Here is a 56398-nt window from a genome sequence, read left to right as displayed (position 1 = left end):
TCATGATTGAGCAAAAGCTGCAACACCCCCAGCCGTTGCTCGTCACTGAACCCGCTGATGTCGACACCGCCCAGTCTGTCAGCCAGCGGCGGCAGATAATCCATGTCGCTGTAACGACCACCCTCGGCATATTCGGCCTGCAAGCGAACAACATCGCTTGCCGCCGCAAAGTTACCGCGCATTGCCACTTCGCGCTGATAGACATCCTCTAGAAAGTGCCCGGCGAACTCCCGTCGAACATCACGCAACTGCAAGTCGCTGCCGGCCATTTGCTGATGGCTTTGCAAGCAGCGTTGACGGAAGGCTTCCAGCGTCGTGCGGTCTTTGCCGTAAGCGCGCACCATCAGGTCGATCCGGGCCTGATCAGCTTTCCCTTGCCATTGCGGTTGTTGCAGGTACTCGAACATCTCGCGCTTTAATACACGCGCACGATCTTCGATCATCTTTGCAAGTTCATCGGGGTTGCTCACGGTGTCCCCGCCAGACTCCATTGCAGCAACTCTGGCGCTGTCGGATATAACCCGATTCATTTCGAAAGCCAGTAACGCATCGCTGTCGTACCAGAGATTGAACTGGTAATTCTCGGCAGCCAGCACCTGACGCCAGATGTTCATGTAATCGCGCTGGATATTGCCAACCTCACTGCCACCCACCCAGACGAAGTGCATGACTGCGGGTATCGGACTGGGCACGTCACTGAGCATGTTTACAGTGCCTGCCAAGCGGGCGATGTAAGCGCGCAATTGTTCTTCGACGGTATCGATCAACGCTATTGCGGGCGCTGAGTTACGCTTTGCCAAGCGTTCAAAATTTTCCAGAAAGAGTGTTACAACCTGCAGCTTTTCAGCGAGGCTGGTGGCTAGTCCGGCCTGCTCGTAAAGCGCCACCAACATTGCATATTCGGCAGAAGCGGAAAACGCCTTGAATGCGCGCTTTAACGCGGAGTATTCATCGGCGGAAATAAAATCAAACTCGTCAACATATTGCTCCATGACACCCATCAAACTTCATCCTTTATTCGTTGAGAGAATCCTCGACGAAGTTAGTCTGCCCGCGGGGTAACTTCAAAAAGCACAAAACTCAAATAGTTTCCCAAGAAATATCAAACAACAGACAAGTTGCTTCCGCGCACGATTCGGTAACAAACAGACGCGCGCCCCGTCGTTCGATAAACAAGCGAAGCGGCGCTCCCAACGGATGCAACGCCGTAATTCAAAATTAATCGTCCGGGAATGAATTTCGACTTGATGTCACACCGAGGCAACTTATTTACAACTTGCCTCGGCTCGGCACTCAGGAAAGCGGCTTTTCGCCGTACCAGCGCGGCGTGTAAACCCAATCACCACCGCTGGCACGCGCAAACGTGCAGGTGGTCGAAGAACCAATCAGCACCATGGTGCGCATGTCCACCTGCTCGGGAGTTAATGCGCCAAGTGTCGTGGTGCGCAGGGTCTGTCCCGGACGGCCGATGTCGCGGCCCAACACCACGGGGGTTTCAGCTGAGCGATGCTGCGCGACAATCTCCAGCGCCCGGCCCAATTGCCACGGACGTGCACGGGAGATCGGGTTGTAGAACGCCAAGGCCAGATCCGCTTCAGCAGCCAGATCCAGACGCTTTTCGATGATCGACCACGGCTTGAGGTTGTCCGACAGCGACATCACGCAGAAGTCATGGCCCAGCGGCGCTCCGGCTTGCGCGGCGGTGGCCAGCGAAGCGGAAACGCCCGGAAGGATTTCCAGATCGACGCTGTGCCACGCCGGATCAGCCGATTCGTGCAACGCTTCGAGCACTGCCGCAGCCATGGCGAACACACCCGGGTCGCCCGAGGACACAACGATCACCGAACGCCCCTCGGCGGCCAGTCTGAACGCGTGACGGGCGCGTTGCATTTCTTCGCGGTTATCGGTGCAGTGCTGCACTTGATCGTCGCGAAACGGACCGGCCATGCGTACGTAGGTTTCGTAACCGAGCACATCGGTCGCGCGCGCCAGTTCGGCTTTCACCGCCGGCACCATCAGTTCGGCAGCGCCGGGGCCGAGGCCGATCACCGCGAGACGACCGCGTGGCCGGCCAATGTTCGAAACATCCAACGGCTGCTCGGCAACCGCGATTGCCATGCCGTGGCTGACCACGACTGCAGCCTCAGGCACTGCGGCACGTGCCAGATTTTCGATGTCGCTTTGCGCCGCAACAAAGCGCAGCGGCACTCCCAGCTCAAGCGCCGCTTCACGCAAACGTGGCGAAGCCATTTGCGTCTCGCTGGCCAACAGACAGGCCAGCGACTGCACGGCGATTTGCGCCTGCTGCAATGCGCTGCGAACGGCACACGGCAGGTCCGCAGTTTCCGCGCTCACCGCCACCGCCACACTGCGTGGATAGATCAGTAACTCATTGGCACTTGCTTCACGCTCGGCACTGCCGACATGAATCGAGCGCTGCGCCTGTGGGTCTTCCGGCAGTTGCGCCTGATCCAGCCACGGCGCCGCGCCTTCGATGCGCACGCTGTGGCCGGCCAACAGATCAGAGACAAAACGCTTGCCCAGTTCCAGATCGCCCAGCGCGTAACCACTCGGGGGATTGAGCAGGCACGTACCAAAACGCAACTCGCCGCTGGTGGTGATCGCCGCAGCGACTTGCAGCCCGGCAGCGATGTCCCGCGCCATGACATTCACCCCGCCGAGGCCGCCCAACAGCGGCACCACGGCGCTGCCGTCTTCGGCCACCACGAGCACTGCCGGCTCGGCGCCCTTTTCCAGCAACAGCGGCGCCAGCGTGCGGATGACGATGCCGGCCGCGCACAGGGCAATGATCGGCGTGTCCTGCTGATACAGCGCGCGCAGGGTCGCGCCGAATTCCTGATAGGTGCAATCGGCGCCTTCGACGCGCCCGGCGAGGCCGTGGATCTGCGCCGCCGGATACATCTGCTGAATGCGCCGTGCGGTGGCCAGGCTACCCTGACCGAGAATGACGATGGCTGGCGTGGATTGAGTCATCAGCCTTGCCACCGTTCGCCCGGCACGATGATCAGCGAGAAGTACGGCGACGACATCGGCTCGACCTGATCCATCGGCACGATCTTCTGATTGGCCATGGTTGCGCGCTCGACGTACAGCGCACGCTCGGCCAAGCCGAGTTCTTCCAGCACCTGACGCACCTTGGGGAAGTTGCGCCCCAGCTTCATGATCACCGCCGCGTCGGCATCGGCCAGACGTCGCTTCAGCTCTTCATGGGGCAACACGCCGGAAAGCACCGACAGGCTCTGATTGCGATACACCAGCGGCGCGCCCAGCACCGAAGCGCCGCCGAGCATCGAGCACACGCCCGGCACCACTTGCGCTTCGTAACGGCTGGCGAGGCGATCGTGCAGGTACATGTAGGAGCCGTAGAAGAACGGATCACCTTCACAGATCACCGCGACATCGCGACCGGCATCCAGATGTGCCGCGATGGTTTCGGCAGCCTCATCGTAGAAATCGCTGATGACCTGTTCATACGAGAGCGGAGCCGGCAGCACTTCGGTGGTCACCGGGTACACCAGCGGCAGCAGATTCTGTGCGTCTTGCAGGTGCGCTTCGATGATGCCGAACGCGTTGCCCTTTTTGCCCTTGGCAACGAAGTACGCCACCACCGGCGATTCGCGCAGCAGGCGCAGGGCTTTGACAGTAATCAGTTCCGGATCACCCGGGCCGACGCCCAGACCAATCAAACGTCCTTTGGCCTGCATCATTCGATCTCCGTGGCGAGGGCATTGACGGCGGCGGCGGCCATGGCGCTGCCACCGAGGCGGCCTTGCATGATCACGAACGGTACGCCACGGCTGTCGGCGGCCAGGGCGGCTTTCGATTCGGCAGCGCCGACGAAGCCGACCGGGAAACCAAGAATCAATGCCGGTTTCGGTGCCCCGGCGTCGAGCATCTCCAACAGATAGAAGAGTGCGGTCGGTGCGTTGCCGATCACCACTACGCTGCCTTCCAGGTGCGGACGCCAGAGTTCCAGCGCGGCGGCGGAGCGGGTATTGCCCAACTCGCGAGCCAGCTCCGGCACGCTCTCGTCGCGCAAGGTGCAGATCACTTCGTTATTGGCCGGCAGGCGTGCACGGGTCACGCCTTCGGAGACCATCCGCGCATCGCAGAGGATCGGCGCACCGGCGGCCAGCGCATCGCGCCCGGCCTTACCCGCACCTTCGGAGAATTGCAGGCCGTCGACGGCTTCGACCATGCCGCAGGCGTGGATCACCCGCACCGCGAGTTTTTCCAGATCGGCCGGGATGCGCGCCAGATTGGCCTCGCTGCGAATGATCGCGAAGGAGTTGCGATAAATCTCCTGACCGTCGCGGATGTAATCAAGCATCAAGGGGGCTCCGAGAGCGGGTGGCGAGCAGGGTCGCGACCGCTTCAATAGTAAGGTTGCGTGCGTGCAGCGCGCCGAAACCCGGCAGCGTCGCATCGCGAAAATAGAGGTCGTAATGACCGGGATTGACGGCCAGCAACGTCACCGGGGCACAGTGGGCGGCGGCGCACGAGCGCGGGCAACCACTGAGGTGGATGTTGAGGGCAGCAGGCAGCAACGTCGCCAGAAGGCGGGCGTCCTGCTTGGTGTCGGCCAGGCCTTTGCCGCAGCCATTGGAACCGGTGCAGGCGATCAGCCGTGCAAGCGGTTCGCCAGCGCGGGTCTGCAGGTTCAGTCGCTGAAAACCTTCCAGCACTTGGACCGCATCACCTGCATTGACGTCGGGCAGCAGCAGGCTTTGCCAAGGGGTGAAGCGCAGGCTGCCATTGCCGAACTGGCGGGCCAGTTGCGCCGCCCCGCGCAGCATCACCGGATCAAGACGGCCCAGCGCCGGCACTGCACCGATGTACACCCGCCCCGAGGTATTTTGCGGATGAGCGCCGATGTGCAAATCGTCCGCCACGGCCGCGCGCTGCCAATGGCTGATCGGCTTGATCGGCAAGCGCGTGCTCAGTTGCCCGATAAACGCCGAGAGCGGCAACTCGTCGAGCAAATGGCGCATGCGCGTCTGCTCGGGCCGCGCCAACTCAAGAAACAATTCCAGCACCGCAACCACCAGTGCATGGCCGTGTTCCAGCGCCACTGCGCCGACCGCGCGATCCGTCGGGCAACCGGCCAGACCGAACGCCAACAAGGTTTCACCGTCACACTCGAACGCTGACAACCACAGATCATGGGGATGTTCGAGCATCGCCAGTGCTTCACCGCCATCGAGTTGCACGGCGAACTTGGCGCTCAGCTCGTGGAACCGTGGATGGCTTTGCAAGGTGTCGAGGATCTGCCCGGCGAGGCCTCGAGTGTCGAAATGCATCTGCCGATCAATCCCGGCCGCAGGGCTGAGCATCAGGTTGCGCACATCGTCAGCGGCCGCCGTGCGCGGACCAAGACCGGCGGCAAGCAAGCCTTCGATCAGTGCCGCAGATTGCTGGCCGATCCCACGGATTTGCAGATTGGCGCGGTTGGTCGCCTCGATAGCCCCGCCGAACTGTTCGGCAACGTCGGCCACCGCGTCAGCCTGATCGGCGCTGATCGAACCACCGTTGAGTTTGATCCGACAGATACCGCCGTCCAGTGCCTGGACGATACGCAGCAACCCCGGGCAGGCCGAGGGGCGTAAGGCGGTGGACATCGGGTGTTCGTTCAAGGGGCTGACCGGCTGCGTGGGAAAGGCGCTTCGCGGGCGAAGGCGCGGTATTATGCCTGCTTTGTCCGCTGGCATGAAAAGACTGCCCGTCGGAACGGCGTGTTTAGAGGAATATAGATGTCACCCTGGCTGACGGTAGTGGGAATCGGTGAAGACGGCTTCAAGGGCCTGGGCAAAAACGCCCGGCGTGCCCTGCTGGGCGCCTCGCGGATCGTCGGTGGCCAGCGTCAACTGGATTTGCTGCCGGTGTGTATTCGCGGCGAACGGCAATTGTGGCCCAGCCCGTTTGCCCTCGCGCCGGTGCTGGCGCAGCGTGGCGAAGCGGTCTGCGTGCTGGCCAGTGGTGATCCGATGTTTTACGGCGTCGGTGCCAGCCTCGCCCGCCAGGTGCCGAGCGAAGAGATGCTGATCCTGCCAGCGCCGTCGTCCTGTTCACTGGCTGCTGCTCGTCTCGGCTGGCCGTTGCAGGAGGTGGTGACGCTGTCGCTGCTGGCCCGACCACTGGCGGCACTCAATGCACAACTGTTCAGTGGCGTGCGTCTGTTGTTGCTAAGCAACGACGGCCAGAGTCCGACTGCTGTTGCGCAATTGCTCCGTGAGCGCGGATTTGGTTCGAGTCGCCTGAGCGTGCTTGAGCATCTTGGCGGTGACGCCGAACGGCGCATCGACAGCACCGCCAATGCCTGGAATGCGACGTCGGTGGCCGACCTCAATGTCATCGCTATCGAATGTCTGGCCGACGCCGACGCCCCGCGCCTGTCACGTTTGGCCGGACTGCCGGATTCGGCATTCCAGCACGACGGCCAGTTGACCAAGCGCGACGTACGCGCCATCACCCTCGCCCGTCTCGCCCCGACCCCCGGCGAACTGCTCTGGGATGTCGGCGCCGGCAGCGGTTCGATCGGCATCGAGTGGATGCGCGCGCACCCGAGTTGCCGCGTCTTGGCCATTGAAGCCGACGAAGGTCGCCAGCAATTGATCGAACACAACCGCGATGCGCTGGGTGTGCCCGGTCTGCAATTGATTCGCGGCAAGGCACCGCAGGCGCTGGCCGGACTGGAGCGCCCGGACGCGATTTTCATCGGCGGCGGCGTGACCCGTGAAGGCGTGTTCGAAACCTGCTGGGAACAGCTCAAACCCGGTGGCCGTCTGGTCGCCAACGCGGTGACCCTGCAAAGCGAAGTGGCCCTGATGAACTGGCGCGAACGTTACGGCGGCGAGCTGACGCGTATCCATGTCGCCCAGGCGCAACCGCTCGGCGAATTCGACACTTGGCGGCAGGCATTGCCGATCACCCTGCTCGATCTGGTCAAACCCCTCGATGCGTGACGAAACTGCCGAACAACCCGCGCCCCTGCGCAGCGGCCTGACCACCGGCAGCTGCGCCACCGCCACCAGCCTTGCCGCCGCACGCTTGCTGCTCGGCGGGCTGTCCGCCGATGCAGTGCAGATCGTGTTGCCGAAAGGCAAACAGGTGCAGATGCGCCTGGAGTTCTGTCGTTTGACCGACGACGGCGCCGAGGCCGGGACGATCAAGGATGCCGGTGACGATCCCGACGTGACCCACGGTGCGCTGCTCTACTCGCGGGTGCGGCTGCTGAGTGAGCCGGGAATTCGCTTCAATGCCGGTGCCGGCGTGGGCACCGTGACTCGGCCGGGGCTGGTGCTCGGCGTTGGTGAGCCGGCAATCAACCCGGTGCCGCGCAAGATGATCAGCGATCACCTGAGCCTGCTCGCCGCCGAGACCGGCTACGGCGGCGGCTTCGACGTCACTGTCAATGTCGAGGGCGGCGAAGCGCTGGCGCTGAAAACCATGAACCCACGGCTGGGCATTCTTGGCGGTTTGTCGATCCTCGGCACCAGCGGCATCGTCCGGCCGTTTTCCTGCGCGGCTTACATCGCCTCGATCCATCAGGGCATCGATGTGGCGAAAACCAACGGTTACCTGCACATCGCCGCCTGCACCGGCAACGCCAGCGAAGACACCATGCGTCGGGTCTACAACCTGCCGGAAATCGCCCTGATCGAAATGGGCGACTTCGTCGGCGCGGTGCTCAAGCATGTGCGCAAAGTGCCTGTGGATAAACTCAGCCTGTGCGGCGGCTTCGGCAAGATCAGCAAACTGGCCGCCGGGCACATGGATCTGCACTCGCGGCATTCGAGTATTGATTTGCCGCAACTGGCGGAGTGGGCGGCGGCGATTGGCGCCGATGCGGCGTTGCAGCAAGGCATTCGCGAGGCCAATACCAGTCAGCAGGCATTGGCCATGGCCAGTGCGGCGGGGATCGCCCTCGGTGATGAAGTCTGCCGCCATGCGCTGAATTTCGCCCGCAGCGTGGTGCCCGCGCAGGTGCAGGTCGAGGTGTTTGCGATTGATCGTCAGGGCGGGATCGTCGGGCATGCCGGAGGTTCTGCATGAAGCGGATTTTGCTGCTCGGCGGCGTCACGGAAGCGCTGGCAATTGCTCGCACGCTGGGGGCAGAACATATCTATAGCCTCGCTGGCGTTGGCCGAGTACCGACCGACCTGACCTGTCAGGTGCGCGTCGGTGGCTACGGGGGCGCTGAAGGTCTGGCGCAATTCATTCGTGACGAAGGCATCGACCTGTTGCTCGACGCCACGCATCCCTATGCCGCACAGATCAGCCAGAACGCCGCGACCGCCGCGCGACTGAGCGGCATCCCCTGCTGGGCTTTGCGCCGTCCGGCATGGCAGCCGCAACCCGGTGATGACTGGCGCGAAGTCAGCGACTGGGCCGAGTTGATCGCGACCCTCAAGCCGTTTCGCCGACCGCTGTTCACCCTCGGCCGAGAACCGCTGCAGCACCTCAATGAAATCCCTCAGGACCAGTTCTGGACTCTGCGCGCCCTCGACGTTTACCCGGGCAATGAACGCTGCGAAGTGATCGGTGCGCGTGGGCCGTTTCTGCTTGGGGATGAGCGCGCACTGTTCGAGCGGCGGCAGATCGATGTGTTGATCAGCAAGAACAGCGGCAGCACCGCCACCGAGCCGAAGCTGGAAGTGGCGCGCGAGCGTGGGGTGCCGGTGATTGTGTTGAAGCGACCGGGGTTGCCAGAGGTTGATCGGGAATTTCGATCAGCGTCTGAAGTCCTTGAAGCCCTGACGACGTCAGACTTTTCCTGACTTCGAATTTATTTGCGAATTTACCTGCAATTTTTGAGGACGCAGCCGACTGTTTTTCACTACATCCTCACCCCAATACTTCGGTTCCTTTAATCCCGACAAGCAGACAGCCAAGAAAAGCGGCTTGCCAGCTTGTATCCCAAGGAATACGATCCCGACATGATCGCTTTTGAACGATCCCGCATATTTTCCGAATGGCTCGACTCCTTGAAAGACATCAAAGGGAAAGGCCGAATCATCTCCAGAATTAAAACAGCCGAAAATGGCAACTTCGGTGATTGCGGGTTCGTCGGTGACACTGTTTATGAAATGCGTGTTCATTACGGCCCCGGTTACAGGATGTACTTCACACGCAAAGGCGAAGTGATTTATCTACTGCTGATCGGGGCGACAAATCGACACAAAAGAGAGATATCAAACGCGCCGTGCAAATGGCTCATAACATCGGAAATGAGGAGTAAATCATGACCGAAGAATTCGCCCGTTTTGACGCCGCCGAGTACCTCAAGACTCCCGAGGACATGGCGGCATATCTGGACGCCTGTTTTGACGACGATGAAGGCGATGGCGTTCTGATTCGTGCAGCACTCAATGACATCGCCCGAGCTCAAGGCATGACACAAGTGGCGCGGGATGCAGGTTTGGGCCGCGAAAGTCTTTATAAAGCGTTGAGTAGCACTGGCAATCCCGAATTCGCAACTATCATGAAAGTCATGAAGGCTCTGGGTTTACGATTGCATGCCGTAACACTGTGAACGCGCTGCGACACCAGACCGCACGACGCTTTTTTACTTATCGGCCCTGATCAGGCTAAATAGCCGCGCCTGATCGCCCACCCAATGGATCTGCCCCATGAACCGACACCGGCTAGCAATTGCCTGGATCGCCTGCTTTGCAGTGCTGTTCAACATGCTCGCCATGCCGATGACGGGAGCGATGGCGCAGGCGGCCAATTCACCGGCCGAACAGTTGCTCTGGAGCAGTTTCTGCACCGGCAGCGGGACCAAGATGGTGGCGATCAACATCGGCGCCACCGATCAAAAGGCCCCGACCAACGACAGCCATTCGAACATGCAGCATTGCTGGTGCTGCTCGGGCTCGGCGCCGTTGGTGGCGTTGCCGGGGCATTCGCCGCAGCTTTACTTCGCCCGTTATGAAAGCAATCGCAGTGTGGCGCCCGCCTCGTTGCAAACACCCACGCCGCGCCAGCAATGGCCGAGTCTCAATCCCCGCGCCTCCCCTCTGGTTTGATTTGTTCGCGCAATTGACCTGCGTTTCAAATCGTTCTGGAGAACTGCCATGTTGAACAAACTCATCGTCGTCGCTGCGCTGCTGTTGCCGGCGTGCTTTGCTCATGCCCACGAATACAAGGTGGGCGAACTTGAGATCGCCCATCCGTGGTCGCAAGAGTTGCCGCCAAATGCGCCGACCGTTGCTGCCTATTTCATCATTCACAACGCCGGCAAGACGGACGATCGCCTGCTCAGCGTCGACTCGCCCATCGCCCCGGAAGCGCAACTGCACGAACACGTCATGCAGGGCGATCTGATGAAGATGCAGCAGGTGCCGAGCGTGGCCATTCCGGCCGGCGGCAACGTGACATTCGCGCCGATGGCCTATCACGTGATGCTGCTCAACCCGACCGATCGCAGCCTGCTCAGCGACGGCAAGCGCTTCCCGCTGACGATGCATTTCGAGAAGGCCGGTGACGTCACCGTCGACGTCTCGGTGCAGAAGAAACCGCCGGAAACCACGCAGGCCCACGCGCACGCCCAGTAAGCCTTCCGGCAGACTCCGCCCATGCGCCCGCTGAGCGCCAGGCCCTCCCGGCAACGCCGTCAGACTCAACACCTGACTCGCGGCAGCTGGATCGCCCTGTTCGCCATGTTGATGATCTTCATCGGCCCACTGATTTCTCAGTCGATGCCGATGGATCAACACGCCTCGACATCGATGCCGATGAGCATGGACATGTCGATGGACATGCCGGGCATGGATCACAGCGGCCATGATGCAAAGCCCAACGCCGAACACTGCCCACCGCAATCCTCGCACCACGTGTTGTGGGAAAAGTGCGGTTATTGCAGCCTGCTGTTCAATTGCCCGGCACTGACCGGCGGCGGTGATTTCGTCGCCTTCAACATCCCGCCGCTGAACACCTTCACCCCACCCTCCCCACGCCTGGGCCACGCCCGGCAGACCTTCTTCCCCGGCGCCCGCAGCCGCGCCCCGCCCGTCGCAGCGTAAACACCGCACCTCTGATTGCACACGGTGGAGAAGACAGCTTCAGGTTGCCGGCCGTGTCGTTTACGACTGTTTGATGGAAATTGTCATGTCCAGGTTTACTGCTGTTCCACGCTTGGGTTCTGCCCCGGCGTCCTTCGCTCTGAACGAATCGCGGGTTCGTTTCAGGCACGCTACCGCCGTCCTTTGCGGCGTTCTGCTGTCCCCGCTGGTGCTGGCCGATGATCACGCCGCGCACAACGAAGAACTCAGCCCGACGGTGATTACCGCAATCGCCCCGAGCTCGCCGCTGACCATCGTCACCAATCCAAAAGATCCACGCCAACCAGTGCCGGCCAGTGACGGCGGCGATTATCTGAAAACCATTCCGGGCTTCGCACTGGTACGCAATGGCGGCACCAACGGCGATCCGGTGCTGCGCGGCATGTTCGGCTCACGCCTGAACATTCTCACCAACGGCAGCATGATGCTCGGTGCCTGCCCGGGCCGGATGGACGCACCGACCTCGTATATCTCGCCAGAAACCTACGACAAACTCACCGTGATCAAAGGCCCGCAAACTGTGCTGTGGGGGCCGGGCGCCTCGGCCGGCACCGTGCTGTTCGACCGTGAGCCGGAGAGTTTTGGCGAACTCGGCACGCGGGTGAATGCGAGCATTCTGGCCGGCTCCCACGGACGTTTTGACAAGGTTGTCGATGCCGCTGCCGGTGGCCCGTTGGGCTACGTGCGAGTAATCGGCAACACCGCGCATTCCGACGACTACCGCGACGGCAACAACGACATCGTCGCCTCGCGCTACGACAAGTGGAACGGCGACGTCGCCATCGGCTGGACCCCGGACGCCGACACCCTGATCGAACTCACCGCCGGCAAGGGCGATGGCGAAGCGCGCTACGCCGGACGCGGCATGGACGGTTCGCAGTTCCTGCGCGAGAGCCTCGGTTTGCGTTTCGAAAAATCCAATATCACCGACGTGCTGGAGAAACTCGAAGCGCAGGTCTACTACAACTACGCTGACCACGTTATGGACAACTACACCCTGCGCACCCCGTCCGGCACCGGCATGATGGCGGGGCCGATGGCGTCCAATGTCGACCGCCGCACCCTCGGCGCGCGGATCAAAGCGACCTGGCGCTGGGCTGATATTCAGTTGATCACCGGCCTCGACGCGCAGACCAACGAGCACCGCCAGCGCAGCGGCATGGGCATCGACACCTACAAGGATCAGCCGTACAGCAAGGACGCCGATTTCCATAACTACGGCGTGTTCAGCGAAATGACCTGGTACGCCGCCGACCGTGATCGCCTGATCACTGGCGCCCGCGTCGACCGTGCTTCGGCCAAGGATTACCGGCAAACCACCGGTTCGGGAATGATGACTCGCCCGAACCCGACCGCCGACGACACCCGTGCCGATACCCTGCCGAGCGGTTTCGTCCGTTACGAGCATGACCTCGCCGACAGCCCGACCACGCTCTATGCAGGCCTCGGCCACGCGCAACGCTTCCCGGATTACTGGGAGCTGTTTTCGCCCAAGTCCGGCCCGGCGGGATCGGTCAACGCGTTCGATTCGATCAAACCGGAGAAGACCACCCAGTTCGACTTCGGCGTGAACTACAAGCGCGCCGACCTCGAAGCCTGGGCCTCGGGTTACATCGGTGTAGTCCGCGATTACATCCTCTTCGACTACTCCCCGGGAATGATGGGCATGAACACCTCGCGCGCCGAGAACATCGACGCGCGAATCATGGGCGGTGAACTCGGTGCCGCGTACAAACTCACCGATAACTGGAAAGCCGATGCGACCCTGGCCTACGCCTGGGGCAAGAACAGCAGCGACGGCACGGCCCTGCCGCAAATGCCGCCACTGGATGCACGCTTCGGTCTGACCTATAGCGAAGACAACTGGAGCGCCGGCGCACTGTGGAGGGTGGTTGCCGCGCAGAACCGTATCGACCAGAACAAGGGCAACGTGGTCGGCAAGGATTACGACAAGAGTTCGGGCTTCGGCGTGTTCTCACTCAACGGTGCCTATCGGATCAACAAGAACTGGAAGGTCAGCAGCGGCGTCGACAACCTGTTCGGCAAAGCTTACGCCGAACACCTGAACCTGGCGGGCAACGCCGGGTTCGGCTACCCGGCCAATGACCCGCAAGCGATCAATGAGCCGGGGCGCACGCTCTGGACCAAGGTCGACATGAGTTTCTAACAAGAAAAGTCAAAAGATCGCAGCCCGCATGTACCCCTGTAGGAGCTGCCGAAGGCTGCGATCTCTTGATCTAGAAAAATTCGCCCAGCGGAGCACACGTGATGAAACAGCCCAAACCGAATTTCTACAACCTGGCCTGGCGTTGGCATTTTTACGCCGGTCTCTTCGTCGCCCCCTTCATGGTGATGCTGGCCCTGACCGGCATCATTTACCTGTTCAAACCGCAACTCGATTCGCTGATGTACAGCAGCCTGCTCAACGTCCCCGCAGGGCATCACACTGTCCCGGCCGATGACCTGCTGCAACGAGTGAAAAGTGCCTATCCGCAAGGCCAGGTCACCCAGTACCTGCCGCCAGTGAACGCCGAACGCAGCGCACAGTTTGTGGTGAAAAACGCCGGCCAGGAACTCAACATCTTCGTCGATCCGTACCACGGCGACATCCTTGGCGAACAGGATGCCAAGCAAAACCTGCAGGCCATTGCCCGGGCGATCCACGGCGAATTGATGATCGGCACCGTCGGTGACCGCCTTATCGAAATGGCCGCCGGTTGGGGCGTGGTGCTGGTGGTGTCCGGCCTGTTCCTGTGGTGGCCGCGCGGTCAGGCCGCGGGGATTCTGTGGCCGCGGTTGAACAGTCGCGGTCGCGTGTTGTGGCGTGACCTGCACGCGGTCACCGGGTTCTGGGGCGCGACCTTGCTGCTGGTGATGTTGCTCAGTGGCATGACCTGGACCGGCTTCTGGGGCAAGCAATACGCGCAGGTGTGGAACGTGTTCCCGGCGGCGATGTGGGACAACGTGCCGACCTCCGACGTCGAGGCGCGAACCCTTAACAGCGCCACCCGCCAGACCGTGCCTTGGGCGATGGAAAACACGCCGATGCCGATGTCCGGCGATCACGCCGAACACATGAACCACGGCGCCACCAACGCTGGCCCCGCAGCACCCGCCATCAGCCTGCAAGACGTGCAAAACATCGCCACCCAGCGCAAAGTCGAGCCGGGCTACAGCATCACCCTGCCGACCACTGCCACCGGCGTGTTCACCATCGCTGTGTTCGCCGATGACCCGCGCAACGATGCGACCCTGCATGTCGATCAATACACCGGCAAAGTGCTCGCCGATGTGCGTTTCGAGCAGTACGGCAGCGTCGCCCGCGCCACGGAAATCGGCGTGATGCTTCACGAAGGCAAAATGTTCGGCACCTTCAACCAGATCGTCGTGCTGCTGATCTGCCTGATGATTCTGCTCAGCGCCGTCAGCGGTGTAGTGATCTGGTGGAAGCGTCGGCCGCAAGGCAAATTGGGTGTGCCGCCGCTGCGTCATGATTTGCCGAAGTGGAAAACCGGGGTGGTGATCATGTTGGCGCTGGCGGTGGTGTTTCCGCTGGTGGGGGCTTCGCTGGTGGTGGTGTGGTTGCTGGATCGATTGCTGCTGGCGCGGATGAACCGACCAACCGGGTCTGCCTCGACTTCTTCCTGAACCCGCACTCGATCTTCTTCAACGCCAATCCCGTGCAGGGTCGCCTGCACGGGATTTTTTTGCGCCCCAATCTGGCGCGGCGGCCTGCACCAACGCGCCATGGACGTTCCTTCGTGGTGCATGCGCCATGCAGTCAACCGCTCTAACACGACATTTTCTTGCCAAAACCCGACCGGGCACAGCCCTTGCAAAACACCCTTCAGTCGTCCGCATCTGCCAACCAAAAAAAACTTCAAACGTTCATGGAGATCGCACAATGAAGCGTCGCAGTTTGATCAAGGCTTTCACACTCACGGCATCCATTGCCGCGATGGGCATGACCTGGACTGTCCAGGCCGCCGAGACCATCAAGGTCGGGATTCTGCATTCGTTGTCCGGCACCATGGCGATCTCCGAAACGTCGCTCAAAGACATGGCGCTGATGACCATCGACGAGATCAACGCCAAGGGCGGTGTGAACGGCAAGATGCTCGAACCGGTGGTGGTTGACCCGGCATCGAACTGGCCGCTGTTCGCCGAAAAAGGCCGGCAGCTGCTGACTCAGGACAAGGTCGCCGTGGTGTTCGGCTGCTGGACCTCGGTGTCGCGCAAATCGGTATTGCCGGTGTTCGAAGAGCTCAATGGCCTGTTGTTCTATCCGGTGCAATACGAAGGCGAAGAGATGTCGCCGAACGTCTTCTACACCGGCGCCGCGCCTAACCAGCAGGCGATCCCGGCGGTTGAATACCTGATGAGTGAAGAAGGCGGCAGCGCCAAGCGCTACTTCCTGCTCGGTACCGACTACGTCTACCCGCGCACCACCAACAAGATCCTGCGCTCGTTCCTGCATTCCAAAGGCGTCGCCGACAAAGACATCGAAGAGGTCTACACGCCGTTTGGTCACAGCGACTATCAAACCATCGTCGCCAACATCAAAAAATTCTCCGCCGGTGGCAAGACTGCGGTCATCTCGACCGTCAACGGCGACTCCAACGTGCCGTTCTATAAAGAGCTGGCCAACCAGGGTCTGAAGGCCACCGACGTACCGGTTGTAGCGTTCTCGGTCGGCGAAGAAGAACTGCGCGGCATCGACACCAAACCGCTGGTGGGCAACCTCGCGGCGTGGAACTACTTCGAGTCGGTGGAGAACCCGCAGAACAAGAAATTCGTCGCTGACTGGAAGGCCTACGCGAAGAAACACAACCTGCCGGGCGCCGACAAAGCCGTGACCAACGACCCGATGGAGGCTACTTACGTCGGCATCCACATGTGGGCGCAAGCAGTTGAAAAAGCCAAATCCACTGACGTCGACAAAGTCCGCGAAGCCCTTGCCGGCCAGACTTTCGCGGCGCCGTCGGGCTACACCTTGACCATGGACAAGACCAATCACCACCTGCACAAACCGGTGATGATCGGCGAGATTCAGGCTGATGGTCAGTTCAACGTGGTGTGGCAGACCGAAGGGCCGATCCGTGCGCAACCGTGGAGCCCGTTCATTCAGGGCAACGACAAGAAGCCGGATTATGCGGTGAAGAGCAACTGAGGCGGATTCAGTTTTTGAGGCGGGCTTTAGATTCCCCCCCCCTCACCCCAGCCCTCTCCCTCAGGGAGAGGGGGAAAGGGAGCCGATCTTCATGCCTTTCAAAGCCTGAGTTCGGCTCGAATTCGCAGGTCGCAGCACATCGTTCAAACACCTCGGTCAGTCCCCTCAATTTCAAGAGGGAGAGGGGGAAAGGGAGCCGATCTTCATGCTTTTCAAAGCCTGAGTTCGACTCGAATTCGCAGGTCGCAGCACATCGTCCAGACACCTCGGTCAGTCCCCTCTCCCTCTGGGAGAGGGTTAGGGTGAGGGGGCGGTTGAACAGGACACCACTAATGCCCACTGCCATACACCGCTTTCTCATAGCCATCGCACTATTGCTGCCAATGCTGGCCCATGCCGGCGACGCCGAAGACTTCGTCGCGGCCAATCCTGTGCAGCAAGCCAAACTGCTGGAAACCTGGGCCGCGCAGCCCGACCCGGCGCGTATCGAATTGCTCAACGCCCTGCAACAAGGCGAGCTGACGATCGACGGCCAACCGAAAACCCTGCGCCTGAACAATCGCCTGCGGGGTCTGATCGACACCGCCATGGCCAGCCATCAATTGCTCGCCGCCGACGCCAAAATCCGTCTGACTGCCGCGCAGCAATTGCAGAAAAGCGCGAAACCCGCGCAGCTGAAATTCCTCGACCAGCAACTCGCTGGCGAAAAAGATGAAAGCGTCCATGCCGCCCTGAGCCTGGCGCTGGCCAATCTGCAACTGGTCGACACTGATCCGGCCGTACGACTCGCGGCGGTGCGATTGCTTGGCGAAACCGGCGATCCACTGGCGCGCACGCGCCTCGAAGGTTTGCTCGAACCCGGCGTCGAAGCCGATGCCGGCGTACGCACGGCGGCCGAAACCAGCCTCGCCCAAGTCAAACGCAAACTGCTGATCGGCGAGATCCTCGGCCAGGCGTTCAGCGGCATGTCGCTCGGTTCGATTCTGCTGTTGGCAGCGCTCGGTCTGGCAATCACCTTCGGCCTGCTCGGCGTGATCAACATGGCCCACGGCGAGATGCTGATGCTCGGCGCCTACTCGACGTATGTGGTGCAGTTGATGTTCCAGCGCTACGCACCGCAAGCGATTGAGTTTTATCCGTTGATCGCGCTGCCGGTGGCGTTCTTTGTCACGGCGGCGATCGGCATGGCGCTAGAGCGCACGGTGATTCGCCACCTCTACGGCCGCCCACTGGAAACCTTGCTCGCCACCTGGGGCATCAGCCTGATGCTGATTCAACTGGTGCGCCTGTTGTTCGGCGCGCAGAACGTTGAAGTGGCCAACCCGGCGTGGCTGTCCGGCGGGATTCAGGTTTTGCCAAATCTGGTGCTGCCGTACAACCGCATCGTGATCATCGCCTTCGCACTGTTCGTCGTCGTACTGACTTGGTTGCTGCTGAATAAAACCCGCCTCGGCCTCAACGTCCGTGCCGTTACCCAGAACCGCAACATGGCCGCCTGCTGCGGCGTGCCGACCGGTCGTGTCGACATGCTCGCCTTCGGCCTCGGCTCGGGCATCGCCGGCCTCGGCGGCGTAGCGCTGAGTCAGATCGGCAACGTCGGCCCGGACCTCGGCCAAAGCTACATCATCGATTCATTTCTGGTGGTGGTGCTCGGCGGTGTTGGCCAGTTGGCCGGCAGCGTGCTCGCAGCCTTCGGCCTGGGTATCGCCAACAAGATTCTCGAACCGCAGATCGGTGCGGTGCTCGGCAAGATCCTGATCCTCGCGCTGATCATTCTGTTTATCCAGAAACGTCCGCAAGGCCTCTTCGCACTGAAAGGACGGGTGATCGACTGATGAACCAGCCTCTGTTAGTCACGGCCACGCAAAAGGCCGGGCCGAAAATCACCCTCGCGATTGGCGCGGTAATCCTCGCTCTGCTGATCGCCCTGCCGCTGCTGTCGTTATTGTCGCCCGAGAATGCGCTGCACATCTCGGCGTACACGCTGACGCTGGTTGGCAAAATCCTCTGCTACGCCATCGTCGCCCTGGCGCTGGATCTGGTCTGGGGTTACGCCGGTTTGCTGTCGCTGGGTCACGGCCTGTTCTTCGCTCTCGGCGGTTATGCGATGGGCATGTACCTGATGCGTCAGGCCGCCGGCGATGGTCTGCCGGCGTTCATGACCTTCCTGTCGTGGAGCGAACTGCCGTGGTACTGGACCGGCACCAGCAGTTTTATCTGGGCGATGTGTCTGGTGGTGTTGGCGCCGGGCTTGCTGGCGCTGGTCTTCGGTTTCTTCGCTTTCCGTTCGCGGATCAAAGGCGTGTATTTCTCGATCATGACCCAGGCCCTGACCTTTGCCGGCATGCTTCTGTTTTTCCGCAACGAGACCGGGTTTGGCGGCAACAACGGCTTCACCAATTTCCGCACGATTCTCGGTTTCGGCATCACCGAACCGGGCACCCGCGCGGTGCTGTTTCTGGCGACGGTGTTGTTGCTGGTGGCGAGCCTGTTCATCGGCTGGCGCTTGGCGCAGAGCAAGTTCGGCCGCGTGCTGACTGCGCTGCGCGATGCGGAAAACCGCTTGATGTTCTGCGGCTACGACCCGCGCGGTTTCAAGCTGTTCGTGTGGGTGTTGAGTGCGGTGTTGTGTGGCCTGGCCGGGGCGTTGTACGTGCCGCAAGTGGGCATCATCAACCCGAGCGAAATGTCGCCAACCAACTCCATCGAAGCAGCGGTATGGGTTGCCCTTGGCGGTCGCGGCACGCTGATCGGCCCGCTGCTCGGCGCCGGTGTGGTCAACGGCATGAAGAGCTGGTTCACCGTGGCCTTCCCGGAATACTGGCTGTTTTTTCTCGGCGCGCTGTTCATCGTCGTGACGCTGTACCTGCCCAAAGGCGTGATCGGTCTGCTGAAGAAACGAGGTGAACAATGAGAGTCACGGCGAGCGCTGAATTCATGCTGGAACCGGCCTTCTTTCCCGTCGAACCGAACAAGGACGCCGGCACCAGCCGCGACTCGATCGGCCTCGGCCAGCGCGTCGGCCCGGGCCTCGACACCCGTCACGGCACGATCCTCACACTGGAAGACATCAGCGTCAGCTTCGATGGATTTCGTGCGCTGAACAATCTCAACCTGTACATCGGCGTCGGCGAATTGCGCTGCATCATCGGCCCTAACGGCGCGGGTAAAACCACGCTGATGGACGTGATCACCGGCAAGACTCGGCCGAGTCACGGCAAAGCCTGGTTCGGCGAAACGCTGGATCTGACTCAAATGAGTGAAGTGCAAATCGCTCAGGCCGGCATCGGCCGCAAGTTTCAGAAGCCGACGGTGTTCGAGGCGCTGAGCGTGTTTGAAAACCTGGAACTGGCGCAGAAAACCGACAAGTCGGTGTGGGCCAGTTTGCGTGCGCGCTTGAGTGGAGAGCAGAAGGATCGCATCAGCGAAGTGCTGGAGACGATTCGCCTCACCACCTCGGTCAATCGTCAGGCGGGGTTGCTCTCCCACGGTCAGAAGCAGTTTCTCGAGATCGGCATGTTGCTGATGCAGGACCCGCAATTGCTCCTGCTCGATGAGCCGGTGGCGGGCATGACTGATGCAGAAACCGAATTCACCGCTGAATTGTTCAAGAGCCTGGCGGGCAAGCATTCGTTGATGGTGGTGGAGCATGACATGGGCTTTGTCGGCTCGATTGCCGACCACGTGACCGTGCTGCACCAGGGCAGCGTGCTGGCCGAAGGCTCACTTGAGCAAGTGCAGGAAAACGAGCGCGTGATCGAGGTTTACCTCGGCCGCTGAAACTGAAAACACCCATCAAAACTGTGGGAGCTGGCTTGCCAGCGATGAGGCCGGCACATCCAGCATTAATGCCGACTGATCCACCGCTATCGCTGGCAAGCCAGCTCCCACAGGGTTCTGTGTGCAACGGAAGGAATTTGAACATGCTGCAAGTCGACAAGCTGCACCAGTACTACGGTGGTAGTCATATCCTCCGTGGCCTCTCGTTCGATGTGAAGGTCGGTGAGGTCACCTGCCTGCTCGGCCGTAACGGCGTCGGCAAAACCACCCTGCTCAAATGCCTGATGGGCCTGTTGCCGGCCAAGGAAGGCGCAGTCAATTGGGAAGGCAAACCGATCACCACGTTCAAGCCACACCAACGGGTTCACGCCGGTATCGCTTACGTGCCGCAAGGCCGGGAGATCTTCGGCCGCCTGACCGTGGAAGAGAATCTGCTGATGGGTCTGTCGCGTTTTCCCGGCAGTGAAGCCAAGGAAGTCCCAAGTTTCATCTACGAATTGTTCCCGGTGCTGCTACAAATGAAGCAGCGTCGCGGCGGCGACCTCTCCGGTGGTCAGCAACAGCAGTTGGCGATTGGTCGCGCATTGGCCAGCCGCCCGCGCTTGCTGATCCTCGACGAGCCTACCGAAGGCATTCAACCTTCGGTGATCAAGGAGATCGGCGCGGTAATCAAGAAACTCGCGGCGCGCGGTGATATGGCGATTTTGCTGGTCGAGCAGTTCTACGATTTCGCCGCGGAACTGGCCGATCAGTATCTGGTGATGTCCCGGGGCGAGATCGTCCAGCAGGGGCGCGGTGAAAATATGGAGGCCGAGGGTGTACGCGGGCTGGTAACGATCTAGTACAACGAATTAATCTGTAGCTTCCTAACGATAATTACACACCATGAATTCGACTGTTGCACCTGCCCTGTTTACCCCGAGCTGGCACGCCGCGCTGGAACTCGCTTATGCCCGTTTCGGCGACTGCACGCGCCCGGTCATGCGCCGACACCTCGGGCCGCTGCGGGTGCAAAAGCACCTGTACGCCGAAGGCCCTGAAGTCTGTCAGCACATCATCGTCCACCCGCCGGGCGGGATTGCCGGCGGTGATCGGCTGGACATCAGCGCGCGCGTCGAAGCCGACGCCTGGGCGCAGATCACCAGCCCCGGTGCCGCCAAGTGGTATCGCGCGGGTGGGCCGGCGTATCAAAAACTGGATTTGAAAGTGGCAGCCGGCGGGACGCTGGAATGGTTGCCGCAGGAGACCATCGTCTATAGCGCCGCGCAGGCTGAGCTGAGCACTTCGATTGAACTTGAGGGTGATGCACGGCTGTTTTACTGGGACGTGGTGGCGCTGGGTCGCCCGGCCAGTGGCGAACGTTTTGACCACGGGCATTTTCAGGCGCACCTGGATATTCGCCGCGATGGCCGATTGCTCTGGCACGAGCGCCAGCGCATTGTCGGTGATGACGGTTTGCTTGATTCGCCGATCGGGATGGATGGCAATCCGGTGTTTGCGACGTTGTTGGTGACCGGTGAGATTGAGGCTGAGTTGCTGGAGCGCTGCCGCTCGCTGGATCACCAGGTTCGCGGGGATTTGACGCAATTGCCGGGACTTTTGGTTGCCCGTTGTCTGGCCAGTGAAGCGTTGCTCGCACGGGCCTGGCTCATCGAGTTATGGCGCTTGCTGCGTCCGGTGCTTCTGGATCGCGAGGCGGTGTCACCGAGAATATGGAACACCTGAAAGCAACCCTCACCCCCCGCCCTCTCCCGGAGGGAGAGGGAGCCCGACCGAGTCGTTTGAAATGAATTTAACTGACTGAACGAATACCGCTGACTGAACCGGCCATTGAAAACAACCGAGATCAGTCCCCTCTCCTTCGCAAGAGGGAGCCTGACCGAGTCGCTTGAAATGAATTTAACTGACTGAACGAATACCGCTGACTGAACCGGCCATTGAAAACAACCGAGATCAGTCCCCTCTCCTTCGGGAGAGGGCTAGGGTGAGGGGCTGCTCCAACTGGCACCCCACACCGGCAAGAACCTCACAAATCTGCCCTGATGGAACCCCACAATGGACCTGACCCCACGCGAAAAAGACAAGCTGCTGATCTTCACCGCCGGCCTCGTCGCCGAGCGGCGTCTGGCCCGCGGCGTGAAACTCAATTACCCGGAAGCCATGGCCTACATCTCCGCCGCTCTGCTTGAAGGCGCGCGTGACGGCCAGACCGTGGCCGAGCTGATGCACTACGGCACCACCCTGCTCAGCCGTGAACAAGTGATGGAAGGCATCCCGGAAATGATCCCGGAGATCCAGGTCGAAGCGACGTTCCCCGACGGCACCAAACTGGTCACCGTCCACCAACCGATCGTCTGAGGCAGCGCCATGACTTACACCATTCGCGATGCCGTCCACGCCGACCTGCCGGCGATCCGCGACATCTACAACGATGCCGTGCTCAACACCACGGCGATCTGGAATGAACAGGCCGTCGACCTCGGCAACCGCCAGGCGTGGTTCAGCGCGCGTCAGGCCCAGGCCTATCCGATTCTGGTAATCATCGACGGTGACAACAGCGTACTCGGCTACGCTTCATTCGGTGACTGGCGGCCTTTCGACGGCTTTCGCCACACCGTCGAACATTCGGTTTATGTGCGCAGCGATCAACGCGGCAACGGCCTCGGCCCGCAATTGATGGCAGCGCTGATCGAGCGCGCCAGAACCTGCGACAAACACGTGATGGTCGCCGCCATCGAAAGCGGCAACGCCGCCTCGATTCGCCTGCACGAGCGCGCCGGTTTCAGCATCACCGGGCAGATGCCGCAGGTCGGCACCAAGTTCGGCCGCTGGCTCGACCTGACCTTCATGCAACTGACCCTCAACCCTGGCGCGGAGCCGCCTGACGCCAACAAGGAGTGACACCGATGAACGCCGCCCAACTGCGCCGCGTCAATGCTGAAAGTTTTGCCCACTACCGTCAGGGCCTGATTGATCTGCTGCTTGATGCGGTCGGTTACGGCGCCAGTGTCGGCTTCATGGCCGACCTCGATGCGGCTCAGGCGCGCGCCTATTTCGATGAGGTGCAGGACAACGTCAACAAAGGCAGCGTGCTGCTCTGGGTGGTGGTCAAGGACGAGCAAGTGCTGGCCAGTGTGCAGTTGGGCCTGTGTCAGAAGGCTAACGGTCTCAACCGCGCCGAGGTGCAAAAACTGCTGGTGCGCGAACACGCACGGCGGCGCGGCCTCGGCCAGCAATTGATGAGTGCGCTGGAACTCGAAGCGCCCAAACACAAGCGCGGCATGCTCTACCTCGACACCGAGGCCGGCTCGCCCGCCGAAGATTTCTACAAGGCGTTGGGTTACACCCGCGCGGGCCAGATTCCCGATTACGCCTGCGACCCGCACGGTACCTATCGACCGACCGCCCTCTATTACAAGATTCTGCAAGGAGCCCAGTGATGATTCCTGGCGAGTACCAGATCCAGCCCGGCGACATCGAGCTCAACGTCGGTCGCCGCACCGTCAGCCTGAAAGTCGCCAACAGCGGCGACCGGCCGATCCAGGTCGGTTCGCACTATCACTTTTTTGAAACTAACGACGCGCTGACCTTTGATCGTGCAGCGAGCCGTGGCATGCGCCTGAATATTCCGGCGGGGACGGCGGTGCGCTTCGAGCCGGGGCAAAGTCGTGAGGTTGAGCTTGTGGATTATGCCGGGCATCGCCGGGTGTTCGGGTTTGCCGGGCGGGTCATGGGTGATCTCTGATATCGGCGTGCACCGCTGCCCCTCACCCCAGCCCTCTCCCGAGGGAGAGGGAGCTGATCACCGATAGCCGCCCCACCGTGAACAGTCCCCTCTGCGGAGCCGATCACCGATAGCCGACCCACCGCGAACAGTCCCCTCTCCCTCTGGGAGAGGGCTAGGGTGAAGGTCGATGGCTCACCACTATTTTCCTGAAGGACGCTGCATGAAAATCTCCAGACAAGCCTACGCCGACATGTTCGGCCCCACCGTCGGCGACAAGGTGCGCCTGGCCGACACCGAGCTGTGGATCGAAGTCGAACAAGACTTCACCACCTATGGCGAAGAAGTGAAGTTCGGTGGCGGCAAAGTCATCCGCGACGGCCAGGGCCAAAGCCAACTGCTCGCGGCCGAAGTCGTCGACACGCTGATCACCAACGCGCTGATCATCGACCACTGGGGCATCGTCAAAGCCGACGTCGGCCTCAAGGACGGGCGCATCGCCGCGATCGGCAAGGCCGGCAACCCCGACGTGCAGCCGAACGTGACCATCGCCATCGGCGCCGGCACCGAAGTGATCGCCGGCGAAGGCATGATCCTCACCGCCGGCGGCATCGACACGCACATCCACTTCATCTGCCCGCAGCAGATCGAAGAAGCGCTGATGAGCGGCGTCACCACCATGATCGGCGGCGGCACCGGACCTGCCACCGGCACCAACGCCACCACCTGCACCTCCGGGCCTTGGCACCTGGCCCGCATGCTCCAGGCCGCCGACGCCTTCCCGATGAACATCGGCCTCACCGGCAAAGGCAACGCCAGCCTGCCGGAGCCGTTGATCGAGCAGGTCAAGGCCGGCGCCATCGGCTTGAAATTGCACGAAGACTGGGGCACCACCCCGGCGAGCATCGACAACTGCCTGAACGTCGCCGACCAGTTCGATGTGCAGGTAGCGATCCACACCGACACCCTCAACGAATCCGGTTTCGTCGAAACCACCCTCGGCGCGTTCAAGGGCCGCACCATTCACACCTATCACACCGAAGGTGCCGGTGGCGGTCACGCACCGGACATCATCAAGGCCTGCGGCTTCCCTAACGTATTGCCGAGCTCGACCAACCCGACCCGGCCGTTCACCCGCAACACCATCGACGAACACCTCGACATGCTGATGGTCTGCCACCACCTCGACCCGAGCATTGCCGAAGACGTCGCGTTCGCCGAAAGCCGCATCCGCCGCGAAACGATTGCCGCCGAAGACATTCTTCACGACCTCGGCGCATTCTCGATGATCAGCTCCGACAGCCAGGCCATGGGCCGCGTCGGCGAAGTCATCACGCGCACCTGGCAGACCGCCGACAAGATGAAAAAACAGCGCGGCCCACTGCCGCAGGACGGCGCAGGCAACGACAACTTCCGCGCCAAACGCTACATCGCCAAATACACGATCAACCCGGCGATCACCCATGGCATCAGCCATGAAGTCGGCTCGATCGAAGTCGGCAAGTGGGCCGATCTGGTGCTGTGGCGCCCGGCGTTTTTCGGTGTAAAACCGACGCTGATCCTCAAGGGCGGCGCGATTGCCGCGAGCCTGATGGGTGATGCCAACGCCTCGATTCCGACACCGCAACCGGTGCACTACCGCCCGATGTTCGCCAGCTACGGCGGCTCGCTGCATGCCACCAGCCTGACCTTTATCAGTCAGGCTGCGCAGGAAGCCGGGCTGCCGGAAGCGTTGGGTTTGAAGAAAAAGATTGGCGTAGTGAAGGGCTGCCGTGACGTGCAGAAAACCGATCTGATTCACAACGACTATCTGCCGAACATCGATGTTGATCCGCAGACCTATCAGGTCAAGGCTGACGGGGTGTTGCTGTGGTGTGAGCCGGCGGAGACGCTGCCGATGGCGCAGCGGTATTTCCTGTTCTAACCAAAAAAAGGCCCTTCGGGGCCTTTTCAATGTTGAGTCAGAAACTCCGCGTTATCGTTCATCGCTGGCAAGCCAGCTCCCACAGGTTCTGCGCCGATCCGAGATCTACATTCCAACGCAAAACCCTGTGGGAGCTGGCTTGCCAGCGATAAGGCCAGCTCAGCCAGAACAAGATTTTCAGTCTGACTACTCCACCACCAACCGCCCCAAGCGCTGCCGCAACATACGGTTCTCGGCACGCAACTCACGCACCTCCTCCAGCAGATCCAGCGCCAGCGCAACCCCTTCCCACTCCAGCTCCAGATCACGGCGCAACTTCGCCGCACGTTTGGCCAACGCCAATTCGTAATCGGTGAAGCGCCACTCCCGGGGCTGCGCGCCCTGAGGTTCGAGGATGCCGTGCTCGACGATTTCGATCACGTAGACGTCCGACAAATCGGCCGCCTCACAGAATTCTGCCAGGTCCAGTTGAACGATCAGGGGGCTGCTCATGATGGGCTACTCCGTCGTCGAATTCAGAAGTTCTCGCGCGGGTTGAACGCGGCTTTCTTCGCCAGTTCCTGCCACAGCGCCTTGACCTCGTCGTCCGAGGTTTTCGGCATCACGGCTTTGAGCTGGACGAACAGGTAACCGCGCTCGCCTGCCTTGTTTTTCAGGCCATGACCCTTGGCGCGCATGCGCTGGCCGTTCTGGCTGCCGGCCGGAACCTTGAGGTTGATCTTGCCGGTCAGGGTCGGCACCGCCACTTCAGCCCCCAGCGCCAGTTCCCACGGTGCCAGCGGCAAGGTGATGATCAGGTTTTCGCCTTCAACATCGAATTTCGGGTGTGGCGCAAAACGAATGGTCAGATACAGGTCGCCATTCGCCCCGCCACCGACGCCCGGTGCGCCCTGGCCTTTGAGGCGGATGCGTTCGCCGTCGGTCACGCCCGCCGGAATTTTCACGTTCAGGCTCTTGCTGGTATTGCTGACGTGCTGGCCGTTGGCGTTGTATTGCGGCACCTGGAAGGTGACTTTCTTCGATTCGTTAGCGAGCGTCTCCTCGAGGAAGATCGGCAGTTCCATTTCCACGTCTTGCCCTCGGCGCCCAGCACTGCGTTGTTGCCGACCTTCGCCGCCACCGAAACCGGGGCCGCGATTGCCGAAGATCGAACTGAAGAAGTCCGAGAAGTCGCCGGTGTCAGCACCGCCGCCGCCAAAGCCGCCACGGCTCTGCCAGCCCGGTGGCCCCTGGAACGGTTGACCGTGCTGGCCATAGCGGCGCAGCTCGTCGTATTCAGCACGTTTGTCGGCGCTTTTCAGCGCTTCATAAGCTTCCGAGGCGTCTTTGAATTTGGCCTCGGCGTCTTTTTCCTTGCTGACATCGGGGTGGTATTTGCGCGCCAGCTTGCGATAGGCAGCCTTGATTGCCTTGTCGTCTGCTGTCGGCTCCACGCCAAGTATCTTGTAATAGTCTTTGAAGTCCATCGAAGGAATCACCATCCGTTATCGATTTCGCGCCGATGCCAGCATGCGCCGATTCGCGCGTGCCGGGTTGACCGATCTCAAGGTTGTGACCGGGTGGCGCAGCAGAAGTTTATCGGCAGTGGACGGCGGTTCTTGCGACCGCCGGTGGTTCTGCCGGCCCATGCCAGCAAGTTTGGGGCAAAGCTTGAGGTTTCAAGGCAGTTTAGTCGTGAAATAGCAGATGACCGGCCTTCGATTCTGGCGCGCACTGACATACACTGCGCGGCCGTTTTTTTGACCGGAACCGAAAGACATGAAAGACGCCTCTCCAGCCCGTGCCTGCGGCATCGACTTCGGCACGTCCAACTCCACCGTCGGCTGGCTGCGCCCCGGCATGGAAACGATGATCGCGCTGGAAGACGACAAGATCACCCTGCCGTCGGTGGTCTTCTTCAACATCGAGGAACGCCGCCCGGTTTACGGCCGTCTGGCGCTGCACGAGTACCTGGAAGGCTACGAAGGCCGGCTGATGCGCTCGCTGAAAAGCCTGCTCGGTTCCAAGCTGATCAAGCACGACACCAGCGTGCTCGGCACGGCGATGCCGTTCAAGGACCTGCTCGGCCTGTTCATCGGCCAGTTGAAGAGCCGTGCGGAAACCGCCGCTGGTCGGGAATTCGAGCAGGTGGTGCTCGGGCGTCCGGTGTTCTTCGTCGATGACGATCCGCTGGCTGACCAGGAAGCGGAAGACACCCTGGTCGAAGTGGCGCGCAAGATCGGCTTCAAGGACGTGTCGTTCCAGTACGAACCGATCGCCGCCGCCTTCGACTACGAGTCGACCATCGAAAAAGAAGAGCTGGTGCTGATCGTCGACATCGGCGGTGGTACCTCCGACTTCTCGCTGGTGCGCCTGTCGCCCGAGCGTCGTGGCCTCGATAACCGTCACGATGACATCCTCGCCACCGGTGGTGTGCACATCGGCGGGACCGATTTCGACAAACAGCTGAGCCTGCAAGGTCTGATGCCGCTGTTCGGCTACGGCAGCCGCATGAAGAGCGGCGCCTACATGCCGACCAGCCACCACATGAACCTGGCGACCTGGCACACCATCAACTCGGTGTACTCGCAAAAATCCAGCCTGGCGCTGGGCAGCATGCGCTACGACATCGAAGACACTGGCGGCATCGATCGCCTGTTCAAGTTGATCGAACAACGCGCCGGGCACTGGCTGGCGATGGAAGTCGAAGAAACCAAGATCCAGCTGACCCACACCGACAGCCGCCACGTGCCGCTGGACCGGATCGAAGCAGGCTTGAGTGTTGAGCTGACCCGTGCGCTGTTTGAATCGGCGATTGATGCGCTGCTGGAGCGGGTGCGCGGCAGTGTTACGCAGCTGTTGAACGATGCCTGTGTGGCGGTCGATCAGGTCGATACGGTGTTCTTCACCGGTGGTTCGAGCGGGATTCCGGCGCTGCGCAACAGCGTCTCGGCGATGTTGCCGAATGCGCGGCATGTTGAAGGGAATATCTTTGGCAGCATTGGTAGCGGTCTGGCGATTGAAGCGATGAAACGCTACGGCGCCATGAACTGATGATCGTTCCCACGCTCTGCGTGGGAATGATCATGGAGTGGTTAGACCATCCCGCCCAGCTTCAACTCACTCTTCAGGTACGCATAATAAATCGGCCCCGCCACCACCCCCGGCAGGCCGAACGCGGCCTCGAACACCAGCATCGCCAACAGCAACTCCCACGACTTGGCACTGATCTGCCCGCCAACGATGCGCGCGTTGAGAAAGTACTCGAGCTTGTGGATAAAAATCAGATAGCCCAGCGCGGCAATCGCCACCCAGATCGACAGTGACAGGCCGACGATGGTGATCAGCGTGTTCGACATCAGGTTGCCGATCACCGGCAACAGGCCGAGCAGGAAGGTCAGCACGATCAGGGTTTTGGTCAGTGGCAACTTGATGCCGAACATCGGCAGGATCACCGCGAGGAAGATCCCGGTGAAGAAAGTGTTGAGCAGGGAAATCTTGATCTGCGCGAAGACAATGTTGCGGAAGGCCTGCACCAGCAAGTGCAAGCGATCAAACAGGGCCGCAGCCAGCGGTTTGCGCTTGGTCACGTCGGGGATGCGCTGCAAGGCAATGATCGCGCCGAGCACCATGCCGATCAGCAGCGTGACGAACATGTGTGCGGCGTCTTTGCCGACCAGTTGCAGGTCAGACAGGTGCTTGCTCATCCACTCGCCAATCGCCACGCGAAACTCGGCAGCACTGGCCGGTAGATAGGCGTCGATGAACGGCGGCAATTGCCCGCGCGCGCGGTCGACCACACCCATGAATTTGTCGAGGGAAGCGCCGGGGTTTTCCGCTTCATGCAGGAGAAAACTGATCGCGCCGGCGAAGATCAACGCCAGCACACTCACCACCAAAGTGCCGAGCAACGCCACCGCCAGCCAACGCGCGCGGCGGCCTTCGATCAGCCGTTGCAGTTGCGGGGTGAGCATGTTGACCAGTTCAAATACCAATAGCCCGGCCAGCAGACTCGGCAACAAGCGCAACGGTAGCACCAGCAGCAAACCGCCGAAAATGATGATGCAACTGACCCAGAACACTACATGACGCTCAGAAAACGTTGGCATACAGCCTCAAAACGAACGGCGTAAAAGGATTGGCAGTCTGCCAGCGTTCCCGGGGGAGCACTAGGTATATGCGGTGTTTCGGGTTTTGCTGCACGGCTTGAGATCCAGCCCTCACCCTAGCCCTCTCCCGGAGGGAGAGGGAACCGATCGAGGAGTGGCGAAGAAATCCGGTGACCTGCCAGTGCTGTATTGAATCCAGAATCGGCCGGATAGTTCAGGTCGATGGATATCTGAAAACACCGCGGTCAGTCCCCTCTCCCTCTGGGAGAGGGTTAGGGTGAGGGCGCACCCCACAGAACCAGGTTATTTTTTCTTCAGGCAATCACTCATGAACGTCTTGCGCGCATCGCCGGTCAGGGCTTTGGTTTTCGCGTCGGCGTTGCAGGTTTTCATTTTTTCCTGCTGCGGGGTCAGGGCCTTGGCATCGTTGGCCGCTGGCGTTGCCTTGAGGCAGGTGCTCATGAAGGTTTTGCGCTCATCGCCTTTCAGACTCTTGGCGGTCGCATCGGCATTGCAGGTGGTCATTTTGTTCTGTTGCGCCGTGGCGGCGAAACCTTGGGAACACAGGAGCAAACCAATCATCAACAACGGCACACGCAACATCTTCATGGAGTTTTCTCCTTGTCGCCGCTCCGATGGGGGCGGCCTCTGCTGGAGTGTAGCCAAATCTTGTTACACCTTCCTGCCTTCCAGATGGCTACGGCGATACTGCTCCGGCGTGCAACCGGCCTGCCGCGCGAACATGGCGATAAATGCCGAGCCGCTGCTGTAACCAAGATCGAAGGCGATTTCCTGTACGCTGCGCGACGTCTCCAGCGCCTCGATTGCCGCGAGATAACGCAGACGCTGGCGCCACTCGCCGAAACTCATCCCCAACTCCCGAACGAATTGCCGGGCCAGCGTGCGCTCACTGACGTGCACTTGCAGCGCCCAATGCGCCAGCGGCTGATTGTTGCCCGGTTCGGCCTGCAAGGTTTCGAGGATCGCCAGCAAACCCGGGCTGCTCGCGTAGGGCAGATAACACTCATGCACTGGGGCCTGTTGCAGTTGATCGACCAACACCTGCGCCAGACGCTGATCGGCATCCCGTTCGGGAATCTTCACGTCGCGGGCGGCGAAGTCTTTGAGAATCGCCTTGAGAATGTCACTGATCGCCAGGGTACAGGCGCGCTTCGGCAACTCGGTACAAACCTCGGGATCAAGGCACACCGCACGATAGTTGACCGGTTGATGGCTGTAGAAACTGTGCTCGACCTGCGGCGGTACCCACACCGCGTACTGTGGCGGTGACATGAAGCGGCTGCCGTCGACGTCCATGTGCAGCACGCCATGAGCGGCGTACTCCAGCGTGCCCCACGGATGGCGATGCGGCGCGGCGTATTCATGGGCATTGAAGTCGGCGTAGCGGAAGTACACCGCCGATGGCAGTTCGCTGAAATCCAGCAGATCGATGTGTTTGCTGTTCATGCTGTCCGGTTTCAGAGGCAGGTTGTCCGGTTCGAAGTATAGGCCTGCATCCAGACAAGGGATAATCGCCCTTCATCAACGTAATGGTTTCAACTCATGCAATACGCGTTTCCGCTGCTGGCGATTTTTATCTGGGCCGGCAATACCGTGATCAACAAACTCGCGGTCGGGGCAATCTTCCCCGCCGAGATCGGTTTCTATCGCTGGCTCCTCGCCGGTTTGCTGTTCACCCCGTTCATGCTCAAAGCGGTGATCGCGCACTGGCCGCAGATCCGCCCGAACCTGGGCAAGATTTTCATCCTCGGCGTACTCGGCATGGCGGTGTATCAAAGCCTCGCCTACTTCGCCGCAACCCTGACCACCGCCACCAACATGGGCATCATCCTGTCGCTGATGCCGTTGATGTCGCTGGCCATGGCAATCATCAGTCTCGGTCAGCGCCTGACGGCGGGGGCACTGGTCGGTGCGGTGTTGTCGTTTGCCGGTGTGCTGGTGGTGGTGTCCTCCGGCAGCCTCGGCGCGTTGCTGCAGCACGGCGTGAACATGGGCGATGCGATGATGTTGATCGCCACCCTGGCCTATGCGATCTACAGCACTTTGCTGAAAAAATGGCAGCTGCGCCTGCCGCCGCTGGTGTTGCTGTATCTGCAGGTGCTGGTGGCGATTGTCGTGTTGTTTCCGCTATACGCAGCTTCGCCGAAGACCGGGCTGACTCTGCAGAACATTCCGCTCGTGCTGTATGCGTGCCTGCTGGCGTCGATGCTCGCGCCGCTGGCGTGGATGCAGGCTGTGCAGCGTCTGGGGCCGAGCCGCACGACGTTGTTCTTTAACCTGCTGCCATTGATTACCGCGCTGATTGCGGCGGTGGTGTTGAAGGAGCAGTTGGCGATGTATCACTTGGTGGGCGGGTTGTTGACGCTGGGCGGGGTGATTCTTTCCGAGCGCTGGACCACCGTGTTGGGCCGCCGAGTCAGCGTTGCCTGATGGAAAAGATCGCAGCCTGCGGCAGCGCCTACATGAGTTCGGGGCGTTCACAAAATCTGTGTTCGACACTGAACCCGTAGGAGCTGCCGCAGGCTGCGATCTTTTGATCCTAAAGGCCTGCAGCCTTCAGCCGCGCCGCATGCTCGACAAACAGTCGCACCGGATCTGCACCCTTGCCGACCAGCCCCAGCGACTGATTGACGATATCGAAGTGGTCCAGCGGATAGTCATCACCAATCACCGTGCCCAGATGCGAGCTATACCGCCCGACCATCCCATCGCACTGCCCCGGTTCACGCACAAACGTTTTCGCAAACAACCGGCAACTTCGATTCGTCCCGTCAAACAGATTGCCGCCACGATCCGTCTTGCCCGGCTGCAATGTCCCCGACCACGAGTAATAGCGCACACCGTTGACCTCTTCCGGCCCGTGCCCGCCCCACGTTTCCGGCAAGCCCTGTGGATAACGCTGGTTGAACAGCGCCACGCCCTCAGTGGTCAGCGATTGATGCGAGGCGTGAATATCCACCGGCAGTTTCGGCCCGTGGTAACCGGTTTCCATTAGCGCCATCAGCCAGCCGACAAAACGCAGCAATGCCTCAAGCACACGACCCTTGGCGCTGTCCGCCGGGTAATGTTTTTGCAGATAGTCGGCCAGTTCCGAACCATGATTCGGTCCGGCGACCGACGTCACCGAGGCCACCAGATCCGGCCGCTTCGCCGCCGCATAGCGCGCCGTCAATGAGCCCTGACTGTGGCCGAACAGGTTGACCTTTTGCGCCCCGGCTTCGCGCAAGACCTCATCGATGCGCGCCAGCAACTGCTCGCCGCGCACCTCTGTGGAGTTGAGCGGCGACACCTGCACCGCAATCACCGTCGCACCACCCCGGCGCAGTGCCTTGACGATGCCGTACCAGTACGGATAGAGCACCAGCCGGATAAACCCGAGCATTCCGGGCACCAACACCAATGGATAACGCGTCGACATGGCAAACATCCTTGTGGTCGGTGAGTGGATGCCAGACGTGCAAAACGCCCGCCAAGCATCCTCCCTGATCATGACAACTCAACGACCAGCCTACTTCAGGCCCACCACCCCCGCCACAATCAGCCCTACCGAAACCAGTTTGACCAGCGTCAGGCTCTCACCCAACAGGGCAAAGCCGAGGAACACCGTGCCCAGCGAACCAATCGCGGTCCAGATCGGGTAGGCGATGCTCACCGGCAACTCACGCATCGCCAGGGTCAGGAAGTAGATCCCGCCGAGCGCCGCAATCACCGTGATCAACGAGGGCCACAGCCGGGTGAAGCCCTCGGCGTACTTCATGCCCATGGCGAAGGTCACTTCAAACCCGGCGGCGATCAGCAAGAACAGCCAGGCCACCTAGAACTCCCGGGCAAGGCTGAGCAAACGCTGCTCCGCCTCGGCCACCGATACCGCGAAAGTGCGTTCGGCGGACTCTTCGCCCTCGGCCGCGACCACGCTGACGTCATTGATGCCGATGAAACCCAGCGCCGTGCGCAACCATGGATCGGCGTGGTTCAAGGCTTCCAGTTCACCACCCGGACCGAAGCCGAAGCCACCGCGACTGGTGACGATCAAGGCTTTCTTGCCCTGCAACAAAGGCGTGTACTGGGCGACGCCATTGTCCAGCGTGTGATCGAAGGTCAGCCCCAGGCGCACGATCTGATCGACCCAGGCCTTGAGGCCGCTGGGCACGCTGAAGTTGTACATCGGTGTGGAAATCAGCAGCAGGTCGTGCTCGAACAACTCGCCGACCAATTGATCGCTCAGGGCCAGATCGGCCTGCATCGACAGTGGGCGTGCTTCAGGCTGTGGATAAAACGCGGCGGCGACAAAGGCTTCGTTGACCGCCGGAATCAGTGCCCGCCCGACCTCGCGGCGAGTCACTTGCGCCTGCGGATGACGCACCTGCCAGGCACTGAGAAAATGTTCCGCCAGACGCCGCGAATGGGAACGGTCGCCACGTGGGCTGGCATGGATCGCAAGAATTTTGCTCATCTGAAACTCCTTGAGGCTAGACTTGAGTTGGCGTGTCGTTGCAGATTGCAGGTGTCACCCCTAAGCCTCAAATGATCAAAAGTCAGTCTGGATGAGTTTATTTCATCCATGGAGTTTTCAATGTTCGCCTCGCTGCCTCTCACCGCCCTGCGCGCTTTTGAATCGGCGTCACGGCTGCTCAGTTTCAAGGCTGCCGCCGAAGAACTGTCGGTCACGCCCACGGCGATTTCTCACCAGATCCGGTCGCTGGAAGACTGGCTCGGCCTCGCGTTGTTCGAACGCCTGCCACGCCAGGTGCGCCTGACCGAGGGCGGCGAGCGCCTGTTTCGCAGCCTGCACGGCGCATTGCTGGAAGTGGCGCAGAGCGTCGATACCCTGCGCCCGCAGCGCAACGCCAGCACGCTGACGCTATCGACCACCGCCGCGTTTGCCGCGCTGTGGCTGGTGCCGCGCCTCGGACGCTTTTATGCGCAGCATCCGAACATCAACGTGCGCCTCGACACCCACTGCGAAGTCATCGATCTGCATCAGGACGCCAGCGTCGATCTGGTGTTGCGCTACAGCCTCGACGACTACCCGAACCTGTACGGTCTGTGCCTGTTCGATGAATCGTTCGGCGTTTATGGCTCGCCCGAGCAAGTGGCGCTGGCCGCGCGGCGTACGCCAACGTTGATCAGCGTGCGCTGGCACAACTCGAAACTGTATGCCCATGGCTGGGAAGCGTGGTGCGCCAAGGCCGAGGAAAACTGGCTGAACCAGCAACCGGCGATCCGCGAATACGATGAAGAACATTACGCCCTGCAAGCGGCGATCGCCGGGCAAGGGCTGGTGCTGGCGAGCAATATTCTGGTGTCGGAGAGCGTCGCCAGCGGTTTGCTGGTGCCGTACAAGGGCGAGGTTCAGGTCGATGGCGCCGGTTACAGCGCGTTGTGTGTGCCGGGGCGTGAGCGGCATCCGCCGGTGCGGGCGTTTTTTGCCTGGTTGCGCGACGAAGCGCAGCGCTCGGGACTGGTGCCAAGGTCGCAGCAAATCGGGTAAAACTTTTTGCAACGCTCATGACTCACAGCTTAGGTAGCGACCGCGTCCGCAGAACGTGGCGACAATCGGATTAGCCTCCAGGAGATCGAAATGAGCGACGACCTGCATCTGTCAGATGTTCAAACCTTGCGCGACCGTGCGCGCCAACACGTCGAGAATGGCGCCGTCACCGAGGGCTACAGCGCCGACCGTGAAGAGGTGCTGCGCTTGCTCAATGAATCGCTGGCCACTGAACTGGTCTGCGTGCTGCGCTACAAGCGCCACTATTTCATGGCCAATGGCGTGAAAGCCCATGTGGCCGCCGAAGAGTTTCTCGAGCACGCCACCCAGGAAGCCGAGCACGCCGACCGTCTGGCCGAGCGCATCGTGCAATTAGGCGGCGAGCCTGAGTTCAACCCCGACCTGCTGTCGAAAATGTCCCACGCGCAATATGTGGCCGGCAACACCCTCAAAGAGATGGTCTACGAAGACCTCGTTGCCGAGCGGATCGCCATCGACAGCTATCGCGAGATCATTCAGTACATCGGCGAGAAAGACCCGACTACGCGGCGTATCTTCGAAGATATTCTGGCGCAGGAAGAAGAACATGCCGATGACATGGCTGACATCCTGAACGACCTCTAAACCCTATCGCGAGCAGGCTCACTCCTACATGTGGAATGCGTTCCCATGTAGGAGTGAGCCTGCTCGCGATGGCGTCTTTCATAACGCTGAAGATTACTTGGTAGGTTTTACGGTGACAGGCGCCTTGCCCGCCTTCATCTGCTCCAGCAACGGCGCACACTGATTCGGCTCACCGCCACTCGGCGCCACCAGCGCCAACAGCCCCGCCGCCGGTGCGGCAATCACGCCCAACGCAACCATCCCCGCTCCACGCAACATCAGCGGCACGGCCTTCACGCCGGCATCCGGCTTGATGAACTTGCCCCGCACATACAGCGGCGAACGCAGGGAGATCAAACGCCAGCCCTTGGATTCCGGCGTTACCGTCAGATCCAGTTGCTCGGTGGCCATGTTCGCCGTGCCGTCGATATAGATGATCGCGTTCTCGGTATCGAAGACAAACAACTGCGTGGTCGCCAGACCGGTCTTGATGTCAAAGTCGGCGGCTGCGCAGTTGATCTTCACTTCCTTGTCGCCAAAGATCTTGCCGACCACATAGTTGCCGACGTTGAGCCCGGCCAGTTCCATCAGCTCGCGACTGATCGCGCCGTCGTTGATCAACATCTTCAATTTGCCGTTGGCGCCGCCCAGCAGCTTGGCCACCGAGTTGCCGCGACCAGTGATATCGGCGTCGCCATTCAGCTCACCAAAACTGGTCTTCATCGGTTCGAAAGTCGGGAACAGCTCTTTGAGTTTGAACCTGCGCGCAGTCAGCTTCGCCCGGCCTTCCAATGGTTCGGTGCGGCCATTGAGGCGAATCTGTGCATCGAGATTACCGCCAGCGACACCGAAGCGCAGCGGCTCCAGGCTGAGCTCACCGTCATTGAGCTTAAGGTGGGTATAGAGGTCGTTGAACGGCAGTTTCTCGCTGTGGACGATGCGCTTGCCGGTGAACTCGACGTCGGCGTCCATCGCGCGCCAGCGATCAGTCTTGAACTCTTCCACCGGCAGCACTTTATCGGCTGGCTGTTTGCTCTCGCCACCGCGGGCCTTTTGCTTGTCATTGGAGTCGGCGCCGATCAGCGGTGCGAGGTCAGCGAACAACAGTTGATTGGAGAGCAACGCGCCGCTGAGTTTTGGTCGCGGCTGGCTGGCGACGTAGGTCAGGTCGCCATGAATATCACTGCTGCCGATCTTGCCGTTGAACTGCTCATAGGTAAATTTCGCCCCGGCCTCGTCATGCAGCTTGGCGATCAAATGGCCGTCGGTGGCGTACGGTGGGGTGTCCGGCAGGGTCACGCCGGTCAGCGGATAGAGATTGCCGAGGCTGGCGCCGGCCAGTTTCAGGCGCAGATCGAGGGCGCCGAGATTGAGCGGATCGGTCAGCGTGCCAGCCAGTTCGATGCTGGTGTCGCCGATCTTCGCCTGGGCCTGCAGCGGGAATGGCTTGCGCGCATCCTGCAAGGCGAGCAACCCGCCGATCTTGCCTTGGCCGGTGAGGTTCTGCCCGTGGTATTGGCCTTTGACCTTCAAGGCAAACGCATAATCCTGCGGCGCACCGCCATTGTCCTGCGCGGTTTTCGCCGCCTTGGCACCAACGATGTCGCTGTACGGGATCGGCTTGCCCAGCGGATCGATCAGCACATCGAGATTGGTCTTGAGTGTCTGATCGTCGAGGGTGACGTGCCCCTTGTCGAACCCGATCGCGCCGATGTCGACCACCCAGTTCGACGGTTCAGCGTTCGGATCTTTCGGGTCGAACTTGAACGTCCAGTTGGCGCGGCCATCGGCCAGACGCTGCAACTGGGCATTGGGCTCGGTCAGGTCGATGCGCGGAATCACCACCCGTTGCGCCAACAGCGCCAGCGGCGAGATACGCAGCTCAACGCGCTTGAGCGTGACCATCTGCGGTTGCTTCGACCAGTCCGGGTTGCCCAGGCTCAAGTCCTCGGCGACCACGTGCGGCCACGGCACCCACGCGCGCCAGCCACCCTCGTCCGGCTCGCGCTGCCAGATCACCGCGAGATTGCCGTTGATGGCAAACGGTCGGTGCAGTTCTTCCGAGACTTTGGCGTTGAGCGGCGGTTTGATCCGGTTCCAGTCGAAGAACACGATGACCAATACCAGCACGGCCAGTAGCAGCACGAGGATGGCGAAGGTCCAGCTGAAGATTTTTCCAGTGCGCGTCATGCACAAAGCTCCTGATCACGACCGCACGCAAAGACTGCAGCGCACGGCTGAAACGGCGGGCCAAAGCGGCCCTCATGAAATCTACGACTGGCAAACCAGCCGCAGGTTTAATCGAAAGGCCGATTACTGCGCAAAAAGTCGCGCGAAATCTGACCAATCAGTCGAACAGTGTTACCGCGACCGCACTTTTGCGAGGCGCGAGTGAGTCGGAAATACCCACCTCGGTGCAAAACCGTCGGCCGGAAAGCCGCGATCTAGAGCCTCCCGGCAGAACAATCAATTCTGTTGATTATTACCATTGCGTTTATGAACTTTTATATCGACTTATCGAGAGTAGCATTGCCCTCGTACCCACTTTATCGCCCTCCCAAGGAGCAACCCATCATGAAACGCCAATTACTGCTCAGCCTTACCCTGTCGATGCTAGCCAGCACTGCTTTCGCCCTGCCCGCTGCCGACCAAGCGACTCCGCAAGTTAAATCCAGCCACTCGGTATTCAGCCAAACCGTAGCAGCTGATGGTTCGGACCGTACTCCACAAGGCCAGACCCTGGCTGAAGGCGGCCGCGATCGCCTGGAAGAGAAAGGTCTGGTTCAAGACGGCTACGACAAGACTCCTCAAGGTCAAACTCTGGCGTCTGACGGTAGCGACCGCACTCCACAAGGCCAGACCCTGGCGTCTGACGGTAGCGACCGCACTCCACAAGGCCAGACCCTGGCTTCTGACGGCGGCGACCGCACCCCACAAGGCCAGACCCTGGCTTCCGATGGCGGCGATCGCACTCCACAAGGCCAGACCCTTGCCGAAGGTGGTGGTGACCGTGTGATCGAACGCAACAGCGCTTTGAGCTAAGCCCATGGCGGCCTCGAAAAAAAGCCCAATCCACGGATTGGGCTTTTGACTTTTCCGGCCCGATAAAATCTTCCGCTGCATGCCCTCCCGTTCGACGCCGACAAAGCCGATTTGCTAGAGTGCGGCGCTTGTCCTGCCAAAGAACACACCCTGCGATGCTGCCCCGCGCCGAACAGAAACAACAGACCCGCAACGCCTTGATGGACGCTGCCCGCCACCTGATGGAAAGCGGCCGAGGATTCGGCAGCCTGAGCCTGCGCGAAGTGACGAAAACCGCCGGGATTGTGCCCACCGGTTTCTACCGGCATTTTGCCGATATGGACGAGTTAGGCCTGGTGCTGGTCAGCGAAGTCGGCCAGACCTTCCGCGAAACCATTCGCTTGGTGCGCCACAACGAATTCGTCATGGGCGGCATTATCGACGCCTCGGTGCGGATTTTCCTCGACGTGGTCAGCGCCAATCGCTCGCAATTTCTGTTTCTTGCGCGCGAGCAGTACGGCGGTTCGCTGCCGGTGCGCCAGGCGATCGGGCGCTTGCGCGAGAACATCAGTTCCGACCTCGCGGCCGACCTGACGATGATGCCCAAACTGCAGCATCTGGATGCCGCCGGTTTGAGCGTGATGGCTGACCTGATCGTCAAATCGGTGTTCGCTACCCTCCCCGACATCATCGACCCGCCCGCCGAAGCCTTGCCGGAGCATCTGACGCCGCAGGCGAAGATTACCCAGCAACTGCGCTTTATCTTTATCGGCCTCAAGCACTGGCAAGGGCTAGGCAGTACCGAGTAACAACCTCTTCCTTACTGATACATCCGGTCCCCTGTAGGCCTTCGCCTGCTCGCGATAGCGGTTTAACAGCTACATATTTGCTGACTGACACTGCGCTATCGCGAGCAGGCTCACTCCTACAAAGGTGCGGTGTCACAGCCTCCATTTGGTGCATTAAAAAATCTTCACGCACCAAAACCTTTCATATTCCCGCAACATCTTGAAACATCCACTACGCTCCGACAGGGATTTCCTACATCTCGTCCGATTGGCAAGGCCCTTGCTCTAGCCAGAGTATTGTCCATAGCTGGAAGCTTTCCGATGCTGGTGATTCACCGCAGAATCGACCCTCAACCCGTCTGGGCCGCCGAGTTGCACCTGACCTTCGAAGCACGGAGCAAAAGCCGTTTGCGCTGTTTCAGTGCCGAGGGCGAAGACGTCGGGTTGTTTTTGGAGCGCGGTCAGTCGCCGCTGTATGACGGCGAATGCCTACAGGCTGAAGACGGCCGCATCGTCCGCGTCTGCGCCCGTCCCGAACACCTGTTGCATGTCACCTGCGCCAACGCCTTCGAACTGACCCGCGCTGCCTATCACTTGGGTAACCGCCACGTCGCCCTGCAAGTCGGCGATGGCTGGCTGCGTTTGCTCGACGACTACGTGCTCAAAGCCATGCTGGAACAGCTTGGTGCGCAGGTCGAAGCGATCGAAGCGCCATTCCAGCCGGAGCACGGCGCCTATGGCGGCGGCCATCACCATTCACGCCACGGCGACGAAGACTTCAATTACGCGCCGAAACTCCATCAGTTCGGCGTACGCCTGTGAATCCGGCCTGGGCGCTGCTGCGCCTGGCCAGTCCGCAGCTGCCGATTGGCGGCTACAGCTATTCGCAAGGCCTGGAAATGGCGGTGGATAACGGCCGCGTCAACAACCCGGACAGCGCGCGGCGCTGGATCAGCGATCAGTTGCTGCTCAACCTCGCTCGCTTCGAAGCGCCGCTATTGCTCGCGCATTGCCAGGCGGCGGCGGATGAACAGTGGGCTGATTTGCAGATCCTTTGCGAAAGCCATCGCGCCAGTCGCGAGACGCGCGAGTTGCATCTGGAGAGCCGGCAGATGGGCTATTCGTTGCAGCAGTTGCTCAACGGTTTGCCAGAACTCGACGCATCCGCCCGCAGCTTTCTCGATCAATGCACTGAACCGCATCTGGCCCTGTGCTGGGCGCTGGCCGCGCGCGCCTGGGGTATCAACCCGCAGGACGCGCTCGCCGCGTGGTTGTGGAGCTGGCTGGAAAACCAGCTCGCCGTATTGATGAAAACCCTGCCGCTGGGTCAGCAAGCCGCGCAACGCCTGACCAGCGAACTGCTGCCGCTGCTGCAACAGGCGCAGCAGGACGCCAGCCGAATCGATCCCGAACACATGGGCAGCGCCGCGTTTGGTCTGTCCCTGGCGTGCATGGCCCACGAGCGCCAGTACAGCCGACTCTTCCGTTCTTAGGAGCAACACTCGATGAACACACAACCTCTGCGCGTCGGCATCGGCGGCCCGGTCGGTTCCGGCAAAACCGCGTTGACCCTGGCCCTGTGCCTGGCCCTGCGCGAGCGCTACAACCTCGCCGTGGTCACCAACGATATCTACACCCGCGAAGACGCCGATTTCCTCGTGCGCAACGAAGCTCTCGCACCGGAGCGGATCATCGGCGTTGAAACCGGCGGCTGCCCGCACACGGCGATCCGCGAAGACGCCTCGATCAACCTTGAAGCGGTCGATCAACTGAACCGGCGTTTTCCGGGGCTGGATCTGATTCTGGTGGAATCCGGCGGCGACAACCTCTCGGCGACTTTCAGCCCGGAGCTGTCCGACCTGACCATCTACGTGATCGACGTCTCGGCCGGCGACAAGCTGCCGCGCAAGGGCGGACCGGGGATCTGCAAATCCGATCTGCTGGTGATCAACAAGATCGACCTCGCGCCGCTGGTGGGCGCCTCGCTGGAGATGATGGACAGCGACACCAAACGCATGCGCAACGGCAAGCCGTTCGTTTTCAGCAACCAGAAAACCGGTCAGGGCCTTGAGCAAATCATCGCCTTCATCGAACGCCAGGGCCTGCTGACCGCAGCCTGATTCACTGCTCAACAAGGAAGCTTATCCATGACACTCAAACGTATTCTTGGCGCTGTGGCGCTGCTGCTGACGCCGGCATTGGCTTTCGCACACCCGGGGCATGGCGACAGTGGCTTGATCGCCGGTATCAGCCACCCGATCGGCGGCCTCGACCATTTGCTGGCGATGGTGGCGGTCGGTTTGTGGGCGGCGCAGCAGCAAGGCGCGGCGCGCTGGGCGCTGCCGTGCACATTTGTCGGCACCATGTTGATTGGCGGCATGCTTGGGTTTGAAGGGCTGGAATTGCCGGCGCTGGAAAGCGGGATTGCCGCGTCGGTGCTGGCGTTGGGTCTGGCGGTGGCGCTGGCGGTGCGTCCGCCGTTGGTCATGGCGGTGGTGGCGACGGCGGTATTTGCGCTGTTCCATGGCGTGGCGCATGGCTTGGAACTGCCGGACATGAGCAGTCCTTGGGCGTATGCGGCGGGTTTTGTGGCCGCGACAGCTGCACTGCATGCGGCGGGTTATGCCGTAGTGCGTTTCCTGCCTAAGGCTGCGGCACCGTTGGTGCGCCTTGCAGGTGCTGCCTCAGCAATAACAGGCGCCTGGCTGCTGGCAGGCTAATCTCCATCGCCTGTACCGGTCTCATCGCTGGCAAGCCAGCTCCCACAAGGATATTTGGTGTTCACACAATTGTGGACTGACCCAATCACCTGTGGGAGCTGGCTTGCCAGCGATGACGGCCGATCAGACACCAAGACTCTAACGGCCGCCGCTCTGCTACCATGTCGCGCAATCGCCCCAGCCGTGACGACGTCCGCCCATGCCCCACGCTTCCCGCTCCACCTCCCTGCCTGAATTGACCGCCCTGTTTGGCGCTGTGCAACAGCACTTCGTCGACGTGATCGTGCCGCTCTGGCAAGGCCCGGGCTGGAACGCCGACATGGCGTTGCCCTATGAGGCGCTGGACGCCGCGCATCAGCCGCTGCCACCGCAGCGCTACCGGGCGATGGCCTGTGCGCGACAGCTGTATCTGTTTTCCAGTCTGATCGGAGTTGTGGATAACGCTGAAGTCCGTGCGGCGGCGCTGTTCCGCTCCTTGCAACGGCACTTTCATGATGCCGATCATGGCGGCTGGTTCTATAGCATCGATGCCCAGGGCAAGCCGCTGGATCAGCGCAAGGATCTCTACACCCACGCGTTTATCCTGTTTGCCTGCGCGCATTACTGGGCAAAGTCCGGCGATCCGCTGGTCGAGTCGACGCTGAACGCGGCCCTGGAAATCATTGGCCGACGCTTCGCCACCGGCGATGGATTGTACGAAGCCTGCCTGGAACGCGACTGGATCACCCTGCAAACCGGTCCGCTGCAAAACCCGTTGATGCATCTGGCCGAAGCATTCCTCGCGACCCTTGCCGTGCGCGAAGATGCCCAGACGCAGAAAGCACTGCTGGAGTTATGCACAGCCATGCACAAGCGGTTCGTCGATCCGCAATATGGCGTGTTGATGGAGAAGCCGCTCGGCGCTGTGGATAACTGGTATGAGCCGGGGCACCAGTTCGAATGGTATTTCCTGCTCGAATCGTCGCCGTTGTTGCGCGGTTCGAAATTGCACGCCGCACTGGATCGAGCGTTTGCGTTCACCGAGCAATACGGTGTGGTGCAGCCATCCGGCGCGGTGCGGGCAATGCTCGATCTGGAAATGGACGGACGCCCGCGAGACTCGACCCAGCGGATCTGGGCGCAGGCGGAATATCTGCGCGCGCTGACCTTGCGTCAGGGCAGTGAAGCGGTGGTGCTGCGCCAGTTGCAGGCGTTGCAGCAGCGATTCCTGCATGCGGGTGGCTGGCATGAGTGTCGGGATGAGTTGGGCGAGGTTAGCCGCAAGGACATGCCTTCGACTACGCCGTATCACTTGGCGACTTGCTATAGCGGCCTGGCTGAATATCTGCGCTGACGGATAAATAGCTATCGCGAGCAGGCTCACTCCTACAGGGAACGCATTCCAAATGTAGGAGTGAGCCTGCTCCGGGCGGCAAACCGACGAATGGCCGTTACGTGGTCTTCAGGCAATCCATTTCTTGTCCCCGGTAAAGCTGATGGTCAACCATCGCGCCGCATCCGGCTTGCCCAGTTTCGCCGAAATCTCCTCGCGCAACGCATCCAGCTGTCCGACATTGCTCAACGCATAATCCGCCGGCAACACCACATGAATCTCGATAAACCGTGCCCGTCCGTGCTTCTGCACGTACGACACGTAATCATCGAAACCATGCTCGGTTTTCGCCGCCTCCATCACCTGCCGGACCTGATCATCCAGTGTATCCGGCGCAATCCCCAGCACATCGCGTAAGGCCGGGCCAAGGATCTTGAACGCTGGCGGCAACATGGTCAGCGCCAGCACGATCAGGATCAACGGGTCGACATACACCGCCCACTCGCCATAGCCCTGGGACTTGAGCAGCAACGCCGCGAGGAAACTGATCAACAGGCCCACGGACAGCATCGCGTCCACCAGCCAGCTGATGTTGTCGAACTGGATCAGGCTGGATTTGAGCTTGCGGTTACGCCGACGCACGTAGAAGAAATAAGCGAACTCGACAACGGTAAACACCGCCGCATAAATGATCACCAGCCCCAGTTCGATCTCGCGACCACCGTTGATGATGCCAAACACGCCGTTGAGAAACGCGTAGATCGCGATCAACATCAGGAAGCTGCCTTCGATAAGCAGCACCATGGGTTCCAGATGCCAGAAACCGAATTGGAAACGGTGATTGCTTTCCTTGGCGATCAACTTGGCCGTGATCAACATCAGGACTTTGATGAACGTTGCGATCAGCGAGAAAAAACCATCGAACAGGATGGATTGCGAACCAGAAACAAAACCGGTGACGATCCCGGCAATCGCCACAGCCAACATCAGAATGGTCGATTGTTTGAGCAGTGCCTGCTCACCTCGGTTACTCACTTTGACTCCTCGAAAAACCTTGAAAACCGCGGGGTGCGGTTGAGTTGTTGCGAGGGGAGTTTACCTTATCGCCATTTTTTGCCTGTTCTGGCCTCATCGCTGGCAAGCCAGCTCCCACAAGTATCGAGCCGTTCACAAGATTTGTGTACGCCAATAAACCTGTGGGAGCTGGCTTGCCAGCGATTGGCCTTAACGCGGTGTCAGGCCTTATTGCGCTCAATGGCAAACCCGGCCCAGGTCTGGCTCACCGGCATCAATTCCAGGCTGTTGATGTTGATGTGCGCCGGCGCATTCATCACCCAGAAAATCGTTTCGGCGATGTCCTGCGGCTGGATCGGCTCGGCACCGGCGTAAGTCGCGTTGTAACGCTCCTGATCGCCAGCAAAACGCACCAGCGAGAACTCGCTCTCACACAGTCCTGGCTCGATGTTGCTGACCCGCACACCGGTGCCCTGCAAGTCGCAACGCAGGTTCAGCGAAAACTGTTTAACGAACGCTTTGGTCGCGCCATACACGTGGCTGCCCGGGTACGGATAGTTGCCCGCGATGGAGCCAAGGTTGACGATGCCGGCGCCACGGCCATGGGCAATCAGGCGCGGCAGCAGCAGGCGGGTTGCGTACATCAGGCCTTTGACGTTGGTGTCGACCATGGTGTCCCAATCGTCCAGATCGCACTTCGGCGCCGGGTCCACGCCCAGTGCCAGACCTGCGTTGTTGATCAGGCCACGCAGCTTGGCGAACGATGGCGGCAAGTTGGCAATCGCCTCCTCCATCGCCTTGCGATCGCGCACATCGAGCACCAGGCCATGCACTTCGGTCTGCTTCGACAGCTCGGCGCACAGCGCATTGAGGCGTTCTTCACGACGACCGGTCAGCACCAGTTTCCAGCCAGCCTCGGCAAAACGGCGGGCACAGGCTTCACCAAATCCGGACGTCGCGCCGGTGATAAACAGGGTGTTGGACATCGTGTTCTCCTTGCTTCGACCGCCGGGGCAGCCCTTGGAATAGAAAATCAGCAGGCAGCATGCCCGCACGCGCATTCACGGGCAACACCCACAAGCTGTACAAAAAACAACCAATCGCACCAACGCTATAGCAACCGTGGCCTGTAGCCATGTGCACGCATGTTATCCACAGTCCCTTCCACAGTTTCCGGGGGCAAGTGCAAACGCGCAAAGCCGCGCCACACAAGGCTTTGCGGGCGAAATAGAAAGTTTTTTGCTTGACCCTGAAGTGGCGGATGTGCGGGACATGGCATTTTGCACGAGCGGACAGTCAACACAGTGATTGCGCGAGGCCAGTAATTACGGCCCTCAGCGCAGTCTTTCCAGAGTTTAATCACAGACTTATCCACAGGCTTGTTGACATGCAATGGCCGCTGAGGCGGCACCCAAAAAAAGGTTGACAACGACGTCTCCCGCTCTCGTAAAAATGCCTGATCAAAAAACAACCACATCCTTGCAGGCCACGGCGCACAAGGCGCGCAGCCAGATACACCCACGTTATTCACAGCCAGCTCCACAGTAACCGGGGACAAGTCAAAACTGTGGAAAAACAGCCATTTGCAGCGTCTATATGTCGCGCTTTGGCAGCTATGGGAATTTGTTTTCCACAATTCCACGCAAGACTTGAAATCACTGATCAATTCCCTGTAGGAGCTGCCGAAGGCTGCGATCTTTTGATCTTTAAAGACAACATCAAAAGATCGCAGCCTTCGGCAGCTCCTACACAGGCGTGCGGTATGTTTGCGGAATGAAAAAGCCCCGGGACTTGCGTCGCCGGGGCTGTGCATAACGCTGGAAGAATCAGTGCCCGCCCAGATAGGCGTTACGCACCTCCTCATTCACTAGCAACTCTTTACCCGTGCCGGTCAGGCGAATCTCGCCGTTGACCATCACATACGCGCGGTCAGACAGTTTCAGCGCATGGTTGGCGTTCTGCTCGACCAAAAAAATGGTCATGCCGGTTTTCGCCAGTTCACGCAGGGTCGCAAAGATCTGCTTCACCACAATCGGCGCCAACCCGAGGCTAGGTTCATCGAGCAGCAATAGCTTCGGCCGACTCATCAATGCCCGGGCAATGGCGAGCATTTGCTGCTCACCGCCAGACATGGTCATCGCCCGTTGGTTACGTCGCTCTTCCAGCCGTGGAAACAGCGTAAACATGCGCTGCATGTCCTCTTTGGCGTACTTGTCGCCAATCGGGATGGTGCCCATCAGCAGGTTCTCCTCGACGGTCATGTCGGGAAACACCCGCCGCCCTTCCGGCGACTGCGCAATGCCGTTGGAAGCAATGTAGTGCGAGGACTTGTGGGTGATATCGACGCCTTGATAAAGGATCTGCCCGCCCGCGGCCCGTGGCTGGCCGAAGATCGACATCAGCAACGTCGATTTCCCCGCCCCGTTGGAGCCGATCAGGCTGACGGTTTCCCCTTCATTGATCTGCAGCGACACACCTTTGAGGGCCTGGATCGGGCCGTAGAACACGTCGAGGTCTTTGAGTTCGAGGATCGGTTGCGTCATACCAGCTCCTCTTCGTCGGCGCCCAGATAGGCAGCGATCACTTTCGGATCGTTACGGATCACTTCAGGTCCGCCTTCGGCGATGACGATGCCGTGGTCCAGCACCACGATGTGATCGGAAATACTCATAACCATGCCCATGTCGTGTTCGATCAGCACCACGGTCAGATCGTGCTCGTCGCGCAGCAGCCGGATCATCGCGCTCAGCGCTTCGGTTTCCTGAGGGTTGAGGCCGGCGGCCGGTTCGTCCAGGCAGATGATCTGCGGCCGCGTGCACATGGCTCGGGCGATCTCCAGACGGCGTTGCTGACCGTAGGAAAGTTCACCGGCGAGACGGTTGGCACAGTCCACCAGATCGACCACTTCCAGCCAGTAGAACGCGCAGTCCAGCGCGTCACTTTCGGCCTTGCGGTAGCCCTTGGTGTTGAGGATGCCGGCGAGCATGTTGCGGTTGACCCACATGTGCTGGGCCACCAGCAGGTTTTCCAGTACCGACATTTCCTTGAACAGACGAATGTTCTGGAATGTCCGCGCCAGGCCTGCACGGTTTACCAGGTGCGTACCGCCGAACATCTTGTAGTACATGCGGCTGAGGAAGGATTTCGGCGAGACAAAATCCGTCGGTTTGAACGACTCGCCCAGCAACTGAATGACGTTGGTCTGCTGGCCGCGCACATTGAGTTCGATCTTGCCGCCGGTGGCTTTGTAGAACCCGGTCAGGCAGTTGAACACCGTGGTCTTGCCGGCGCCGTTGGGGCCGATCAGGGCGAAGATCGAGTTGCGTTTTACCTTCAGGCTGACATCGCTCAAGGCCTTGATGCCACCGAAATGCATCATCAGTTTTTCAACAGAGAGTACGACTTCACTCATGGCGCAGTCCTCTCATAATGAATGGCACCTTTGCGTGGAGTGACCCCGGTACGGCTGATGCGAATCAGCCCGCGTGGTCGCCAGATCATCATCAACACCATCAGGATGCCGAACAGCAGCACGCGATATTCAGCGAAGCCGCGCAGCAATTCCGGAGCGACGGTGAGTACGAACGCGGCAATCACCACGCCGATGGTCGAGCCCATGCCGCCGAGCACGACGATGGCGAGGATCAGTGCCGATTCGAAGAAGGTGAACGAGGTCGGGTTGACGAAGCCCTGGTAGGTGGCGAAAAACACCCCGGCCAGACCTGCGGTCGATGCACCGATAGTGAACGCCGAGAGCTTGACCAGCACGTGGTTGAGGCCCATCGAGCGGCAGGCGATTTCATCTTCACGCAAGGCTTCCCAGGCGCGACCGACCGGCATTTTCACCAGCCGATGCTTGATGTACAGCACAGCCAACACCACGAGGAACAACACCGCATAGATGAAGTAATACTTCACGTCCGGGTTGTAGGCGATGCCGAAGAACTCGTGAAACGGCACCCCGCCATCCTTCGCCCGTTTGCCGAATTCCAGACCGAAGAACGTCGGCAGTGGCGCTGGCATACCGTTCGGGCCGCCGGTCAGCGACAACCAGTTGTTGAGGACCAGGCGAATGATTTCACCGAAGCCCAAGGTCACGATTGCCAGATAGTCGCCGTGCAGACGCAACACCGGGAAGCCAAGGATGCACCCGGCCAGCCCGGCAGTGATTGCCGCCAGCGGCAACACCGTCCAAAAGCCCAGACCGAGATACTGATAACCGAGCGCCAGACCGTAGGCACCGATGGCGTAGAACGCCACGTAACCCAGATCGAGCAGACCGGCCAGACCGACCACAATGTTCAACCCCAACCCCAGCAGCACGTAGATCAATCCGAGGATCACCACGCCCAGCAGATAGGAGTTGGAAACAAACGGCACGATGATCGCCAGCACAATCAGCAGCGGGATGATCCAGCGCAGGCTCGATTTATGGTCGCTTGGCAGCACATGCACACCGGAACCGGTGCTCTCGAATCCGTCGAGGATTTTCAGGCCCTTGGGTGTTTGCAGGAACAGGCTGAGGGCGAAGCGGCCGATCATGACAATGCCGATAATCCACGCCACGCGGGTCGGCTCAAGATTGAAGCTGTAACCCTCGAGTACGACGCCGACAATCGGCCCGAATACGATCAGGGCAATCAGGCCGGCCAGAATCGCCTCAACCAGGCTTTTTTTGATATCAATGCTTTTTTGAGTGGTTGAAGACATCGCTTACACCTTCGACACAAGAGGACGGCCCAACAGGCCCTGCGGCCGGAAGACCAGAACAAGTACGAGCAGCGAGAAGCTGAACACGTCTTTGTAGTCGGAGTTGACCAGACCGGAGAACAGCGACTCGGAAATGCCGAGGATGATCCCGCCGAGCATGGCCCCGGGCAGCGAACCGATCCCGCCAAGCACCGCCGCGGTGAACGCCTTGATGCCGATGATGAAGCCGGCATAGAAGTCGAAAGTGCCGTAGTTCATGGTGATCAGCACGCCGGCCAGCGCCGCCATGGCTGCACCGATGATGAACACATAGGAAATGACCCGATCGGTATTGATGCCGAGGATCGAAGCCATCTTGCGGTCTTGCTGGGTCGCACGGCACATGCGTCCGAGCTTGGTGTACTTGATGACGTAGGTCAGCAAGCCCATACCGACGAACGCGGCCACCAGAATGAAGACTTTGGTGTAGGTCAGTTGCACGAAGCCAGTACCGACTTCAACACGCCACGCCCCGGTCAGCAGGGTAGGCACACCCTGTTGTTTGGCGCCTTGGGCGATCTGTGCGTAGTTTTGCAGGATCAGGGAGATACCGATGGCGCTGATCAACGGCGCCAGTCGGGTCGAGTTGCGCAGGGGTTTGTAAGCGACACGCTCGATGACCCAGCCATACACCGCCGTGATCACGATGGTGAAAATCAGGGTGCCGAGCATCAGCAGCGGGAAGGATTCAATACCGAAGTACGCCAGCAGAGCCAGACTGATTGCCGCCAGGTAAGCAGAAATCATGTAAACCTCGCCGTGGGCGAAGTTGATCATGCCGATGATGCCGTAGACCATTGTGTAGCCGATGGCGATCAGGCCATAGACCGACCCGAGGGTCAGGCCGTTGACCAGTTGCTGCAGGAAAATACCATCCATAACGCAATCTCACGCAGTGAGAACCTGCACACCCGGGGTGTGCGGTTCTTCTAGGAAAAATACAGATTTACGTCGGAGCAATGTCAGCCACGATCCACCCGTCACCACCGCCCCCTGTAGGAGTGAGCCTGCTCGCGATAGCGGATTAACATTCAACACATGTGTTGCCTGTAACTCCGTCATCGCGAGCAGGCTCACTCCTACAAAGGAACCGTGGGATCAGCTGATCGCGTCAGCCCTTACTTCTGTTTTTCCAGCTGGTGATATTTGCCGTCCTTGTCCCACTGGTAAACCACGTAGTCGGAGACTTTCAGGTCGCCCTTGGAGTCCCAGGTTTTTTCGCCCATGACGGTTTTCACCGGATTTTTCTTCAGCCAGGCTGCGGCCTCTTCGCCCTTGTTGGACTTGGCACCGTTGAACGCGGCAGCCAGGGTCTGCACCGAAGCGTAGGCGTACAGGGTGTAACCCTCAGGCTCGGTACCGGCCTTGCGGAAAGCGTCTACCACAGTCTTGCTGTCTGGCAGCAAGCGCGGGTCGGCGCCGAAGGTCATCAGCACGCCGTCGACGAATTGCGGGCCACCGGCGGTGGTCACCAGTTCGTCAGTCACGATGCCGTCATCGGACATGAACTTGACGTCTTTCAGGCCTTGTTCACGCAGCTGGCGAACCAGCGGGCCGGCCTCCGGGTGCAGACCGCCGAAGTAGACGACGTCGGCGCCGGCGCCACGGATCTTGGTGACGATGGTGCTGAAGTCTTTTTCACCACGGGTCAGGCCTTCGTACAACACAGGCGTCACGCCACGCTTGACCAGTTGTGCCTTGGTGGCATCCGCCAAGCCTTGGCCGTAGGTGTCTTTGTCGTGCAGCACAACGACTTTCTTGCCCTTGAGCACGTCGACGATGTAGTCGCCGGCCACAATGCCCTGTTGGTCGTCACGCCCGCACATACGGAACATGGCGCTGAGGCCGCGCTCGGTGACTTGCGGGTTGGTCGAACCCGGGGTGATGGCGATGATCCCGGCTTCGTCGTAGATTTCCGACGCTGGAATGGTCGAAGAGGAGCAGAAGTGACCGACCACGCCGGCGACTTTCTGGTTGGTGAGGTCCTTGGCGACCGTCACGGCCTGCTTCGGCTCGCAGGCGTCATCGCCTTTGACCAGAACGATTTTCTCCCCGTTGACGCCACCCGCCGCGTTGACTGCATCAGCCGCTGCCTGTGCACCCTTCATGTACTGCTCGCCAAATGCCGCGTTGGCGCCCGTCATTGGACCCGCTACACCGATTTTCACATCAGCTTGAGCAAACGCAGAAACACCCAACGCAGTAGCCACTGCGAGGGCCAGAAAGCCTTTCTTGTAAAACGTCTGGGACATGAGGTGGTGCTCCAAGGTTTTTTTTAGTTGGCACTGCGACTTCACTTCACTGAATGCTCAGAGCAAGGGCCGTGCCATCGGTTTTTTATTCTTCAAAAAGTCGCTGCTTTCTTGTTATTTCGACTGTTTCGTTCCCATTTTCATTGGGCGTGCAACCGTCTAAACCGCGGAAGGTGAAACCATTTATTTTTTCAGGCGCAACCCGCACGCGCCATCATTGCAACCGCGGCGCCAAACGACGTGCAACCAGCCTGTAACAGCCCGCGTCACCGAACTGCACACTGCTGGTGCGGGACTGCTACAACCCGCACCATTACAGGCTAGTCGCTGCATCGAAAAGCGCCGCTTCCGGCAACATATTTCAACACTCAAATGACGATGCGCAGGCACTGGCCCGCGTGATACAGCGAGAAACCGGCCTCGTACAGGCAACTGCGCAAGCCCACGCCGGCCAAGGGCTGCATCGGTGCGAAGGGAATCGGCAGGGCTTGCGGATTGCCGTTACACAGATAATCAGCGAAAGCCTTGCCGACCACGGTGCCGGTAGTGACGCCACGGCCGTTGTAACCGGTGACGGCCACCAGTCCCGGCGCCGGCTCGAACAAACGCATGAGGTGATCGGGTGTAAACGCAATGCGCCCGGTCCAGGTGCATTCCCACTCGACGGGTTTCAGATTGGGGAAGTAATGCTGCTGCACGCGATCGGCCCAGGCCTTGAGAAACCAGGTCGGCTTCTGATTGCCGTTGCCGAGGCTGCCGAGCAATAACCGGCCTTCTTTGTCGCGACGAATGCTGCTCAGCACTTGCCGCGTATCCCACGAGCCCTGCCCGCCCGGGAGAATTTGCTGCGCGGCGTCTTCGGTCAACGGCACCGACGCGACCTGATAGTAGTAACCGGGGAAGAAGTTGCGCTTGAGCTCGGTCCAGTCGCCTTCGGTGTAGGCGTTGGAGGCGATGACCACTTGCTCGGCCAGCACCGAACCGTGCTCGGTCTGCACCGACCATTTCGTGCCCTGACGCTCAAGGCGAGTGACCGGTGAATGATCGAACAGTTGCCCGCCGAGACCGCTTACCGCATTGGCCAGCCCGGTGACATAAGCCATCGGATTAAGCGTACCGGCGCGGCGATCAAGCAACGCAGCGGCGATTTTTTGCGTGCCCGTGGCTTGCTCGCACGCCTTGCCAGTGAGCAATTCGACTGGCGCGCCACGGCGTTTCCATTGTTGTTCACGACTGCGCAGATCCGCTTCGCCCTTGGCGTTGTGCGCCATGTGCAGGGTGCCTTCGCGGCGTAACTGACAATCGATGTTGTACTTATCCACAAGGCTGAACACCAGCGCTGGCGCCGCCCCGAGCATGCGATTGAGCTGACTGCCGACCGCTTCGCCAAACCCGGCTTCGATCTCGTCCGGTGGAATCCACATGCCAGCGTTGACCAGCCCGACGTTGCGCCCGGAACCACCGTGACCGGCGCGATGGGCCTCCAGCACGCAGACGCTTTTGCCCTTTTCCAACAGATGCAGCGCCGCCGACAACCCGGTAAACCCGGCGCCGATCACGCAGACATCGACTTTGACTTCACCCCTGAGCGCGGTGTTATCTGGCCTTTGTGGCGTGAGCTTTTCCCACAGACATTCTTCGCGTAACGGCATTGCCAGACTCCAACAGAAACCTAACAAACACTGCAAAATGATCGTTCCCACGCTCTGCGTGGGAATGCAGTCAGGGACGCTCTGCGTCCCAAAAGCGAACGCGGAGCGTCCGCTGAGGCATTCCCACGCAGAGCGAGGGAACGATCGATCTCAACCTATCAGTCGAATGTGATGCCCTGCGCCAGCGGCAGCTCCAGCGAGTAGTTCACGGTGTTGGTCTGGCGGCGCATGTACGCGCGCCACGCATCGGAGCCGGACTCACGACCGCCACCGGTTTCCTTCTCGCCACCAAAAGCGCCGCCGATTTCGGCACCGCTCGGGCCGATGTTGACGTTGGCGATACCGCAATCACTGCCCACCGCCGACATGAACTGCTCGGCTTCACGCACGTCCGTGGTGAAAATGCACGACGACAAACCTTGCGGTACAGCGTTATTCAGGCGCAGCGCTTCCTGGAAATCGCTGTAGCCGACCACGTACAGAATCGGTGCGAAGGTTTCGCTACACACCACATCGCTCTGCTCCGGCATTTCAACAATCGCTGGCGAAACGTAATAAGCATTGGGGAACTGGTCTTCCAGTTGACGCTTGCCGCCAAATACCCGCCCACCCTCGCTCAACGCCTGCTCCAGCGCGTCCTGCATGTTTTCGAAGCTGTGCTTGTCGATCAGCGGGCCGACCAGATTGCCTTCCAGCGGGTTGCCGATGCGCACTTTCGAGTAAGCGGCCTTGAGACGCGTGACGATTTCTTCTTTGACCGACTCATGAGCGATCAGACGGCGCAAGGTGGTGCAACGCTGCCCAGCCGTACCCACGGCGCTGAACAGAATCGCACGTACCGCCATGTCGAGATCCGCGCTCGGGCCGAGGATCATCGCGTTGTTACCGCCCAATTCCAGAATGCTGCGAGCGAAACGAGCGGCGACTTTCGGCGCCACTTCGCGGCCCATGCGTGTGCTGCCAGTGGCGCTGATCAACGCAACACGCGGGTCATCGACCAAGGCTTCGCCAGCGTCGCGACCACCAATAATCACCTGGCAAAGATTCGCTGGGGCGTCGGTGAAATTCTTCACTACACGATCAAACAGCGCCTGGCAGGCCAACGCGGTCAGCGGAGTTTTCTCCGACGGTTTCCACACCACCGGGTTGCCGCAGACCAGCGCCAGCGTGGTGTTCCACGCCCACACTGCGACCGGGAAGTTGAACGCGCTGATCACCCCGACCACGCCCAGCGGATGCCAGGTTTCACGCATGTGGTGGCCCGGACGCTCGGAGGCAATGGTCAAACCGTACAACTGGCGGGACAGGCCGACGGCGAAATCGCAGATGTCGATCATCTCCTGCACTTCACCCAGACCTTCCTGGGTGATCTTGCCGGCCTCCCAGGAAACCAGCTCGCCAAGATCAGCCTTGTATTCGCGCAGCACTTCACCGAATTGACGCACCAGCTCGCCGCGACGCGGGGCCGGCACCTTGCGCCATTGCTCGAACGCATGATCTGCGCGACTGATGTGCTGCTCGACTTCGGCCGGGCCTTCCCAGTTGACGGCGGCAATGCGGCTGCCGTCGATCGGCGAATGCACCGGCACTTTGCCGTTCTGATAAAGGGCCGGGTTCACACCAAGACGATCAAGCAATGCGGCAACCATGGGTCACTCCTCAAGCAAAAAACTGAATGTGTGCGGACGCTTTTTCGCGACCGGGCAGGCCTTTAGTTGTAGCGTCACAATGGCAAGGCAACAAACGACCTTTACGCGAGATATCATTCCGTTTATTCATGCTGGGCATAGAAAGACAAGAAAAGGATCAGCCATGCTGAACAAACGCCACTTGCCATCGATCACCGCATTGCAGTGTTTCGAGGCCGTGACCCGTCACCTGAGTTTCACCCGCGCCGCCGAGGAGCTGAACCTGACCCAGAGCGCAGTGAGCAAACAGGTCGCGCAGCTTGAAGAGCTGCTGCAGCACTTGTTGTTCCGCCGGGTGCGTCGGCGCTTGCAGATGACCCCGGCCGGGGATTTGTACTTGGTCGAAGTACGAAAAATCCTCACGCAAGTGGAAATGTCGACGCATTACCTGCGTTCCTACGGTGGTGAAACCGAAGTCCTGCGCGTGTCTACGCCATCGACCTTCGGCGCGCGCTGGCTGGTGCCGCGCCTGAAAGGCTGGCGTCTGCGCCATCCATCAATTCACCTGGATTTGTGCAACGAGCAAGAAGCGGATGATCTGCTGCAAGGGCGCAGTGATCTGGCGTTCTATTTTGGTCAGGGCTCACGGCCCGGCACTGAATGCCTGAAGTTGTTCGGCGAAGAACTGGTGCCGGTGTGCGCGCCGGGCAGCCTTCCGGACACGCCGTTCACTGATCCGACGCAACTTACCGATCTGGTCCTCCTGCAAAATGCCTCGCGCCCGCAAGCCTGGCACGACTGGTTCGACAGTCAGGGTTACCAGACCGAACACAGCTACCACGGGCCGCGTTTCGAAACCTTTTATATGTGCATTCGCGCCGCGCAGGTCGGCTGTGGTGTGGCGTTGTTGCCGCGGTTTCTGGTGGAAGAGGAATTGGCCGACGGCAAACTGGTCATTCCCTGGCAGCATGCAATGCCCAGTTCCGACGCGTATTACCTGGCGTATCCAGAGCATGCGGCGGAAGTGCCGAAGGTGCGGGATTTTGTCAAGTGGATGCTCGAACAGATCGACAATCCCTGACCGATCGCCCTGTAGGAGATGTCGAGTGCAACAAGGCTGCGATCCTTTGATCTTAAAAGGCCGACATCAAAAGATCGCAGCCTGCTATGAGTTCTGTCAGGCGATAACAAACAGGCCCTCGACAACCTGAGCCTGAGCCAGACGCGCGCGCAGATCATCATCGATAGCGCAATCATCAGGCTTGTACAACCGAACGCGTCGATACGCATCGACGCGATTGATTTCCTGCCCGAGATATTCCCAGACAACCCTCGAGCACGCAGGAGCACGATGATCCGCCGCTGAAACCCCTATTT

At 60.4% G+C, this 56398-nt stretch carries 57 protein-coding genes and 1 pseudogene (2 of these 58 only partly in view); 33 read left to right on the top strand and 25 right to left on the bottom strand.

What is annotated here, in order from left to right; all coding sequences use genetic code 11:
• The 5 genes from CKW38_RS18935 to cobG form a co-directional block, all read right to left on the bottom strand.
• Nucleotides 1-1001: the beginning of a TcdA/TcdB pore-forming domain-containing protein gene (locus CKW38_RS18935; protein WP_095113538.1), read on the bottom strand. The gene continues 6160 nt to the left of window position 1, outside the view; 1001 of the gene's 7161 nt are visible here — the first part of the coding sequence; the start codon lies at nt 999-1001; its stop codon lies beyond the left edge, outside the window.
• A 292-nt stretch (nt 1002-1293) separates the two neighbouring features.
• Complete coding sequence (cobJ, locus tag CKW38_RS18930; protein WP_095113537.1) at nt 1294-2994, bottom strand: precorrin-3B C(17)-methyltransferase; 1701 nt, start codon at nt 2992-2994, stop codon at nt 1294-1296.
• Nucleotides 2994-3728 carry a precorrin-2 C(20)-methyltransferase gene (locus tag CKW38_RS18925; RefSeq protein WP_007914574.1) on the bottom strand — a complete coding sequence of 245 codons (735 nt, stop codon included), beginning with the start codon at nt 3726-3728 and terminating at the stop codon, nt 2994-2996. The genes cobJ and CKW38_RS18925 overlap by 1 nt, the downstream gene beginning before the upstream one ends.
• On the bottom strand, nt 3725-4351 hold the full coding sequence (locus tag CKW38_RS18920; protein WP_007914573.1) for a precorrin-8X methylmutase: 627 nt from the start codon (nt 4349-4351) through the stop codon (nt 3725-3727). Before CKW38_RS18920 ends, CKW38_RS18925 begins: the two co-directional genes overlap by 4 nt.
• Nucleotides 4344-5639, bottom strand: coding sequence for a precorrin-3B synthase (cobG, locus tag CKW38_RS18915; protein ID WP_305887120.1), 1296 nt, complete (start codon nt 5637-5639; stop codon nt 4344-4346). Before cobG ends, CKW38_RS18920 begins: the two co-directional genes overlap by 8 nt.
• Before the next feature lie 132 nt (nt 5640-5771).
• Here cobG and cbiE point away from each other — a divergent pair, with 132 nt between their 5' ends.
• Genes cbiE through CKW38_RS18900 form a run of 3 tightly spaced genes read left to right on the top strand, consistent with a single transcriptional unit; the run spans nt 5772 to nt 8798 of the window.
• A complete protein-coding gene (gene cbiE / locus CKW38_RS18910) occupies nt 5772-6983 on the top strand; it encodes a precorrin-6y C5,15-methyltransferase (decarboxylating) subunit CbiE (RefSeq protein WP_095113535.1) in 1212 nt (403 codons plus the stop codon).
• Nucleotides 6976-8073 carry a cobalt-precorrin-5B (C(1))-methyltransferase gene (locus CKW38_RS18905; RefSeq protein ID WP_095113534.1) on the top strand — a complete coding sequence of 366 codons (1098 nt, stop codon included), beginning with the start codon at nt 6976-6978 and terminating at the stop codon, nt 8071-8073. The genes cbiE and CKW38_RS18905 overlap by 8 nt, the downstream gene beginning before the upstream one ends.
• A complete protein-coding gene (locus tag CKW38_RS18900; protein ID WP_095113533.1) occupies nt 8070-8798 on the top strand; it encodes a cobalt-precorrin-6A reductase in 729 nt (242 codons plus the stop codon). The genes CKW38_RS18905 and CKW38_RS18900 overlap by 4 nt, the downstream gene beginning before the upstream one ends.
• On the opposite strand, the gene CKW38_RS30405 is transcribed toward CKW38_RS18900, so the two are convergent.
• Nucleotides 8784-9119, bottom strand: a complete 336-nt coding sequence (locus CKW38_RS30405) for a hypothetical protein (protein WP_256588411.1) — start codon at nt 9117-9119, stop codon at nt 8784-8786. The two genes, CKW38_RS18900 and CKW38_RS30405, sit on opposite strands and share 15 nt — an antisense overlap.
• Here CKW38_RS30405 and CKW38_RS18895 point away from each other — a divergent pair.
• The 18 genes and pseudogenes from CKW38_RS18895 (at nt 9006) to ureC (ending at nt 25682) form a co-directional block, all read left to right on the top strand.
• A pseudogene (locus CKW38_RS18895) lies at nt 9006-9259 on the top strand (type II toxin-antitoxin system RelE/ParE family toxin). The gene CKW38_RS30405 and the pseudogene CKW38_RS18895 sit on opposite strands and share 114 nt — an antisense overlap.
• Nucleotides 9260-9262: 3 nt before the next feature.
• A complete protein-coding gene (locus CKW38_RS18890) occupies nt 9263-9553 on the top strand; it encodes an addiction module antidote protein (RefSeq protein ID WP_007914567.1) in 291 nt (96 codons plus the stop codon).
• A gap of 97 nt (nt 9554-9650) precedes the next feature.
• The gene (locus CKW38_RS18885) at nt 9651-10049 is read left to right on the top strand and encodes a DUF2946 domain-containing protein (RefSeq protein WP_095113532.1); all 399 of its coding nucleotides are present in this window, start codon (nt 9651-9653) and stop codon (nt 10047-10049) included.
• Between the two features lie 48 nt (nt 10050-10097).
• Complete coding sequence (locus CKW38_RS18880; protein ID WP_007914562.1) at nt 10098-10577, top strand: copper chaperone PCu(A)C; 480 nt, start codon at nt 10098-10100, stop codon at nt 10575-10577.
• Nucleotides 10578-10598: 21 nt separating this feature from the next.
• Nucleotides 10599-11045, top strand: coding sequence for a DUF2946 domain-containing protein (locus tag CKW38_RS18875; RefSeq protein WP_095113531.1), 447 nt, complete (start codon nt 10599-10601; stop codon nt 11043-11045).
• 85 nt (nt 11046-11130) lie between these two features.
• Nucleotides 11131-13251 carry a TonB-dependent copper receptor gene (locus CKW38_RS18870; RefSeq protein WP_095113530.1) on the top strand — a complete coding sequence of 707 codons (2121 nt, stop codon included), beginning with the start codon at nt 11131-11133 and terminating at the stop codon, nt 13249-13251.
• A gap of 101 nt (nt 13252-13352) precedes the next feature.
• A complete protein-coding gene (locus tag CKW38_RS18865) occupies nt 13353-14732 on the top strand; it encodes a PepSY domain-containing protein (protein ID WP_007914556.1) in 1380 nt (459 codons plus the stop codon).
• 256 nt (nt 14733-14988) lie between these two features.
• Complete coding sequence (gene urtA, locus CKW38_RS18860; RefSeq protein ID WP_007914554.1) at nt 14989-16254, top strand: urea ABC transporter substrate-binding protein; 1266 nt, start codon at nt 14989-14991, stop codon at nt 16252-16254.
• Nucleotides 16255-16586: 332 nt separating this feature from the next.
• Nucleotides 16587-18089, top strand: coding sequence for an urea ABC transporter permease subunit UrtB (gene urtB / locus CKW38_RS18850; RefSeq protein ID WP_095113528.1), 1503 nt, complete (start codon nt 16587-16589; stop codon nt 18087-18089).
• Nucleotides 18089-19168 (top strand): urea ABC transporter permease subunit UrtC, encoded by a 1080-nt coding sequence (gene urtC, locus CKW38_RS18845; protein ID WP_095113527.1) that lies wholly within the window; start codon nt 18089-18091, stop codon nt 19166-19168. The genes urtB and urtC overlap by 1 nt, the downstream gene beginning before the upstream one ends.
• The gene (gene urtD, locus CKW38_RS18840; RefSeq protein WP_007918913.1) at nt 19165-20034 is read left to right on the top strand and encodes an urea ABC transporter ATP-binding protein UrtD; all 870 of its coding nucleotides are present in this window, start codon (nt 19165-19167) and stop codon (nt 20032-20034) included. The genes urtC and urtD overlap by 4 nt, the downstream gene beginning before the upstream one ends.
• A gap of 143 nt (nt 20035-20177) precedes the next feature.
• Nucleotides 20178-20876: an urea ABC transporter ATP-binding subunit UrtE gene (urtE, locus tag CKW38_RS18835; RefSeq protein ID WP_053116875.1), complete on the top strand. Its 699-nt coding sequence runs from the start codon at nt 20178-20180 to the stop codon at nt 20874-20876.
• 43 nt (nt 20877-20919) lie between these two features.
• On the top strand, nt 20920-21759 hold the full coding sequence (locus tag CKW38_RS18830; RefSeq protein ID WP_095113526.1) for an urease accessory protein UreD: 840 nt from the start codon (nt 20920-20922) through the stop codon (nt 21757-21759).
• 330 nt (nt 21760-22089) lie between these two features.
• Nucleotides 22090-22392, top strand: a complete 303-nt coding sequence (ureA, locus tag CKW38_RS18825) for an urease subunit gamma (protein WP_003221215.1) — start codon at nt 22090-22092, stop codon at nt 22390-22392.
• Nucleotides 22393-22401: 9 nt separating this feature from the next.
• The gene (locus CKW38_RS18820) at nt 22402-22935 is read left to right on the top strand and encodes a GNAT family N-acetyltransferase (protein ID WP_095113525.1); all 534 of its coding nucleotides are present in this window, start codon (nt 22402-22404) and stop codon (nt 22933-22935) included.
• Between the two features lie 5 nt (nt 22936-22940).
• A complete protein-coding gene (locus tag CKW38_RS18815; RefSeq protein ID WP_016984790.1) occupies nt 22941-23474 on the top strand; it encodes a GNAT family N-acetyltransferase in 534 nt (177 codons plus the stop codon).
• Complete coding sequence (locus CKW38_RS18810) at nt 23474-23779, top strand: urease subunit beta (RefSeq protein ID WP_007915947.1); 306 nt, start codon at nt 23474-23476, stop codon at nt 23777-23779. The genes CKW38_RS18815 and CKW38_RS18810 overlap by 1 nt, the downstream gene beginning before the upstream one ends.
• 202 nt (nt 23780-23981) lie before the next feature.
• A complete protein-coding gene (ureC, locus tag CKW38_RS18805) occupies nt 23982-25682 on the top strand; it encodes an urease subunit alpha (RefSeq protein ID WP_007915945.1) in 1701 nt (566 codons plus the stop codon).
• Between the two features lie 186 nt (nt 25683-25868).
• On the opposite strand, the gene CKW38_RS18800 is transcribed toward ureC, so the two are convergent.
• Together CKW38_RS18800 and CKW38_RS18795 are read right to left on the bottom strand one after the other, a co-directional pair.
• Complete coding sequence (locus CKW38_RS18800) at nt 25869-26174, bottom strand: chaperone modulator CbpM (protein WP_016984795.1); 306 nt, start codon at nt 26172-26174, stop codon at nt 25869-25871.
• A gap of 23 nt (nt 26175-26197) precedes the next feature.
• Nucleotides 26198-27148, bottom strand: a complete 951-nt coding sequence (locus CKW38_RS18795; protein WP_007915937.1) for a DnaJ C-terminal domain-containing protein — start codon at nt 27146-27148, stop codon at nt 26198-26200.
• A gap of 292 nt (nt 27149-27440) precedes the next feature.
• Between CKW38_RS18795 and CKW38_RS18790 the strand changes: the two genes are divergently transcribed.
• The gene (locus CKW38_RS18790) at nt 27441-28715 is read left to right on the top strand and encodes an Hsp70 family protein (RefSeq protein ID WP_095113524.1); all 1275 of its coding nucleotides are present in this window, start codon (nt 27441-27443) and stop codon (nt 28713-28715) included.
• Between the two features lie 41 nt (nt 28716-28756).
• Here CKW38_RS18790 and CKW38_RS18785 read toward each other — a convergent pair whose 3' ends face one another.
• From CKW38_RS18785 to CKW38_RS18775, 3 genes are all read right to left on the bottom strand, one after another.
• Nucleotides 28757-29770, bottom strand: coding sequence for an AI-2E family transporter (locus tag CKW38_RS18785; RefSeq protein WP_007915933.1), 1014 nt, complete (start codon nt 29768-29770; stop codon nt 28757-28759).
• 303 nt (nt 29771-30073) lie between these two features.
• On the bottom strand, nt 30074-30379 hold the full coding sequence (locus CKW38_RS18780; RefSeq protein WP_007915930.1) for a PsiF family protein: 306 nt from the start codon (nt 30377-30379) through the stop codon (nt 30074-30076).
• A gap of 63 nt (nt 30380-30442) precedes the next feature.
• Nucleotides 30443-31237, bottom strand: coding sequence for a helix-turn-helix transcriptional regulator (locus CKW38_RS18775; RefSeq protein ID WP_007915928.1), 795 nt, complete (start codon nt 31235-31237; stop codon nt 30443-30445).
• 96 nt (nt 31238-31333) lie between these two features.
• Between CKW38_RS18775 and CKW38_RS18770 the strand changes: the two genes are divergently transcribed.
• A complete protein-coding gene (locus CKW38_RS18770; protein ID WP_007915926.1) occupies nt 31334-32221 on the top strand; it encodes a DMT family transporter in 888 nt (295 codons plus the stop codon).
• Between the two features lie 109 nt (nt 32222-32330).
• On the opposite strand, the gene CKW38_RS18765 is transcribed toward CKW38_RS18770, so the two are convergent.
• The 3 genes from CKW38_RS18765 to CKW38_RS18755 all read right to left on the bottom strand — a co-directional run bounded on the left by CKW38_RS18765 (nt 32331) and on the right by CKW38_RS18755 (nt 34244).
• Nucleotides 32331-33209: a triacylglycerol lipase gene (locus tag CKW38_RS18765; RefSeq protein WP_095113523.1), complete on the bottom strand. Its 879-nt coding sequence runs from the start codon at nt 33207-33209 to the stop codon at nt 32331-32333.
• Nucleotides 33210-33299: 90 nt separating this feature from the next.
• The gene (locus tag CKW38_RS18760) at nt 33300-33605 is read right to left on the bottom strand and encodes a multidrug efflux SMR transporter (RefSeq protein ID WP_095113522.1); all 306 of its coding nucleotides are present in this window, start codon (nt 33603-33605) and stop codon (nt 33300-33302) included.
• Nucleotides 33606-34244: an FMN-dependent NADH-azoreductase gene (locus CKW38_RS18755; RefSeq protein ID WP_095113521.1), complete on the bottom strand. Its 639-nt coding sequence runs from the start codon at nt 34242-34244 to the stop codon at nt 33606-33608. It lies immediately after the preceding gene.
• Nucleotides 34245-34352: 108 nt separating this feature from the next.
• Here CKW38_RS18755 and CKW38_RS18750 point away from each other — a divergent pair, with 108 nt between their 5' ends.
• Together CKW38_RS18750 and CKW38_RS18745 are read left to right on the top strand one after the other, a co-directional pair.
• The gene (locus CKW38_RS18750; protein WP_176472347.1) at nt 34353-35282 is read left to right on the top strand and encodes a LysR substrate-binding domain-containing protein; all 930 of its coding nucleotides are present in this window, start codon (nt 34353-34355) and stop codon (nt 35280-35282) included.
• Between the two features lie 90 nt (nt 35283-35372).
• Nucleotides 35373-35906: a bacterioferritin gene (locus CKW38_RS18745; protein WP_007915920.1), complete on the top strand. Its 534-nt coding sequence runs from the start codon at nt 35373-35375 to the stop codon at nt 35904-35906.
• A gap of 93 nt (nt 35907-35999) precedes the next feature.
• On the opposite strand, the gene CKW38_RS18740 is transcribed toward CKW38_RS18745, so the two are convergent.
• Nucleotides 36000-38075, bottom strand: coding sequence for an AsmA family protein (locus CKW38_RS18740; protein ID WP_095113519.1), 2076 nt, complete (start codon nt 38073-38075; stop codon nt 36000-36002).
• Between the two features lie 384 nt (nt 38076-38459).
• On the opposite strand from CKW38_RS18740, the gene CKW38_RS18735 reads away from it, so the two are divergent.
• From CKW38_RS18735 to CKW38_RS18705, 7 genes are all read left to right on the top strand, one after another.
• Nucleotides 38460-38927, top strand: coding sequence for a hypothetical protein (locus CKW38_RS18735; RefSeq protein ID WP_095113518.1), 468 nt, complete (start codon nt 38460-38462; stop codon nt 38925-38927).
• 155 nt (nt 38928-39082) lie between these two features.
• Nucleotides 39083-39715 carry a TetR family transcriptional regulator gene (locus tag CKW38_RS18730; RefSeq protein WP_007915913.1) on the top strand — a complete coding sequence of 211 codons (633 nt, stop codon included), beginning with the start codon at nt 39083-39085 and terminating at the stop codon, nt 39713-39715.
• A 300-nt stretch (nt 39716-40015) separates the two neighbouring features.
• A complete protein-coding gene (gene ureE / locus CKW38_RS18725; RefSeq protein WP_007915912.1) occupies nt 40016-40516 on the top strand; it encodes an urease accessory protein UreE in 501 nt (166 codons plus the stop codon).
• Nucleotides 40513-41187, top strand: coding sequence for an urease accessory protein UreF (locus CKW38_RS18720; protein WP_007915911.1), 675 nt, complete (start codon nt 40513-40515; stop codon nt 41185-41187). Before ureE ends, CKW38_RS18720 begins: the two co-directional genes overlap by 4 nt.
• A 12-nt stretch (nt 41188-41199) precedes the next feature.
• Complete coding sequence (ureG, locus tag CKW38_RS18715; protein ID WP_007915910.1) at nt 41200-41814, top strand: urease accessory protein UreG; 615 nt, start codon at nt 41200-41202, stop codon at nt 41812-41814.
• 27 nt (nt 41815-41841) lie between these two features.
• On the top strand, nt 41842-42414 hold the full coding sequence (locus tag CKW38_RS18710; protein WP_007915909.1) for a HupE/UreJ family protein: 573 nt from the start codon (nt 41842-41844) through the stop codon (nt 42412-42414).
• Between the two features lie 199 nt (nt 42415-42613).
• The gene (locus CKW38_RS18705) at nt 42614-43747 is read left to right on the top strand and encodes an AGE family epimerase/isomerase (protein ID WP_007915908.1); all 1134 of its coding nucleotides are present in this window, start codon (nt 42614-42616) and stop codon (nt 43745-43747) included.
• 108 nt (nt 43748-43855) lie between these two features.
• Here CKW38_RS18705 and CKW38_RS18700 read toward each other — a convergent pair whose 3' ends face one another.
• The 9 genes from CKW38_RS18700 to CKW38_RS18655 form a co-directional block, all read right to left on the bottom strand.
• Nucleotides 43856-44761 carry a cation diffusion facilitator family transporter gene (locus CKW38_RS18700; protein WP_007915907.1) on the bottom strand — a complete coding sequence of 302 codons (906 nt, stop codon included), beginning with the start codon at nt 44759-44761 and terminating at the stop codon, nt 43856-43858.
• A gap of 200 nt (nt 44762-44961) precedes the next feature.
• Nucleotides 44962-45726, bottom strand: coding sequence for an SDR family oxidoreductase (locus CKW38_RS18695; RefSeq protein ID WP_007915905.1), 765 nt, complete (start codon nt 45724-45726; stop codon nt 44962-44964).
• Nucleotides 45727-46566: 840 nt separating this feature from the next.
• Nucleotides 46567-47283, bottom strand: a complete 717-nt coding sequence (locus tag CKW38_RS18685; RefSeq protein WP_007915900.1) for an ABC transporter ATP-binding protein — start codon at nt 47281-47283, stop codon at nt 46567-46569.
• Complete coding sequence (locus tag CKW38_RS18680) at nt 47280-48152, bottom strand: ABC transporter ATP-binding protein (protein WP_095113517.1); 873 nt, start codon at nt 48150-48152, stop codon at nt 47280-47282. The genes CKW38_RS18685 and CKW38_RS18680 overlap by 4 nt, the downstream gene beginning before the upstream one ends.
• On the bottom strand, nt 48149-49450 hold the full coding sequence (gene livM, locus CKW38_RS18675) for a high-affinity branched-chain amino acid ABC transporter permease LivM (protein WP_007915896.1): 1302 nt from the start codon (nt 49448-49450) through the stop codon (nt 48149-48151). The genes CKW38_RS18680 and livM overlap by 4 nt, the downstream gene beginning before the upstream one ends.
• Before the next feature lie 3 nt (nt 49451-49453).
• Nucleotides 49454-50368, bottom strand: a complete 915-nt coding sequence (locus CKW38_RS18670; RefSeq protein WP_007915894.1) for a branched-chain amino acid ABC transporter permease — start codon at nt 50366-50368, stop codon at nt 49454-49456.
• A gap of 239 nt (nt 50369-50607) precedes the next feature.
• Entirely contained in the window at nt 50608-51741 is a 1134-nt protein-coding gene (locus CKW38_RS18665) for an ABC transporter substrate-binding protein (RefSeq protein WP_007915892.1), read from the bottom strand.
• Between the two features lie 368 nt (nt 51742-52109).
• A complete protein-coding gene (locus CKW38_RS18660) occupies nt 52110-53393 on the bottom strand; it encodes an FAD-binding oxidoreductase (protein ID WP_095113516.1) in 1284 nt (427 codons plus the stop codon).
• Nucleotides 53394-53551: 158 nt separating this feature from the next.
• Complete coding sequence (locus tag CKW38_RS18655; RefSeq protein ID WP_007915887.1) at nt 53552-55042, bottom strand: aldehyde dehydrogenase family protein; 1491 nt, start codon at nt 55040-55042, stop codon at nt 53552-53554.
• Between the two features lie 163 nt (nt 55043-55205).
• Between CKW38_RS18655 and CKW38_RS18650 the strand changes: the two genes are divergently transcribed.
• Entirely contained in the window at nt 55206-56102 is an 897-nt protein-coding gene (locus tag CKW38_RS18650) for a LysR family transcriptional regulator (protein WP_095113515.1), read from the top strand.
• Between the two features lie 96 nt (nt 56103-56198).
• Here the strand turns inward: CKW38_RS18650 and CKW38_RS18645 are convergent, their stop codons facing one another.
• On the bottom strand, nt 56199-56398 hold the end of the coding sequence (locus CKW38_RS18645) for a helix-turn-helix transcriptional regulator (RefSeq protein ID WP_095113514.1). 610 nt of this gene lie beyond the right edge of the window; the window shows 200 of its 810 coding nt (coding positions 611-810); the start codon falls outside the window, past its right edge; the stop codon is at nt 56199-56201.

The sequence above is a fragment of the Pseudomonas sp. Irchel 3H7 genome, assembly GCF_900187605.1.
GTDB lineage: Bacteria > Pseudomonadota > Gammaproteobacteria > Pseudomonadales > Pseudomonadaceae > Aquipseudomonas.
Note: the sequence above shows the minus strand (reverse complement) of the source record. Positions and strands in the feature narration are given on the sequence as shown.

Coding starts and splice junctions, on each gene's coding strand:
- cobJ (WP_095113537.1), bottom strand. CDS start 2,994: ATGACTCAATCCACGCCAGCCATCGTCATTCTCGGTCAGGGTAGCCTG.
- CKW38_RS18925 (WP_007914574.1), bottom strand. CDS start 3,728: ATGATGCAGGCCAAAGGACGTTTGATTGGTCTGGGCGTCGGCCCGGGT.
- CKW38_RS18920 (WP_007914573.1), bottom strand. CDS start 4,351: ATGCTTGATTACATCCGCGACGGTCAGGAGATTTATCGCAACTCCTTC.
- cobG (WP_305887120.1), bottom strand. CDS start 5,639: ATGTCCACCGCCTTACGCCCCTCGGCCTGCCCGGGGTTGCTGCGTATC.
- cbiE (WP_095113535.1), top strand. CDS start 5,772: ATGTCACCCTGGCTGACGGTAGTGGGAATCGGTGAAGACGGCTTCAAG.
- CKW38_RS18905 (WP_095113534.1), top strand. CDS start 6,976: ATGCGTGACGAAACTGCCGAACAACCCGCGCCCCTGCGCAGCGGCCTG.
- CKW38_RS18900 (WP_095113533.1), top strand. CDS start 8,070: ATGAAGCGGATTTTGCTGCTCGGCGGCGTCACGGAAGCGCTGGCAATT.
- CKW38_RS30405 (WP_256588411.1), bottom strand. CDS start 9,119: ATGAACACGCATTTCATAAACAGTGTCACCGACGAACCCGCAATCACC.
- CKW38_RS18890 (WP_007914567.1), top strand. CDS start 9,263: ATGACCGAAGAATTCGCCCGTTTTGACGCCGCCGAGTACCTCAAGACT.
- CKW38_RS18885 (WP_095113532.1), top strand. CDS start 9,651: ATGAACCGACACCGGCTAGCAATTGCCTGGATCGCCTGCTTTGCAGTG.
- CKW38_RS18880 (WP_007914562.1), top strand. CDS start 10,098: ATGTTGAACAAACTCATCGTCGTCGCTGCGCTGCTGTTGCCGGCGTGC.
- CKW38_RS18875 (WP_095113531.1), top strand. CDS start 10,599: ATGCGCCCGCTGAGCGCCAGGCCCTCCCGGCAACGCCGTCAGACTCAA.
- CKW38_RS18870 (WP_095113530.1), top strand. CDS start 11,131: ATGTCCAGGTTTACTGCTGTTCCACGCTTGGGTTCTGCCCCGGCGTCC.
- CKW38_RS18865 (WP_007914556.1), top strand. CDS start 13,353: ATGAAACAGCCCAAACCGAATTTCTACAACCTGGCCTGGCGTTGGCAT.
- urtA (WP_007914554.1), top strand. CDS start 14,989: ATGAAGCGTCGCAGTTTGATCAAGGCTTTCACACTCACGGCATCCATT.
- urtB (WP_095113528.1), top strand. CDS start 16,587: ATGCCCACTGCCATACACCGCTTTCTCATAGCCATCGCACTATTGCTG.
- urtC (WP_095113527.1), top strand. CDS start 18,089: ATGAACCAGCCTCTGTTAGTCACGGCCACGCAAAAGGCCGGGCCGAAA.
- urtD (WP_007918913.1), top strand. CDS start 19,165: ATGAGAGTCACGGCGAGCGCTGAATTCATGCTGGAACCGGCCTTCTTT.
- urtE (WP_053116875.1), top strand. CDS start 20,178: ATGCTGCAAGTCGACAAGCTGCACCAGTACTACGGTGGTAGTCATATC.
- CKW38_RS18830 (WP_095113526.1), top strand. CDS start 20,920: ATGAATTCGACTGTTGCACCTGCCCTGTTTACCCCGAGCTGGCACGCC.
- ureA (WP_003221215.1), top strand. CDS start 22,090: ATGGACCTGACCCCACGCGAAAAAGACAAGCTGCTGATCTTCACCGCC.
- CKW38_RS18820 (WP_095113525.1), top strand. CDS start 22,402: ATGACTTACACCATTCGCGATGCCGTCCACGCCGACCTGCCGGCGATC.
- CKW38_RS18815 (WP_016984790.1), top strand. CDS start 22,941: ATGAACGCCGCCCAACTGCGCCGCGTCAATGCTGAAAGTTTTGCCCAC.
- CKW38_RS18810 (WP_007915947.1), top strand. CDS start 23,474: ATGATTCCTGGCGAGTACCAGATCCAGCCCGGCGACATCGAGCTCAAC.
- ureC (WP_007915945.1), top strand. CDS start 23,982: ATGAAAATCTCCAGACAAGCCTACGCCGACATGTTCGGCCCCACCGTC.
- CKW38_RS18800 (WP_016984795.1), bottom strand. CDS start 26,174: ATGAGCAGCCCCCTGATCGTTCAACTGGACCTGGCAGAATTCTGTGAG.
- CKW38_RS18795 (WP_007915937.1), bottom strand. CDS start 27,148: ATGGACTTCAAAGACTATTACAAGATACTTGGCGTGGAGCCGACAGCA.
- CKW38_RS18790 (WP_095113524.1), top strand. CDS start 27,441: ATGAAAGACGCCTCTCCAGCCCGTGCCTGCGGCATCGACTTCGGCACG.
- CKW38_RS18785 (WP_007915933.1), bottom strand. CDS start 29,770: ATGCCAACGTTTTCTGAGCGTCATGTAGTGTTCTGGGTCAGTTGCATC.
- CKW38_RS18780 (WP_007915930.1), bottom strand. CDS start 30,379: ATGAAGATGTTGCGTGTGCCGTTGTTGATGATTGGTTTGCTCCTGTGT.
- CKW38_RS18775 (WP_007915928.1), bottom strand. CDS start 31,237: ATGAACAGCAAACACATCGATCTGCTGGATTTCAGCGAACTGCCATCG.
- CKW38_RS18770 (WP_007915926.1), top strand. CDS start 31,334: ATGCAATACGCGTTTCCGCTGCTGGCGATTTTTATCTGGGCCGGCAAT.
- CKW38_RS18765 (WP_095113523.1), bottom strand. CDS start 33,209: ATGTCGACGCGTTATCCATTGGTGTTGGTGCCCGGAATGCTCGGGTTT.
- CKW38_RS18755 (WP_095113521.1), bottom strand. CDS start 34,244: ATGAGCAAAATTCTTGCGATCCATGCCAGCCCACGTGGCGACCGTTCC.
- CKW38_RS18750 (WP_176472347.1), top strand. CDS start 34,353: ATGGAGTTTTCAATGTTCGCCTCGCTGCCTCTCACCGCCCTGCGCGCT.
- CKW38_RS18745 (WP_007915920.1), top strand. CDS start 35,373: ATGAGCGACGACCTGCATCTGTCAGATGTTCAAACCTTGCGCGACCGT.
- CKW38_RS18740 (WP_095113519.1), bottom strand. CDS start 38,075: ATGACGCGCACTGGAAAAATCTTCAGCTGGACCTTCGCCATCCTCGTG.
- CKW38_RS18735 (WP_095113518.1), top strand. CDS start 38,460: ATGAAACGCCAATTACTGCTCAGCCTTACCCTGTCGATGCTAGCCAGC.
- CKW38_RS18730 (WP_007915913.1), top strand. CDS start 39,083: ATGCTGCCCCGCGCCGAACAGAAACAACAGACCCGCAACGCCTTGATG.
- ureE (WP_007915912.1), top strand. CDS start 40,016: ATGCTGGTGATTCACCGCAGAATCGACCCTCAACCCGTCTGGGCCGCC.
- ureG (WP_007915910.1), top strand. CDS start 41,200: ATGAACACACAACCTCTGCGCGTCGGCATCGGCGGCCCGGTCGGTTCC.
- CKW38_RS18710 (WP_007915909.1), top strand. CDS start 41,842: ATGACACTCAAACGTATTCTTGGCGCTGTGGCGCTGCTGCTGACGCCG.
- CKW38_RS18705 (WP_007915908.1), top strand. CDS start 42,614: ATGCCCCACGCTTCCCGCTCCACCTCCCTGCCTGAATTGACCGCCCTG.
- CKW38_RS18695 (WP_007915905.1), bottom strand. CDS start 45,726: ATGTCCAACACCCTGTTTATCACCGGCGCGACGTCCGGATTTGGTGAA.
- CKW38_RS18685 (WP_007915900.1), bottom strand. CDS start 47,283: ATGACGCAACCGATCCTCGAACTCAAAGACCTCGACGTGTTCTACGGC.
- CKW38_RS18680 (WP_095113517.1), bottom strand. CDS start 48,152: ATGAGTGAAGTCGTACTCTCTGTTGAAAAACTGATGATGCATTTCGGT.
- livM (WP_007915896.1), bottom strand. CDS start 49,450: ATGTCTTCAACCACTCAAAAAAGCATTGATATCAAAAAAAGCCTGGTT.
- CKW38_RS18670 (WP_007915894.1), bottom strand. CDS start 50,368: ATGGATGGTATTTTCCTGCAGCAACTGGTCAACGGCCTGACCCTCGGG.
- CKW38_RS18665 (WP_007915892.1), bottom strand. CDS start 51,741: ATGTCCCAGACGTTTTACAAGAAAGGCTTTCTGGCCCTCGCAGTGGCT.
- CKW38_RS18660 (WP_095113516.1), bottom strand. CDS start 53,393: ATGCCGTTACGCGAAGAATGTCTGTGGGAAAAGCTCACGCCACAAAGG.
- CKW38_RS18655 (WP_007915887.1), bottom strand. CDS start 55,042: ATGGTTGCCGCATTGCTTGATCGTCTTGGTGTGAACCCGGCCCTTTAT.
- CKW38_RS18650 (WP_095113515.1), top strand. CDS start 55,206: ATGCTGAACAAACGCCACTTGCCATCGATCACCGCATTGCAGTGTTTC.